This is a genomic window from Mesorhizobium sp. M0048, from assembly GCF_040323405.1.
GTDB lineage: Bacteria > Pseudomonadota > Alphaproteobacteria > Rhizobiales > Rhizobiaceae > Mesorhizobium.
The window spans coordinates 112,580-170,250 of the sequence record NZ_JAMYUV010000004.1 but is presented as its reverse complement, the minus strand read 5'-3'; the positions used below and the strand labels follow the sequence as shown (position 1 = coordinate 170,250).

The window sequence follows — 57,671 nt, the reverse complement described above, 5'->3', positions numbered from 1 at the left end:
CTCGCGCGCGCCGTGGAAGGAACGGAATTGTCGGATCGTATCCTAGCGGCGGGAGCAGCTGCCGCAAAGGCGCTGATCCGGCCGGTTCAAGACGAGGTGGCCTCCTGATGGCAGCCCGGATTATTCGGCCGGCTCGAATCTGCCTTGCACCAAGACTGTCTCCACCGGCCCAAGCGGATTGATGATCCGGCTAACCAGGACTTCGATAAGTTTGCGTCCAACACCCGCCATATCCACGGAATGAACTCCGATCTTTGCCGGCAGGAAGCGTGCCAGCCGCGTGCTGTCACGGGTGACGATGTGGACGTCGCGGCCTGGTGTAAGATCCCGCTTGCCGAGAGCGTGCAACGCTCCCAGAAGGCCCAGTTCGTTGGCGCACGCCAAGCCCGTTGGCGGATCTGATGACGCCAGCAAGCGATCGAACCAGCCTGCGCTCGATTCCATGGTGAACATGCCATGACCGATCAGCGATTGGTCGATCGGAATACCGGCCTCGGCCATTGCCCTTCCATACCCGGCAAGACGCATAGCACTCGTCTGGTCCTCCGGAACGAGAAGTTGCAGCGCAATGCGTCGACAGCCCTTATCCATGAGCCGCCGGGTCGCCTCGTAGGCAATCTGTTCATTATCGACATCGACATAAGGATACGCGATATCCAGGTCGGTTCTTCCAAACGCAACGAACGGCATGCGTTTATCCAGCAGCAGCTTGACGCGCGGATCAGCCGACACCAGGCGCGTGATGATCAGGCCGTCTGCGCTGTGCGCCTGAAGCTGCCGCTGCACACTCTCAACGGGATCGTCGTCGGGAGTGGTGGAATAGATGGACAGACTATAACCGGCTTGCCGCGCCGCCAGCGTCATGCCTTCGATTAAAGGAAGCTTCAACAGATCGGACAGATGGTCTCGTGTTTCCATCGGGAGTACGGCCGTCAGCGTCTGCGTTCGACCGGTTTTGAGCGCGCGACCATGATGATTTGGTAAATAGCCGACCCGCTTAGCCGCCTCCTTGACGCGGGCTATGGTCGAGGGCTGCACTTCCGGTCCATCTTTCAGAGCGCGGGAAACCGTGGTCACCGAGAGCGAAAGTTCCGCGGCGATCTGCTTTAGATTGGCCATTGTTCGCCCGACTTCATTTGCGAAAGCGCCGGCTGATTTGCTGACCGCCATAACGTTACCGAATTCGACATCCCGGTCAATCGAACTCCCGTAGGAAGCAGCTTGACTCCAGTGCATTGAGATGCAATCGTAACGTTACGATTACAAAATAATGGCTCTTTTGAGCGATGTTTGATAAAGTTGGGGAGGAGAACCTATGTCCTGGCTACGCATTTCCTTAACAGCATTCGCAATCTCGGCTGCCCTGCCCGTTCATGCGCAGACGGTCACCATCACGACCGCAGGTGGGGATTATGGTAACGCCATGAAGGAGGCCATGTGGGGCCCGGCTGCAAAAGAGCTTGGCTATGATGTCCGCGAGGAGACCCTAAGCGACGGCCTGGCCGCCTTGAAGATGCAGGTCACCTCGGGTGCGGTCACGACCGACGTCATTCACCTGGGTTCGCCGGAAGGTGCCCAGGCGGCCGCACAATCGCTGCTGGAGCCGCTCGACTACAAGATCATCGATCCGAAATCCGTGCCGGAGGGTGCGAAGTCCGACTACTGCTATCCGTTTGACTCCTATGGCACCGTCATGTCGTGGAACACCAAGACCTATGGCGAGAACCCGCCGAAGACGTGGGCGGAATTCTGGGATGTTGCCAAATTTTCTGGCCGTCGCGCGTTGCGCGCCAATGCGCAAGACTCGATCGAGATCGCGCTTCTCTCCGATGGCGTGGCACCGGCGGACGTCTATTCCGTGCTCAGCACCCCGGAAGGGCTAGAGCGCGCCATCAAGCGGCTTGAAGCGATCAAACCAGATGTCGCCGTGTGGTGGACCTCGGGCGCCCAGTCCGCGCAGTTGCTGAAAGACGGTGAGGCGGATTTGGTCATTACCTGGAACGGACGCGCCCAAACCGTGAAAGCAGATGGCGGCGCGGCTGACTACACGTTCAAGGGTTCGGTCATCGGCACGGACTGTCTTGGGGTGCCGAAGGGAGCGCCGAACAAGGAAGCCGCGATGAAGCTCATCGCAGCGATGACGCAGCCCGCGCGGGTTGCCAAGCTGACCGATTTCATTGCCTACGGCCCAGTCAATCCTGCGGCATATGAGGGTGGCCTTATTCCCGAGGACCGTCTGAAGACCCTAGCGACCGCGCCTGAAAATGCTGGCACTTCGGTGTTTTCCAATTCAGAATGGTGGGTCAAGAATGGCGAGGCTGCCCAAAGAGCCTTCGATGAAATGATGGCTCGCTGACTCTCAGCTCTGACGCATGTCGCGCAAAAATGTGCAGCGCGCGACAACGACATGCATGAAAACAAGAACCTAAAGCGCGTCGCGTGAAGCCGGTCGAACGCGACGCGCTTTAAGGCTGGAGCACATCATGAAGTCGCTCGCGATCACCATCGAAAGCGTGCACAAGGCTTATGGGTCCTACGTCGCACTGGATGATGTTTCGCTCGACATTCAGGCTGGCGAATTCCTCACGCTGCTAGGGCCATCGGGATCGGGCAAGACCACGTTACTCATGGCTCTGGCCGGTTTTGTCCGGCCGGATTCCGGTAAACTTTTCTTGGGCGATCGAGACATCACCCGCCTGCCGCCCAACAAACGAGACATCGGCATAGTATTCCAGAATTACGCCTTGTTTCCCCACATGAATGTCCTGGCGAACGTCGCGTATCCGCTGGTGCTGCGCAAGGTACCGAGAGCGGAGGCGCGTCAGCGGGCGCTTGATACCTTGGCCCGCGTGAAGCTGGATGGTCTGGCGGAGCGCAATATTGCCGCACTATCCGGCGGCCAACGTCAACGGGTGGCATTGGCGCGGGCTATCGTCTTCGAACCGCGCGTGATGTTGATGGACGAGCCGCTGTCGGCGCTCGACAAGAACCTGCGCGAGACCATGCAGTATGAGATCCGGCGTCTGCATGATCATCTACGGATCACCACGATCTATGTAACCCACGACCAGCGCGAAGCGCTGATTACGTCTGACCGGATTGCGGTGATGAATTCTGGCCGCATCCAGCAGATAGATACGCCGCAGCGGATTTATGATCGTCCATCGACCCGCTTCGTCGCGGAGTTCATGGGCGAGGCCAACATTGTGGCCCCGGGCTCAGCGCGCAGAATCGACGGCGCCGAAGCATCACGCGAAACTCTGATGATCCGCGCCGAAAGCTTCCATCTTGATGCGAAGCTCGTCGGGGGAGACGGAGTGGCTCTCGAAGGAATACTGCGCGCCAAAGCGTTCCGCGGCGAGAACTGGCTTTTGACGCTGGCGCTTGACGGCGGGCAAGAGGTTCTTGTCTGCATTCCGGCAGCGCGGGCCGGCGGCTGCGCCGAGCTTGCCGCCGGTCAGCGGATGACCGCATATGCACCGGCAGCGAAGGTTCACGCGATACCGGGAGCGATGGCGTGACCGTCGTCCGGGACCCGGCGCTCGCGGCGGATGCGCGGCGCGAGCGGCGGTTTTTTCTTTCACTTTCGCTCCCGGCGCTGTTCATCGTTGGACTGGCGGCGATACTGCCCATCCTTTGGATCATCCGGCAATCCTTCCTGACCACCGGGGGTGAGTACACCGTCGGCAACTACGAGAAGGTCCTTTCGAGCGGACTGACGTGGTCGGCGCTCGTCACGACCCTCGAACTGTCCTTGGGTACGGTGGCGGCCTGCATTCTCCTCGGCACTCCTCTGGCGCTGGCTCTGGCCAGCGTCAGACCAAGGCTGGCCAACGTGCTCATGGCGTTCGTCATGCTGCCGCTGTGGACCTCTATTCTGGTGCGTACCTATGGTTGGCTCGTGCTCTTGCGTCGCGACGGCCTGATCAACGCGGCTTTGACCGGTTCAGGCCTGACGGCGGAGCCATTGCCGCTGGTCTACAACTTCACGGGAACGCTCATCGGCATGGTGCACTACATGCTGCCACTTTTTCTGCTGCCTGTTTATGCTGCGATGCGCGATATCGACCCAAATCTCATTCGCGCGGCTGCGAGCATGGGAGCCACTCTCAGGCAGGTCATCCGCACAGTCATTATGCCGCTTTCGGCGGGCGGCATCTTCTCGGGTTCGATCATCGTCCTCATCTACGCCATAGGTTTTTTCATCACGCCGGCGGTGCTTGGCGGCGGCAAGGTAAATCCGCTCTCTACCCGGATCGAGCGTACACTATCGACCTTTCAGGACTGGGGGTCGGCAAGCGTCCTGGGCATTCTGCTCCTCGTTCTTATGTCGCTGATCGGTGTGATGTTGCTGGCGGCACGCCGTATGGTGGCCCAGAACACCGTGGAAGCCTCCCATGCTTGAAGCCTATCCGCAAAACAGGCTCGCCCGCATTTTGCTCTGGAGCTTTGCCGCTCTTGTCATGGCATTTCTGATGCTGCCGACGCTCGTGGTGGTGCCGCTTTCCTTTTCGGCGTCGAATCTCCTCGAGTTTCCGCCGCACGCCTACTCGTTGCGCTGGTACGAGAACTTCTTCGGCTCGGCAACGTGGATGGCCGCGCTCAGAACGAGTTTGATCCTTGGGACGTTGACGGCGTTGATCGCGGTACCCTTCGCGCTGCTCGCCTGCATTTCAATGAATCGGCTGGGCGGAAAGACCGCTACGGCCATCCAGAGCGTCCTGCTGACCCCCTCGATCACCCCAGGTATCCTGCTTGCGATCGGTCTCTTCTTTGTGTTGGCCGCACAACATCTGATCGGAACGCTATTCGGTGTGCTGGTCGGACATGTGGTGCTGGCCGTTCCGGTCGCCTGCATTGTGTTGCTACCCGCTCTCGCCCGCTTTGACTGGAACCAGGTTCAGGCGGCGCGCAGCCTCGGTGCAAACTGGGCCAGGTCCATTGGCGGAATCATCGTTCCGCAACTTCGGATCAGCTTGCTGTCAGCGACATTGATGGCGTTCCTGACTTCGCTCGACGAGTCGGTGATTTCGATCTTCATCGCAAGTGGTCGCAATAGCACGATGCCGAAGCTTATGTTCCTGTCGCTGCGCGATCAGATCGATCCGACCATTGCGGCGATCTCGACATTGTGGACCGTCATCGTCGTGGCCGTGGTCCTGATTGTGACCCTTCGCCAAAAATCCTGACCGAGACTGGAAACATGCCCACCAATTACCATGCAGCCGACGATCTGACGGATCATTCGACGGACATCCCTCAGGTAGGGTTGGCCATCATCACCGGGTCGGCAAACTGGGGGCTTGCCTTCCCGGAAGATGTCGAATTCGATGGTGTGCGTACCTTGCGGCGCGACATGAGTTTTGAAACGCCTTTCGGTCGTACCGACAACTGGAAGCTGCTCGAGTTCGACGCGTCGATTACTGCCGACGGGAGAGCAAAGCGCGCTCTGTGCATGTATTCGCACGGCAATCCCCGCGACCATATTGACCATTCCTGTCATCGCCGCGCGTTCTGGGTATTGATGCGGGCGGGTGTACGGCAAGTTCTCGCCTGCTCGACGGTTGGCGCCGTCAACAAGGCGATCCAGCCGGGCGACATGGTGGTGACCGCCGACATCATCGAACTGACGCAGACCCCGTTTTCACTGTTGCCTGACCGCCAGAGCTTTGACTGTTCGGGCAAGCAAATCGTGTGTCCAAGATGTGCGGCGGTTCTGGTCGAAACGGCCCGCCGTCATTGGCCAGCCGAATGCCGCGTTTATGGCATCGAACAGCAGTTGGTGGCTGCCCACTGTTATGGGCCCCGGCTGACAACGCCAGCCGAAGCCTTGGCGTATCGGGGCATGGGGGCGGATGTACTCAACCATTCCATCGCCCCTGAGGCGACCTTGTCGCGCGAGATCGGCGCGTGTTTCGTGCCTTGCGCGTTCGTGACGGCGGGCTTCAACGACTATATGGATCGCAATCGCCAGAAATTGCTGCAGGAGGACGTGCTGCCCAATCTCTCAATGACAGCCTCGCGGGTCGCGCTGGAGACCGCCGCGCGACTTCCTGCTGATCCGGCATGCTCCTGTCAGGGCTTGAAGTCGCCTCAGCCGAAAGAACGCTCCAGCCGGTTCTGAGATACCCGCCAGATGGCTGAAGCTCTGCCGCAGACTAGGGATCTCGAGAGTTGTGTGCGTCAAGCTCTGCAAAAATGGCGTTGCATTCAGCGATGACGTTGGCGTGTCCGCCGGGCAGCCGGTAAGCCTATGGGAGCCGGTCTAGGGCCTCCGCAACTTTTACTCTCAGTTGCGCTTCGTCAAGATAGAATCTAGGATTCTCTCTAATCAAGCTGATATCGGAAGTATATGAGTCAATGCCAGCAAAGATCTCATCTATCACCTTAAACTCCTGCTCTGGGATGGCTCGCGTCTCATTCTTAAATTTCTTTAAGTAAATTTCTACCAACTTAGGAGCATCTATTTCCCCTGCGAGAAAAGTTTCAACCAACGCACGGTATTCGCCAGATACGCTGCTCATTGTTCGCCTCCCAGTTTTCCGGTCGTCAAGACATATTCTAACTGCTTGGGACTGAGCTTCCATCAAGACAGGAGATTTCCTGAACTATCGCGAATGACATTCAAGCCGGTTTGCGGGTCGACGAAGTGCGTTACTGATTGCTCTTGGTAAGTTCCTGGATGGCCTGCGTCATCTCGGCCTCCAAAGCCTCCTGCACCACAATCTGCAAGACCTTGCGAAAGCCGTCCTCATCCGACGACAGCAACGCTTTCAACTCGCCCTCTGCTCAGCCTATTTCTCGACTGGTCATGGCACTCCCCTTCCACGGGAATCGGTGGTCGAAACGTCACCAGCGTGCCATGGCAGCCCGTTGCCTCAGGCCAAGAGCTGTTCTCTCTCCAGAGCTTTTGCAGAACCTTCAGGACACTATCATCCCGAGGCGCTACGTTGGGCATGTTCGCGACGCTCGAGTCGTACGCTTCGGCAGCGGCAGTCCAACCCTAAGGCAGCCTGAACCGGTATTCCGTCACGTGATGGTAGATCTGCCCGGGCCACAGTGTGGCTTGCGGGAAATACGGCCGGTTCGGCGCATCCGGCCAGATTTGCGGCTCCAGGCAGAAGCCCGAAAAGGCCTTGTATTCACGCCCACCCAATCCAGGCGAAGACGGCGCCAGATACTGGCCGGTATAGAGCTGGACACCCGGCTCCGTGGTCCAGAGCTCCATCTCGACGCCGGAATTCGCGCCCTGCGCCCATGATGCCTGTTTCAGCGGCCCGCGCGTCGAGGCGAGGCAGAAATTCTGGTCATAGGGGAGCTGTTCGCCCTCGGTCTCCATGCGCAGCGGCCGCGCCTGGCGAAAGTCGAAAGGCGTGCCGTCGACCGGCTTGACCGTGCCTGTCGGGATCAGATCGGCGTCGACAGGAAGATAAGCGCCGGCATTCAGCATCAGCCGGTGGTCGAGAATGTCGCCGGCGCCGCCGTCATCCAGGTTGAAATAGGAATGCTGGGTGAGGTTGCAGAGCGTCGGCTCCTCGCAGGTGGCGGTCAGTTCGACGCTGAGCGTGCCGGGGATCTTCAGCCGGTAGGTGCAGGTCACGTCGAGCGCGCCGGGAAAGCCCATCGTGCCGTCGGGGTCGTGCAGGGTCAGCGTGACAAAATCCCTGCCATGCAGCGAAACCGCCCAGGCCCGGCGCGAAAAACCTTGCGAACCGCCATGCAGCGTGTGCTTTTCGAGGAAATTGCGCTCGGTCTGATAGCGTTTGCCGGCAAGCGTGAAGCGGCCGTCGCGGATACGGTTGGCATAGCGCCCGACGACGGTGCCGAAGAAGGCGGTGTCAGTCTCATAGTGCTCGAAACGATCATAGCCGAGCACCAGCGGCGCGTCGTGCCCGGCCAGACGCAGATCCTGGATGATCGCACCCAGCCCGATGATGTTGGCGGTGAGGCCGCCACCACGGATGGTGAAGCGGCGGACGGCCTCGCCCGCCTGCGTCGTGCCGAAAACCTCGCCGTCCTTCATTGCCATGCTCGCAAGTTCGCTGCTCGATGCCAGCCTGGCCTTTCGAAGCGGCCCAGGGTCGTTTTCGGTATTACCGCATCAGGCTTCTAGAGACCAAGTCCACCGATGCAGACATATTTGGTGTCGAGATAATCCTCGATGCCCTGATGGCCGCCTTCCTTGCCGAGGCCCGATTCCTTGACGCCGCCGAACGGCGCTTCAGGGGTGGTGATGAGCCCTTCATTGACGCCGACCATGCCGTATTTCAGCCCTTCCATGACCCGGAAGGCGCGGCCGAGATCGCCGGTGTAGAAGTAGCAGGCCAGGCCGAACTCGGTGTCGTTGGCGAGTGCTACGGCCTCTTCCTCGGTCTCGAACTTGAATACCGGTGCTACCGGGCCGAAGATTTCTTCCTTCATGAAGCGCATCTTCGGCGTCGCATTGGCGATCACTGTCGGCTGGAAGAACGAGCCGCCGAGCGCGTGGCGCTTGCCGCCGGCGACGACCTTGCCGCCTTTGGCAGTAGCGTCGGCAATCAGCTCCTCGACCTTCTCCACCGCCTTCTCATCGATTAGCGGTCCCTGCTGGACACCCTCCTCGAGGCCGGAACCGACCTTCAGCCCGTTGCTCGCAGCAGCCAGCTTTTCGACGAACTGGTCATAGATGCCGGCCTGCGCCAGGAAGCGGTTGGTGCAGACGCAGGTCTGGCCGGAATTGCGGTACTTGGCGGTGATGGCGCCGGCGACGGCCCGCTCGATGTCGGCGTCGTCGAAGACGATGAACGGCGCATTGCCGCCGAGCTCCATCGACACTTTCTTGACGGTCACCGACGACTTCTGGATCAGGATCTTGCCGACCTCCGTCGAGCCGGTGAAGGTGATCTTCTTGACCAGCGGGTTGGCACAGATCTCGTCGCCGATCTCACCGGCGGCGCCGGTCAGGATATTGATTACGCCTTTGGGGAAGCCGACTTCCTCGGCAAGCGCGCCCCAGGCAAGGCCGGAATAAGGCGTCTGCGACGCGGGCTTGACCACGGCGGTACAGCCGGCGGCAAGCGCCGGGCCAAGCTTGCGGGCCAACATCGAGGATGGGAAATTCCACGGCGTAATGGCGGCGATGACGCCGACCGGCTCCTTGGTCACCAGGATACGGCGGTCCGCCCAGGGCGACGGAACGACGTCGCCATAGGTGCGGCGGCCCTCTTCGGCGAACCACAATATGTAGGACGCGGCCGAGCCGATCTCGCCCTTCGATTCGAACAGCGACTTGCCCTGCTCGATGGTCAGCAGTTCGGCCAGCACGTCCTGATTGTCCATCATCGCGTCGTGCAGCTTGCGCAACAGCTTCGAGCGTTCGAGCGCGGTGGTCTTGCGCCATGTCTGGAAAGCAGCGTCGGCGGCTTCGATGGCGCGGCGGGTCTCGGCCTTGCCCGACTTCGGCACTGTGCCGATCTTGAGGCCGGTGGCAGGATTGTTGACGTCGATCGTCTGGCCTGAATCGGCCTGCACCCATTCGCCATTGATGAGATTGGCCTGCCGCATGAAATGGCTGGTTTTCTGAAGCATGATCTCGCCTCCGTTCGGCACCTGGCGGGCCGGTCGCTGATTTCGTGAATGGACGTGCGCGATAGCATCGCTAGAGCCACTGCTCTTAGCCCAGGGCAAGCCCCGCAAGCAATCACAAGATGGCATATAGGGTTTGGGCCAGCCAAAGCGAGAGCGATGCAGCCAAGGCTCCAGGGTATGTTGAGATTCAGGTCAGGCCGAGTCGAGAAGGGTGGGTTCCGAGAACCGGAACGGAGCGGACATTCGGGTCCGTGAGTACCGGAAGCGCAGGAAACCGCCATTCGCAGGCCGGCATCACCTGAATATCGACATACCCTACCCAAAAACATGGACGACCACCGTCAGCCAAAACGCAGTGGTCACGACAGCACAGGCGGTGGCGATGGTCATCTGGTTCGACGCCAGCGCCTGGCCGGTGTTGAACTGCACCGCGATGAGATAGGAATTGATGCCGGACGGCAACGCCGCAACCATCACCGCCACCTTGGCCGTCAATGGCGGCAGGCCGATCAGCCACACCAGGCCGAGAACCAGCGCCGGCATCAGGAACAGTTTCAGCGCCGACAGCGCCAGCGCCGGCCTTACATTGCCGGAGATGCCAAAGCGGCGCAGGCTGAGCCCCATGGCAAACAGCGCAACCGGGGCGGCCGTGCCGGCCAGCGCGTCGCTCAGCCGCGTCGCAAGCACCGGCAGCGGCGCACCGGTGAAGCGCCACGCCAGCCCGGCCAGTATGCCGATGATCAGCGGATTGATGATTACCCTCCTGAGAAAGCTCCTGACGACACGGACCGGATGCACAGGCTCGCTGCCGCCGCGGCCGAACATCTCGAACAGGATTATCGAGGCCATCATCATCACCGGCAGGTGAATGGAGACGAGCAGTGACAGCACTTCGAACCCGGCCGGCCCGAACACGCCGATGATGAAGGGCGCGCCGAGCAGGACGACGTTGGAGAAGGACGACGATACGCCGCCGACGACGCCGGCGCGGGCGTCCCGCCCGAAGATGCGCGTAACAACCAGATGGCCGGTGGCCCAGGTGAGCGCGACCGCCGCGAAATAAGCGCCCCACAGCGACCACGGCGCCACGCCGTGGAAATCGGCCTTTACCATGGTCTGGAACAGCAAAAGCGGCATTGCCACGTTGATGGCGAATTCGGATACGCCCTCGCCGCTCGCCGGCTTCAAATAGCCGGTCAACCCGGCAAGATAGCCGAGCCCGACGAGACTGAAGACGAAGAGGACGGTTTCGGTAAGCGGAGACATTTTTCCCGTGATAGGCGAGCCCTGAGCGCGGCGCAATCGCCCTTCCCTCGCGAATGTACCGGCCAACAATCCGGCCGCTCGGATCTTGCCCGAATTTGCTCATGGTTGGATGCCAGCGCTATACAGGGTTGTCGGGGGACACGCGGCGAATGGGCCTTGTCGGAAATCAGCACTTCTTCAAGCAGGCGTGGCTGACGGCTTTCGTCGGCGCCATGCTTTGCCTCGTGGTGACCTCGGCTCATGCCGCGGAGCCGGCGAGCCTCAAGGGTGTGGCGCTGATCGTCGGCCAGTCGAAATACCAGCACATAGCGGCTCTTCCCAACCCCGCCAACGACGCCCGCGACATCGCCAAGATGCTGACCGACCTCGGCTTCGACGCGCGCAGTGTAACCGACCGCGACACGGCAAAGCTGAAGCGCGACCTCGAGCGTTTCGCCGAGGATGCAGAGGACGCCGACGTCGCCTTGATCTACTATTCCGGCCACGGCATCGAGGCCGGCGGCGAAAACTATCTGGTGCCGGTCGACGCCGACGTTTCTTCATTGAAGGACGCCGATCAGGCCCTGGTGCCGATCTCCGCCGTCATGGACGAATTGAAGACGACCGTGCCGGTAACGATCATGTTGCTCGATGCCTGCCGCACCAACCCGTTTCCGGCGGATGCGGTGCTGCGCCGGGCGCCGACGGCCTCGGCCTCCCCGATCAGCGCCGGCGGATTGGAGCCGGTGCGCGGTGCCAGGGCACTGGCAAACGCGACCGCGACGGAAAATCTGGGAACGGTGATCGGCTTTGCCGCCGAGCCGGGGCGGCCGGCACTCGACGGCATCGTCGGCGAAAACAGCCCCTACGCAGCGGCACTTCTGCGCCACCTAGCGGCAATGAAGGGCACCGAGTTCGGCTCGGTCATGCGCATGGTGACCGAGGAGGTCTATCTCGACACCAAGGCAAGGCAGCGGCCATGGGTCAATGAAAGCCTGCGCCGGCTGCTCTATTTCGGCGTTGCACCGCAGGAGCCGACCGGCGACGACGACCTGATCACCGGCGAGCGGCGGCAATTGCTGCTGACGATCGCCGAGTTGCCGAACCCCAAGCGGGCACAGGTCGAACTGGCCTCGCTGCAGGACGGCGTGCCGCTCGACGCGCTTTATGGCGTGCTGAAGGCGCTCGGCACCGAAAAGATGCCGGAGGACCCCACCGACCTGCAAAAGCTGCTTGATGCGCAGGCCGAGCGCCTGAAGAAGATGATCTCCGAGCGCAACGCGCTGCGCACCGACGACCCCGAGATCAGCCGCCTCGTCGCCTCGGCCGACAAAGCGATCGGCCAGGGCGCCATCGTCACCGCGCGCAACTTCCTCGACCAGGCGGTGGGCCGGGTCGAGCAGGCCAGCGGCGTGGTCGATCGGGCAGAGGATCTGGTCAGGCAGAAGCGTCTTGCCGACGCGGCGATCTATGCCAGGCGCGCCGACGCTTCGGCGCTGGTCTTCGACTATCTGTCGGCCGCCAACGACTACGGCGAGGCCTTCTCGCTGGTCGAGAGATGGGACGACAGGCTGCGCTGGAACTACAAGAACCAGGAGGCGGAAGCGCTCAACGCGCATGGCAACGCCACCGGCGACAGGCAAGCGCTGCAGCACGCTATCGACGCCTACCGCGTCATCCTGAACTTCATCCCCAATGGCGAGCAGAACCGCGACTGGGCGATCACCCGCAACAACATGGCGGTGGTGCTGCAGACGATCGGCGAGCGCGAGCGCGAAACCGACCGGCTGGAAGAGGCAGCGAAAATCTTTCGCGATTCGCTTGCCGTGTTCGAGCGCGAGAAGGACGACATCAACTGGGCCGCGGCCCAGAACAACCTGGCCAATGTGCTGTTGAAGATCGGCGAACGCGAGAGCGACCCGAAACGCCTGAATGAGGCGGTGGTGGCGATGCGCGCCACGCTGGAGAAGCGGCCCCGCGACAAAGTCCCGCTGGACTGGGCCGCCTCGCAAAGCAACCTTGGCCTTGCGCTTTACGCGCTTTCGGAGCGCGAACCGGACGGCGAGCGCCTGACCGAGGCCGAGGCCGCCTACCGGCTGGCGCTTGAAGAATACACGCGCGAAAAGGCGCCCGTTCAGTGGGCGATGGTCCAGAACAATCTCGGCAACACGCTGGTGTCTCTCGGCACGCAACGCAACGACAAGGCAAAAATCGACGAGGCAGCCGCGGCATTCCGCGCCGCGCTCGAAATCCGCACACGCGACACCTTCCCGCTCTCCTGGGCGAGCAGCCGTCTCAATCTGGGTAACGCGCTGAGCAGTGCTGCCCGTTTCGATCTCGGCACCGGCCTGCTCGAAGAGGCGGCTGCCGCCTATGGCGACGCGCTGACCATATTCACACGCCAACGTTTTCCGACGGATTGGGCTTCGGCGGAGAACAATCTCGGCTCGATCTACCAGACGCTCGGCCAGCGCACGCGCGATCCTGCCAGGCTTGAGCAATCGGCGGCCGCATACCGGGCGGCACGGCGCGTCTACACCAAGAAGGAGTTTCCGCTCGACTGGGCGATGACCCACTACAATCTCGGCAACACGCTGCAACTGCTCGGCGGCGTGACCGACAAGCCGGTGCATTACGAGGAGGCGATCGAGGCCTATCGCGATGCACTTCGCGAATACAAGCGCGAGACGACGCCGCGGCAATGGGCACTGGCGCAGGCCGGTCTAGGCTCGGCGCTGCAATGGCTGAGCATGAGCGAGGCCGATCCCCGCAAACTGGCCGCTTCGATCGCCGCGCGCCGGGCAGCGCTGGAGGTGCTGACCTTCGAGACCTCGCCCGTCGACTGGGCGAACGCGCAGAACGGCATCGGCATGAGCCTGATCAATCTAGGCAATCTCGAACGCACCGGCAAATATCTGGACGAAGCCGAAGCCGCCTTCGAGGCAACGCTCAAGGTCTTCACCCGCGAAAGCCAGCCGATGCAATGGGCCTTCGAGCAGAACAATCTCGGCGACGTCCACTGGAACCGCGGCAGCTATGGCGGTGGCAATGCCGAATACCAAAAGGCGATCGAATTCTTCGAGAACGCCAAGCAGGGCTTTACCGATGCTGGCTATACACTCCCCATCCCGCTGACCGACCGCAAGATCGATCTGGTGAAGAAGCAGATAGCGAAGAAATAGGCGTCTCGGCCGCAGGTTGCACTCGGCTTGTCTTTCAGCCGGCTTTGCCGTCCCTATATGCCGGTCACCGGGGACCTGCCTGCCGGTCACCCGAAAAGGATGTCTGATGCTTCGATTTGTGCTGGCGCTGCTGTTGCTTGCCGTTTCCGCCACAGCCCATGCGACGGAAGCCGGCTGGGCGCTGCTGCGCGACGGCGGGCATGTGGTGCTGCTTCGCCATGCCATGGTCACCGGCACCACCGATGCGGCCAATTTCGACCTCGGCAAATGCGCCACCCAGGTCAATCTCTCTGAGCGCGGCAAGCAACAGGCGCGCAAGATCGGCGCGCTGTTTGGCGCCCGCGCGGCACCGGTCGAGCGCGTGCTGTCCAGCCGCTATTGCCGCTGCCTCGAAACCGCGCGCATAGCTTTCGAAAGCGAACCGGAGCCGTTCGCACCGCTTGACCTGCTGAAGACCGACGAAAAGGAGAAGGCCGCTCAGATCGCTGCGATCCTGGCAGAAATCCGCGGCTATTCCGGCTCCGACAATCTGGTCATGGTCACGCATCTCGAAGACATCAAGGAATTGACCGGCATCTCGCCGCGCGAAGGCGAAGCCGTGGTCGTCGAGCCGCAAGGCGACGGATTGCGCGTGCTCGGCCGCGTTACCTTCTGACCGGGCCGGTCGCTCCTCGCGTCGAGCGAGATAGGTGTTGCCGAAATGCCACTGCCACGAGAAGCCGTGGTTGGATTCCGATCTCATCTTGCTCTGCCAGAACATCAATCCCATCTGCGCCCGGCGTATCAGGCCTTTTCCTGCCCGGAAAAACCGATTAGACAGCCCAAAACACATGCGGACAGATTCCGCCCGCAATCGAAGGAAAAGCCCTTGTCCACCACGTTCGACAAAGTCGCCAAGATCATCGCCGACACCAGCGAGATCGACATCGAGACGATCACGCCCGAAAGCCACACCATCGACGATCTCGGCATCGACAGCCTCGACTTCCTCGACATCGTCTTTGCCATTGACAAGGAATTCGGCATCAAGGTGCCATTGGAAAAGTGGACGCAGGAGGTCAATGACGGCAAGGCCTCGACCGACGACTATTTCGTCATGAAGAACCTGTGCGCCAAGATCGACGCGCTCGTCGCCGCCAAGAACGCCATCTAAGCACTGCGCTTGACGCGCCCTCACCCACAACAGCCGCCCATGAACCCCCGCGACGTCGTCATATCAGGCATCGGCCTTGTCTCGTCACTGGGCGAGGGTCCGGATGCGCATTGGCAAAAGCTCGTCCAGCCGCGCCTTGAACCGGTTCTGGAGGCCTCGCGCTTCTCGCCCTATACGGTCCACCCGCTGCCGGAGATCGACTGGAACCTGCAGATCGCCAAGCGTGGCGACCAGCGGCAGATGGAGACCTGGCAGAGGCTCGGCACCTATGCGGCCGGCCTTGCGCTCGACGATGCCGGCATCAAGGGCAATGACGAACTCTGCGCGACCATGGACATGGTGGTGGCCGCCGGCGGCGGCGAGCGCGACGAGGCGGTCGACGCGGCCATTCTCGCGGCATCGGAAAGCCGCAATGACCGCGACGTGCTGCTCAACGAGAAGCTTACCACGGAATTGCGCCCGACGCTGTTTCTGGCACAGCTCTCCAACCTGCTCGCCGGCAACATCTCGATCGTCCATAAGGTGACGGGATCATCGCGCACCTTCATGGGCGAGGAAGGTGCCGGCGTTGCCGCTGTCGAGACGGCGGCCGCGCGCATCCGCTCCGGCCAGTCGACGCATATACTGGTCGGCGGCGCTTTCCAGACCGAACACTCCGACATGCTGCTCGGCTATGAACTGGCCGGCTACCTGCATCGCGGTCCGTGGACGCCGGTCTGGCAAAGGCAAGGTGCCGAGGGCGGCGGCGTGGTGACCGGATCCGGCGGCGCGTTTCTCGTTCTGGAGCAGCGCGAGCATGCGGAAAGCCGTGGCCGGAAGATCTATGCGGAACTCGGCCCGATCCTGTCCGGCCGTGCCAAGCGCCGGCGGGGCGAACTCGACGGTGAGATCGCCGCGCTGCTGAAGCAGGCCGCATTGCCGAATGGCGAGCTGCTCGCGATCTCCGGCGCTTCGGGCGCCCATGCCGCGACCGCCGCCGAGAAATCGGCGCTCGACGCCAATCCGGCGATCGCCGCACGCGGCTTTTCGACGCTGACCGGCCACATGAAGGAAGCGCAGTTCCCCTTTGCCGTTGCGCTGGCGGTACTGGCTGTCGACCGCAAGGCCGCCTACCCTGTGTTCGACGCCACAGTCGAAAAACCGTTTGCCGGTGTCCCGAAGACCGTCCTTGCAACGGCGATCGGCTATCACCAATTCGAGGGTATGGCGCTGATCAAAGCCGCCTAGAGCATCGGACCGAAAAGTGTGACGCGGTTTTCGGGCGATGCGACGCTCCAAGAGAAACAGGTTTTTGGACAACAAATGGCCAATCTGAACGACCATATGGGCAGGCCGATCGTCGCGGTCACCGGCATCGGCGTGGTGACGTCGCTCGGTGTCGGCAAGGCCGACAATTGGGCGGCGCTGACATCGGGCAAATCCGGCATCCATCCGATCACCCGCTTCCCGGTCGATCATCTCAACACCCGCATCTCCGGCATGGTCGACTTCCTGCCGTCGAGCTCCAAGGGCGCCAGTCTCCTCACCTATGAGCTTGCCGAAACCGCCGCCCAGGAAGCGATGTCGGAGGCGGGCCTCGATGCCGGCGATTTCGGCGGACCGCTGTTCCTCGCTTCGCCGCCGGTCGAGCTCGACTGGAGCGAGCGCTTTTCGCTCTACAATTCCGACAAGCCCAATAATTCAGACAGGCACGATTCCGGCGCCGAAAGGCTGCTGCGGGTAGCGCGCGGCCTCAGAGAACTCGACATCTTCGAGACCACCCAGTTCGGCTCGATTGCCGACCGGCTTGCCGACCGTTTCGGCACGCGCGGCCTGCCGATTACGCTGTCGACCGCGTGCGCTTCGGGCGCCACCTCGATCCAGCTCGGCGTCGAGGCGATCCGCCGCGGCGAATGCGACAGGGCGCTGTCGATCGGCGCCGACGGCTCGGCGACCGCCGAGGCGCTGATCCGCTTCTCGCTTCTATCGGCGCTCTCCACCCATAACGACATCCCTGAAAAGGCCTCAAAACCCTTCTCCAAGGATCGCGACGGCTTCGTGCTCGCCGAAGGCTCGGGCGCCCTTGTGCTGGAATCGCTGGAGGCAGCACTTGCCCGCGGCGCCACCGTTCTCGGCATATTGCGCGGCTGCGGCGAAAAGGCCGACGACTTCCATCGCACCCGCTCTAAGCCGGACGGTTCGCCGGCGATCGCGGCGGTGCGCGCCGCTCTTGCCGATGCCGGCTTGAGCGAGGACGGGATCGATTATGTCAACGCCCATGGCACCTCGACGCCCGAAAACGACAAGATGGAGCATTTGTCGCTGTCGACGGTGTTCGGCGAGCGGATCTCGTCAATGCCGGTCTCGTCGAACAAGTCGATGATCGGCCATACCCTATCGGCTGCCGGTGCTGTCGAGGCAGCATTTTCGCTGATGACGATGCGCGAAAGCGTCATTCCGCCGACCATCAACTACGACAATCCCGACCCGGCGATCGTCCTCGACGTGGTGCCGAACACCAAGCGCAACGCCGAGGTCGGCACGGTCCTGTCGAACTCCTTCGGCTTCGGCGGCCAGAACACCTGCCTTGTCATGGCGCGGGAACCGGTCTAAGCGACCTTTTTCAGCCAGACTGAACCGACAGGCACCATGCGCGCATTGCAACTTATCGAGGACCGCCGCCTTGAAACGGTGGACCTGCCGCCCCCGCCGCAACCTGCGCTAGGCGAGGTGACGCTGCGCATCAAGGCCGTGGCGCTGAACCACATCGACGTCTGGGGCTGGCGCGGCATGGCTTTTGCCAAGCGCAAGCTGCCGCTGGTCGTCGGCGCCGAGGCCTCGGGCGAGGTCGAGGCGGTCGGCCCCGGCGTTTCCAGCCTTGTGCCCGGGCAATTGGTCTCGATCTATGGCGCCCGCACCTGCGGGCTTTGCCGCGCCTGCCGCGAAGGCCGCGACAATCTCTGCGAGCATGTTTCGGGCGTGCACGGCTTCCATCTCGACGGCTTTGCGCAGGAAAAGATCAACCTGCCGGCGCGCCTTCTGGTCCCAGTTCCGCCCGGCGTGAGCGAAATCGGCGCGGCGGTGGCGCCTGTCACCTTCGGCACGGTCGAGCACATGCTGTTCGACAATGCCCGGCTGCAGTCCGGCGAGACGATACTGGTCCATGCCGGCGGCTCCGGCATCGGCTCCGCCGCGATTCAGCTGGCCAAGAAGATGGGCTGCACGGTCATCACCACCGTCGGCTCGAACGACAAGATCGACAAGGCCAAGGCGCTCGGCGCCGACCACGTCATCAATTACCGCGACGACCGCTTCGAAGGCGTCGTGCGCAAGCTGACCAAGAAGAAGGGCGTCGACGTGGTGTTCGAGCATGTCGGCGCCGACACCTTTGCCGCCTCGATGCTGTGCCTCAAACGCGGCGGTCGGCTGGTCACCTGCGGCTCGACCTCGGGCGTGTCGACGCAGATCAATTTGATGCAGTTGTTCCAGCAGCAGCTGAAGCTGCTAGGCTCGTTCGGCTGCCGCATGGAAAACATGGCCGACGCCATGCAGAAGATGGCGGCGGGCCTGGTCGCGCCGGTGATCGACACCGAGGTCGGCTTCGACGGCATCGATGCGGCGCTGAAACGCATGGAAGGCCGCGACGTCTTCGGCAAGATCATCCTGCGCGTCGGCTGAGAATGATCGGCAACGCCTTCAAGAAGATCCGCAGGGACCTGGGATTCCGCTATGGCAGGCGGCTTCGCCAGTTCAATTACTGGCTGGTCGCGCGGGTCGCGATGATCATCATCTCCGCGCTGCGCCTGCTGCCGCCCGACAGCGCGCTCAATTTTGCCGACCGCGCCGCCCGCCGCATCGGCCCTTGGGTGGCGCGCCATCAGGTTGCGGTCGACAATCTGCGCCAGGCCTATCCGGAAAAAAGCGATGCCGAGATCGAAGCGATCGCTTCCGACATGTGGGGCAACATGGCCCGCCTGGCCGCCGAATACATTTTTCTCGATGCTTTGTTCGACTACGATCCCACTGCGACGAAGCCAGGCCGCGTCGAGGTCAAGGGCGTGGAGCATTTCGTGCGCATCGCGGGCGAGGACAAGCCGCATATCGTCTTCACCGGGCATCTCGGCAATTTCGAACTGCTGCCGGTGGCGGCGGCGACTTTCGGCATGAATATCACGGCGCTGTTTCGCCCGCCCAACAACCCTTACCTCGCCGACTACATCCTCTCGACCCGCCGCTCGAGCATGGGATCGCTGCTGCCGTCTTCGACCGGTGCCTCGTTCGCGCTTGCGGCCGTCCTGGAGAAGGGCGGCAATATCGGCGTGCTAGTCGACCAGAAATTCACCGGCGGGCTCGAGACGACATTCTTCGGCCGCCCCTGCGAGAGCAACCGGGTCCTCGGCACCCTGGCGCGGCACTACGATTGCGATGTCTACCCGGCGCGCTGCGTGCGCTTGCCGAACAATCGTTTCCGGCTCGAGATCGAGGACAAGCTCACCTTGCCGCGCACCGCCGGCGGCAGTGTCGACGTCCCCGCCACCACCCAGCTTCTCAACGACGTCGTCGAGCGCTGGGTGCGCGAAGACCCCGGCCAGTGGATGTGGTTCCACAAGCGCTGGGAGATCAGCAAGCGCAAAAAGCGTCGGCCGGTGACAATGCGCGACAAAGCCGCTTGAGCGGAAACCATAGCAAGCGTTTTCCGCTACTGACGTATTTTGTTCTTGCTTTGTGCCGGCAGCTATGCTACAAATTTAGTTATGGTGCTATTTGGCTCCGACGAACCCGCCGCTCCGGCGGGTTTTTTGTTGCGGGCCGGGGAGCAGACCCTAATTCGTCACGAGGATCCGCGTATTGCCGAAGCCGGCTTTGCGCACCATCGAATAGAATGCGGCCGCGTTGCTGGGGTGAAGGCGCACACAGCCATGCGATGCCGGGCGCCCCAATTGCCGGATCGCGCCGGTGCCGTGGATGGCATAGCCGCCGCGGAAGAACACCGAATAGGGCATCGGCGACATGTCGTATTTGCGCGAATACCACATCCGGGCCGTCCGCTGTGGACGATAGCTGCCGCGTGGCGTGATGTAGCCTTTGCGGGCGGTGGAAACGCTCCACCGGTAATACGACAGCCCGTATCTTACCGTCATCGTCTGTGAGGAAATATCGATGTTCGCGACCAGGCTGGCCGCACGACTCTCGAACGACGAACCGAACAGCATCGCTACTAATGCCGCTGCCATGAGAACAGTGTTTTTCATGCAATCAAACCCCTTTGATGCCCCTTGCCTGCCTGCCCTCACGCTGTTCCCCAGCGTTTTGATGGCAAGCCAGCGAGCTAACACTTACTCCCTGACGATTTCACCAATCCCAAGCAGCGAATTTGAACGATTTCCCGCAATAGTTGCCGTAACGACACGCAATCGCCTGGCAATTCGCCATCGGGCTTGCAAAACCCCCTCATCCGCTGCTCAATTCGCCGAATGAACGAACCGAACGAACGGCTCCTCAAGGCTATCGATGACCGAGCCGATGATCTGGTTGCACTGGCTGCGGATCTGATCCGCTTTCCGACCATCAATCCGCCCGGCGAAGCCTATCGGCCATGTGCCGAATATATCGGCGCGCGGCTGAAGAAGCGTGGTTTTGAGACGGAATTCATCCGTGCCGAGGGCACGCCTGGCGACACTGACCATTACCCGCGCGTCAATGTCGTCGCCCGCTTCGATGGCCGGGCGCCGGGTGCTTGCGTGCACTTCAATTCGCATATCGACGTCGTCGAGCCCGGCGACGGCTGGAGTCTCGATCCATTCGCCGGCATCGTCAGGGATGGCAAGGTCTATGGCCGCGGCGCTTGCGACATGAAAGGCGGGCTTGCCGCCTCGATCATCGCCGCTGAAGCCTTCATGGAGGTCTTTCCCGATTTTCCCGGCGCCATCGAGATTTCAGGCACGGTCGACGAGGAGTCCGGCGGCTTTGGCGGCGTCGCGCATCTGGCCAAGCTCGGCTATTTCTCCAGGCCGAAGGTCGACCACGTCATCATTCCCGAACCGCTCAACAAGGATCGCATCTGCCTTGGCCATCGCGGCGTCTGGTGGGCGGAGATCGAGACCAGGGGCGAGATCGCGCACGGCTCGATGCCGTTCCTCGGCGACAATGCGGTGCGCCATATGGGCGCCGTGCTGCGCGCCTTCGAGGACGAATTGTTTCCGGCGCTCGACCGCAAGATGACGTGCATGCCGGTCGTGCCCGAAGGCGCAAAACGCTCAACCATGAACATCAACTCGGTCCATGGCGGCCAGACGGAGGATTTCCGGCCCGGCCTGCCCTCGCCCAACGTGCCCGATTCCTGCCGGCTGACCATCGACCGCCGCTTCCTGCTCGAAGAGGATCTCGCTACGGTCAAGAGCGAGGTGACCGATATCCTCGAACGGCTGAAGCGCGAGCGCAAAAAGTTCGACTACGAAATCCGCGATCTGATGGAGGTGCTGCCGCTGATGACCGAGCGCGACGCGCCGGTGGTTAAGGCGGTCGCGCAAGGCATCATGGAGATATTCGACCGCGAACCGGATTACGTGATTTCGCCCGGCACTTACGACCAGAAGCACATCGCCCGTATCGGCCACATCTATGACTGCATCGCCTATGGCCCGGGCATCCTCGATCTCGCCCACCGGCCCGATGAATGGGTCGGCATTGCCGATATGCTGGACTCGGCAAAGGTGATGGCGATCGGCCTCGACGTTCTGCTGAGGGACGCCGGCCCGCGATGATCCGGCCTTGGGCGAAAAAACATTCCTCCCGGCGACCGCCGACGGGACGAAACGCAATTTACTCGGCGGCGAATTCACGCTTCTATCCGGCCGGGTTTGAGCACGTGTTTTAGACATGGGGAGTTGCACGATGAAATTGTGGAAAACCATTCTGGCCGCCGCGGCGCTGGCGTTGGCCGCCGGAACCTCGGCGATGGCCGCGCGCACCGACCTGGTCATCGGCATTACGCTCGAACCCCCGCATCTCGACCCGACCGCGGGTGCCGCCGCGGCAATCGACGAGGTACTCTATGCCAATGTCTTCGAGGGCCTGACCCGCATCGGCCCGAACGGCGAAGTGCTGCCCGATCTCGCGGAAAGCTGGAGCATTTCCGACGACGGCAAGGTCTACATTTTCAAGCTGCATACCGGCGTGAAATTCCATGACGGCACCGACTGCAACGCCGACGACGTGAAATTCTCGCTCGACCGTGCCCGCGCCGACAATTCCGTCAACGCGCAAAAGGGCCTGTTTGCCGCCATCGACAAGGTCGAGGTTGTCGATCCCGCGACGGTGAAGGTCACGCTGAAGAACCCGCAAGGCTCGTTCCTCTACAATATGGGCTGGGGCGACGCGGTTATCGTGGCGCCTGAGACAGCCGACACCAACAAGGAAAAGCCTGTTGGCACCGGCCCATTCAAGTTCCAGAACTGGGCCAAGGGCTCATCGATCACGCTGGTCAAGTCGGACAATTACTGGGGCGCCCCGGTATTCCTCGACAAGGCCGAGTTCCGCATCATTCCGGATGCCGCCGCCGCCGTTCCGGCGCTGCTTTCCGGCGACGTTCAGGCCTTTCCGTTCTTCGACCCCGACAGCGTCGCCCAGGTCAAGGACGACCCACGCTTCAAGGTGGTGATCGGCTCGACCGAGGGTGAAACCATCCTGTCGATCAACAACAAGAAGCCGCCCTTCGACAAGCTGCAGGTCAGGCAGGCGATTTCCTTTGCGCTCGATCGCAAGGCGATCATCGACGGCGCCTCGGCCGGCCTCGGCGTGCCGATCGGCTCGCACATGTCGCCCGCCAGCAAAGCCTATGTCGACCTCACCGGCCTCTATCCTCACAATGTGGACAAGGCCAAGGAATTGCTGAAGGAAGCCGGCTTGGAGAATGGCTTCAAGGCGACGCTCAAGCTGCCGCCGCCCTCCTACGCGCGGCTCGGTGGCGAGATCATCGCCTCCGAGCTTCGCGAAATCGGCATCGATCTCGAGATCATACCGGTTGAATGGGCGCAATGGCTGGACCAGGTCTTCACCAAGAAGGATTACGACCTGACCATCGTTTCCCATACCGAGCCCAACGACATCGATATCTATTCGCGTAAGGACTATTACTTCAATTACGACAATCCGGCCTTCGACAAGATCATCGAGGAGCTGAACCTTACCTCCGATGAGGCCAAGCGCACGACGCTGCTCGGCGAGGCGCAGAAGGTCCTGGCAGATGACGCCGTGGTCGGCTTCCTGTACGAATTGCCGAAGGTCGGCGTCTGGGACGCCAAACTGCAGGGCCTGTGGGAAAACGCCCCGATCCAGGCCAACGACCTGACCAAGGTGAAGTGGACGGATTGAGGCGCTGACAGAAGGGGCGAAAGTTGCACTCCGTCACACCCCTCTCTGTGCCGGACATCTCCCCCTCAAGCGGGGAGACTGGCCGTTTCCACGCTGGCTCTGTCCTTGCAACGCCAGTGGTTAGCGAAGAGGGCTCAATCTCCCCGCTTGAGGGGGAGATGTCCGGCACAGAGGGTGGGCGGGAACGCAAGCTTCGCCCGGTTTTTGCGTTCGCCAACACAGCGGTTCCTCAACGTCCATGACCGCCTACCTCCTCAAGCGGCTCGCCATCGCCGTCGTCACGCTGGTTCTGGCCTCGATAGTGGTCTTTGCCGTGCTGGAGATCATTCCCGGCGACCCGGCGCGGCTGATGCTTGGCCTGAACGCCAGTGCCGACCAGATCGAATTGCTGCGCAACCAGATGGGTCTCAACGCTCCCGTCGTGCTGCGCTATCTGCATTGGGCCGGCGGCTTGCTGAGCCTCGATTTCGGCCGTTCCTACACCTATTCGGTGCCGGTCATCGATCTGGTCCGTGAGCGCCTCGTCGTCTCGCTGCCGCTGGCACTGATGGCGCTGGCGCTGTCCACCGTCATTGCCATTCCGGTCGGACTGTTTTCCGCCAGCCGGCGCGGCCGGGCCGGCGACACGATCGCGATGGGTGCCGCCCAGCTTGGCGTCGCCGTGCCCAATTTCTGGTTTGCGCTGATGCTGATTTATCTGTTCGCCGTCTGGCTGCGGCTGGTGCCGGGCGGCGGCTTTCCCGGCTGGAGCGCCGGCGTCTGGCCGGCACTGAAATCGCTACTTCTGCCGGCGGTCGCCCTCGCTCTGCCACAGGCGGCGATCCTCGCCCGGGTCACCCGCTCGGCGCTGATCGAAGTGCTGAACGAGGACTACATCCGAACCGCCCGCGCCAAGGGCCTGCCCTATCGCCTTGTCTTGTGGCGGCATGCGCTGCGCAACGCCATGATCCCGGTGGTCACCATTCTAGGCCTGCAATTCGCTTTCCTGCTTGCCGGCACCATCATCATCGAGAACGTCTTCTACTTGCCCGGCCTCGGCCGGCTGGTGTTCCAGGCGATCAATCAGCGTGACCTGATCGTGGTTGAGAGCGTCGTCATGTTGCTGGTCGCCGCGGTCATCATCGTCAATTTCGTTGTCGATCTCTCCTATGCGGTGGTCGATCCGCGCCTGAGAGGCCGGCAATGACGCTGCACATCGACATCCCCGACGAGAACCTTGCCGGCATCCTGGCCAAGGCGTTTCGAAACCGTTCGTTCCTCGCCGGCTTCTTCATCACCGCACTGGTGGCGGCGGTCGCGATCCTGTCGTTCTTCTGGACGCCTTACGATGTCACCAATCTGGTCATTTCCGACAAGACCCAGGCGCCGTCGCTGGCGCACTGGTTCGGCACCGACCATTTCGGTCGCGACATCCTGTCGATGATCATGGTTGGCGCCCGCAACTCGATTGCCGTGGCGCTGGTGGCGGTCGGCATCGGCATGGGCGTCGGCGTACCGCTCGGCGCCTTTGCCGCGGCGCGCGGCGGCTTCGCCGACGACGTGCTGATGCGGTTGAACGATTTGGTCTTCGCCTTTCCGGCGCTGCTTTCGGCAATTATGATCACCGCCATCTTCGGGCCGGGCGCGTTCAACGCCATCATTGCCATTGGCATCTTCAACATCCCGGTGTTCGCGCGCGTCGCCCGGGCCGGCGCCTTGGCGATCTGGCCGCGCGAATTCATCCTCGCCGCCCGCGCCGCCGGCAAGAGCAGGACGCTGATCAGCATCGAACATGTGCTGCCCAACATCGCCACGCTGCTGCTGGTGCAAGGCACCATCCAGTTCGCGATGGGCATACTGGCCGAAGCCGGGCTTTCCTATGTCGGGCTGGGCACCCAGCCGCCAATGCCGAGCTGGGGCCGCATGCTGTTCGATGCCCAGACCCGCATGGTGGTGGCGCCTTGGATGGCGATCTTTCCAGGCATGGCGATCGTCGTCACCGTGCTTGGCCTGAACCTGCTTGGCGACGGCATTGCCGACATTCTCGATCCGAAATCGCGGCGGCAGCGATGAGCCTGCTCGAAATCGAGAAGCTGTCGCTGACCATCGGCAGCACCCGTATCCTCAGAGACATCGAACTTTCCGTCGCGCCGGGCGAAGTGATGGGGCTGGTTGGCGAATCCGGCTCCGGCAAGTCGATGACAGCGCTCACGGTGATGCAGCTTCTGCCCTGGGCGGCGCGCGCCAGCGGACGCATCAACTTCGACGGCGTCGACATCCTTGCCGCCAGCGAGGACCAGATGTGCGCGCTGCGCGGCGACGACATCGGCATGGTGTTCCAGGAGCCAATGACGGCGCTCAATCCGGTCAAAACCATCGGCGAGCAGGTCGCCGAGGGTATTCGCTGGCACACCAGGGCGAGCCGCGCCGACGCCGAGGAACGGGCGCGAAAAATGCTGGACCGGGTCGGCCTGCCGGCAGCACAATTCCCGCTCTCGCGTTATCCGCACGAACTCTCCGGCGGCCAGCGCCAGCGCGTCGTCATCGCCATCGCCTGTGCGCTGAAGCCCAAGCTGCTGATTGCCGACGAGCCGACGACCGCGCTCGACGTGGTGCTGCAGGCGCAGATCCTCGACCTGCTGCGAGATCTCGTAGCGGAAAACCGCATGGGCCTGCTGCTGATCTCGCATGACCTCGCAGTGGTGACCGAGATGGCGGACCGCATCACCATCCTGCGCCATGGCGAGGTGATGGAGGCCGGCGATACCGCGCGCACGCTGTCGGAACAACTTCATCCCTACACGCGACAGCTGGCGCAGGCCTCGATGCATGTGCCGGCGCGGGCCCGCACACATGACAGCGGATCGGCCAAACCGCTGCTTCAGGTAGAGAACGTAACGCGGGATTATCCGGGACGGCGCACATCCCTGTTGAAACGCGCGGCTCCAATCCGCGCCGTCGACGATGTCTCCTTCGCGATGGCGCCCGGCCGGTCGGTGGCACTGGTCGGGCGTTCCGGCTGTGGCAAGTCGACGCTTGCCCGCATGATCCTGGCACTGGACAAGCCGACGACCGGTACGATCCGCTTCCGCGGCGACACCCTCACCGGCAAGAGCGAGGCGGAGCTCAAGCCGGCGCGGCGCGACATGCAGGTCGTATTCCAGGACCCGTATGGCTCCTTCGACCCACGCCAGAAGGTCGAAAGATTGGTGGCAGAGCCCCTGCATGTGCTGGAGAAGAAGCCGGCGCCCGCCGCACGGCGCGAGATGGTGGCGCATGCGCTGCACGAGGTCGGCCTCTCACCAGGCGACATGGACAAGTATCCGCATGAGTTTTCGGGTGGCCAGCGTCAGCGCCTGTCGATCGCCCGCGCCATCATCACGCGGCCGAAGCTGGTCGTCGCCGACGAGCCGGTCTCGGCACTCGATGTCTCGATCCGCGCCCAGATCCTCGACCTCTTCGCCGAGCTCAACCAGAAGCTCGGCATCGCCTATCTGTTCATCACCCATGATCTGACCGTCGCCCGCGCCATCACCGACGAAGTGATGGTGATGCATGACGGCAAGATCGTCGAGCGCGGCAGGACGAGCGAAGTGCTCGACCACCCGCAATCCGCAGCCGCCAAGGCGTTGGTCGCCGCCGCTCCCGATTTGCATCGGGCGATCGCGAAACGGCTGCAGGAACAGGGGTGAGCTGCGACCGTTAGCCTTGCGGCTTCACCACATCGGCAGGGCTGATTTCAAGCAGGTCGAGGGTGCGGCGCAACAGCTGCATCTCGCTCCCGGCAAGTTGCGAATCGGCCTTGGCGATCTCGGCCATATGGCGGGCGAGCAGCTTGCGCCGTTCGACATCGAGGTCGCGGAACTGCGCGATGGCCTGCGAGCCGTTGGTCTCGTAGCCGAATTCGTTGAGGTATTCGATGACGCTGTCGACGCTGGTTTCGGGAATGCCGAAGGCGTCCCGGCAGATACGCCTGAAGGCGGTCATTTCGCTTTCGCTGACCGAACCATCGGCCAGGATCATGCGGAACAGCATCAGTAGCTCCGCCGACAGCACCGGATCGTCCGCCACCTTGCGCACGCCGGGGTCGCCGTCGAAAATCGAGCGTATCTGGTCCAGCAATCCCATCGCCATCAGCCCCTTCCGATTCGTTCGGAAGGTAGCGCGGAATCGGCCTGGCGCAAACGGGGGTGCGCGTGCTGGAGCCGCATGTTTTCTCGCTGGAAAGCTGCCGGCCAATCCGGCAAGCCGCTGCGCTCATTGGTGTGTGACCGTGCGACTGATACTATGCCGCTGTACGAATCATGTTGAGGAGGGACGGACATGAATCTCAGTGCACCTACCCAGCTTATTTTTATCATATCCCTTGTCATCGCCATCATCGGCGTTCTCGCCGCGCTTGGCGTTCTTGCGTTTATCCCTTTGGCTTCTGTGTGGATTGTCGTCATCGCCTACATCGTGCTGGCCGCCGGCTGTCTGATGCGCGGCGCTTAAACACGTCCAGACAATTCGGAATCTCAGGCAACTCGGTGCGCCCGGCCAAAAGCGGGGCGCTTTTGATTCTGCAGGATGGTCTGTTAGAATTCCTGGACCAGGGAAAGCACAATGCCCACCAGCGAAGACGGCGGCCGCCACGACAGCCCGGAGCTCGATCAGTTCGAGATGGTGCGGCGCGCGCCGAGCCATCGGCTTCAGGGCGCCGTCACTGACATGTGCGGCTTTCGCGAAACCATGCCAAGCCATTTCCGCGCGATCGAATATGCCTCGCTGACCGTGCCGCTGGTCATCAGCTTTGCCGAACCCTTTGCCATCGGGCTCGGCAGGAACCCCAGCGACAATGACCGCTTCGCCAGTTTTGCCGCCGGCCTTTATGCCGGGCCGGTGGTGATCGAATCCTTCGGCGGCGCCTGCTGTGTGCAGATCAATTTCACTCCGCTCGGCGCTCGTCGCTTCTTCGGCCGCCCGATGAGCGAACTGACCGACCGCATGGTCGGCCTGGATGACGTGCTCGGCGTCGAAGGCATCGCGCTTCGCGAAAGGCTTGGCAATGCGCCGGATTGGAGCTCACGCTTTGCCATCGCCGAGGCCTTCGTCGGCGATCGGTTGGTAAGCGCAGACCGCACTCAGGCCGAAATGGTCTGGGCCTATGAGACGATCATCTCGACGCGTGGGCGGACCCGCATCTCGACGCTGGCCGAAAAGCTTGGCTGGAGTCGCAAGCATCTTACCGGAAAATTTTCGGACGCAGTCGGTACCGGCCCAAAAACGCTGTCGCGCATCGTCCGTTTCAACCATGCGCTTGGCCTGTCGAGACAGACCAACAGTGATTGGGCCGACATCGCCGCCGACTGCGGCTATGCCGACCAGGCGCATCTGGTGCGCGAGTTCCGCGACCTCGCAGGCGTCACGCCGACCACTGTCGCCGCGAGGTAACATTTCTTCAAGACGCGCAACCAGCCTTCGCCCAGACTGGGTTGATCGACCAACCCGCTGAAGGAGATCAGTCATGCCGAACATCACCGAACCACCGCGGCTTTACCCGGCGCTGCGCTACAGGAATGCCGGCAGGATGATCGATTGGCTGTGCGAGGCCTTCGGCTTTAGCGTTCGCGCCCGCTATGGCGAAGGCGACGTGGTGCACCATGCCGAACTCGCTTTCGGCTCCTCGATCATCATGCTCGGCACGGCGCGCGACGATGCCTATGGCAAGATGGTCGGCGCGCCCGGTTCGGGCGGCGGCAAGTCGATCTACGTTGCGGTCGCTGACGCAGATGCGGCATACGCGCGGGCAAAGACCGCCGGCGCCGAGATTCTGGAAGAACTCACCGACCGCGACTATGGCAGCCGTGAATTCATCTGCCGCGATCCGGAAGGCAATCTCTGGTCGTTCGGCACCTACTGGCCGAAGGCTGACGAGCCCGCCAGCTAACGCGCCAGCCCAAAAATCGCGTCGCAGTCGAGGTGGGTTTCCAGCTCGGCGGCGATCTCGTCCAGTGCCCGTTCGACCTCGGCGCCGTAGTCGATGCCGCCGCCCTTGACGCCGAGGCTTTCGAGGAATTTCGCCCGGAAGGCATCGGCGGAAAACAGCCCGTGCATATAGGTGCCCAGCACCTTGCCGTCGGCCGAGATAGCGCCGTCATCGACGCCGTTGATAACGGCGGACGGCCGCAGCGTGTCCGGACCGGTGGTGCGGCCGAGATGGATCTCGTAGGCCTCGAGCGGCAGATCGAATTGCACCGAGCGCGCGCTGACGTTGCGCACCGTCTTTTCCGGCTCCATCACCGTTTCGACGTCGAGCAGCCCGAGGCCTTGCGCCTCGGTAACGCTGCCCTCGATACCATCGGGATCGCGCACGACATGGCCGAGCATCTGGAAGCCGCCGCAGATGCCGACGATATGGCCACCGCGTTTCCTGTGCGCGGCAAGGTCGCGGTCCCAGCCGTTCTCGCGGAATTTCAGGAGATCGCCGATCGTCGACTTCGAGCCGGGAATGACCACCAGCCCTGCATCCTGCGGCAGGCGCTGGCCAGGCGGCACGAACACCACCTCGACCTGCGGTTCGGCCTTGAGCGGGTCGAGGTCGTCGAAATTGGCGATGCGCGAGAGCACCGGCACGGCGATCTTCAGCGCGCGCTTCTCGCCGGACGTCAGCCGTTCGAGCACGACGGAGTCTTCCGACGGCAGCCGCGCCGCCGCCTTCAGCCACGGCACCACGCCAAAGCAGCGCCAGCCGGTGAATTTTTCGATCGCCTCGATGCCATCGTCGAACAGCGAGACATCGCCGCGGAACTTGTTGATGAGATAGCCGACGATCATGCGCCGGTCCTCGTCCGGCAGGATCAGGTGGGTGCCGGCGACCGAGGCGATGACGCCGCCGCGATCGATATCGCCGACCAGGATCACCGGCACGCCGGCGCGCGTCGCAAAGCCCATATTGGCAATGTCGCGGCTCCTGAGGTTGATCTCGGCCGGCGATCCCGCGCCCTCGACAATGACCAGGTCCGCGCCCTCGCCGACCGTCGCCCAGGAGTCCAGCACCGCATCCATCAGCCGGCCCTTCAGCGCCTGATAGTCGCGCGCCCGCGCCTCGCCGAACACCTTGCCCTGCACCACGACTTGAGCGCCGACATCGGTCTGCGGCTTGAGGAGCACCGGGTTCATGTGGATGGTCGGCGGCACGCCGCAGGCGATCGCCTGCAGCCATTGGGCGCGGCCGATCTCACCGCCGCCTGAAACGCCTGGAATATCGGCGACAGCGGCGTTGTTCGACATGTTCTGCGGCTTGAACGGCCGCACTTTCAGCCCACGGTTCCTGGCCGCGCGGCACAGACCGGCAACGAGCACCGTCTTGCCGACATCCGAACCCGTGCCCTGCAGCATGATCGCCTTGGCCATATCAGTCCCTGCCCTGCGCAACAGTTCCGGTGATCGTCGACTTGGCTGCCAGTGGCCCGCCGCGCCAGAGATAGAGCGCCAGCAGCGGCTCCTTGCCGGTGCGCATGGCGTGGCTGACGCCAGAGGCATGGTGGATCACCTCGCCCGGCGCTCGAAGGCGAAAACCGCCATCGCCTATGCGCCATTCGGTGCCGCCGGTCAGCGGGATGTAGATCTCCTCCGCGACATGGTGGTGGTCGGGGTAGACGATGTCGGGTCCAAGGATCAGCAGGCCGGCCGCGACCTCTTCATTGACGAAATAGCCGCGCGTACCGAACACCTCAAGCCAGCCGTAATTGTCGATGAAAACCTTGCCGAAATCCGCTTCCCCATAGGTCTGGCCCCAGCGCAGATCGCCGCGACGCGCCGCAACCAGCCGCGCCAGCGGCTTGGCCGCAACGGGAGCGAGTTCGACGATACGGTCGAGCTGGACGAGACAAGGCAGTGCATGCGGTTCGAGCGGCCGGCTTGGCATATCCCAGCCGATCCGGGCCACGGCGTCGCGCACCAGCGCAGCATCGAACGTCTGGAGATAGGCATGGAAGCATCCAAGCAGTTCGTCGAATTTTGTCGTCACACTTTGCTCCAAAGCGCATTCGCGCACAGCGGCTGCGCAGACGGGTCGGGTTGCGCGGCGGCATCATTGGTCTAGATTGAACGGCGCGCAAAGCCAAAAACGACAGGCCAGCAGGCCGGAAACGTCAGGGAGCACGCCATGGACGCCGCTGTCGATGCTGGCACCAGCCAGTTCGAACTCAACGAGGACCAGCGCGCCATCCAGGAGATGGCCGAGGCCTTCGCCGCCGACCGTGTGGCGCCGAACGCACTCGACTGGGATCGCAACAAGTATTTCCCCGCCGACGTGATCCGCGAGACGGGCCCGCTCGGCCTTGGAGGCATATATGTCCGCGAGGATGTCGGCGGCTCGGGGCTCGGCCGGCTCGACGCCGTGCTGATCTTCGAGGCGCTTTCGCGGGCCGATCCGGCGTTTTCCGCCTTCATCTCTATCCACAATATGGCGGCATCTATGATCGACCGCTTCGGCAGCGACGAACAGCGCCGGCGCTTCCTGCCGAAGCTGACCTCAATGGAATGGCTGGCAAGCTATTGCCTGACCGAGCCCGGCTCGGGCTCGGATGCGGCGGCGCTGAAGACGCGCGCGGCAAAGAGCGGCGGCGACTATGTGCTGAACGGCGCCAAGCAGTTTATCTCCGGTGCCGGCGACAGCGACCTCTATGTCGTCATGGCGCGCACCGGCGCCGACGGGCCGAAAGGCATTTCCACCTTCGTCGTGCCGAACGATGCGCCGGGCCTTTCTTTCGGCGCCAACGAGCACAAGATGGGCTGGCACATGCAGTCGACGCGCCAGGTCGTCTTCGAGGACTGCAAGGTGCCGGCGGAAAACCTTCTGTCTGCAGAAGGCGCCGGCTTCGGCATCGCCATGGCCGGGCTCGACGGCGGCCGGTTGAACATCGCCGCCTGCTCACTCGGCGGCGCGCAATCGGCACTCGACAAGGCGCTCGCTTACACGGCCGAGCGCAAGGCTTTCGGCTCGAAGATCAACCAGTTCCAGGCGCTGCAGTTCAAGCTTGCAGACATGGAAACCGAATTGCAGGCAGCGCGCGTCTTCCTCTACACCGCCGCTTCGAAGCTCGACCGCAACACGCCGGATGCCTCAAAATGGTCGGCGATGGCGAAGCGCTTCGTCACCGACACCGGCTTCAATGTCGCCAACGACGCCCTGCAGCTGCACGGCGGCTATGGTTATCTGCACGATTACGGCATCGAGAAGCTGGTGCGCGACCTGCGTGTCCACCAGATCCTCGAAGGCACCAACGAGATCATGCGCGTCATCATCGCTCGCGCCCTGATCGGGCGGTAAGGCAGTAGGCAGTAGGCAGTAGGCAGTAGGCAGAAAGATGACCGGCAAGATCAATTCGTACAAGGATCTTATCGTATGGCAGCAAGCGATGGATCTGGCCGTCACCACCTACTCCCTGACCAAGGCATGGCCAAAAGAGGAATTGTATGGGTTGACCAGCCAGATCCGCCGCTCAGCAACCTCTATTCCTGCAAACATCGCGGAAGGTTACGGCCGAGACAACAGAGGCTCCTATCAGCAATTTCTCAGGATTGCCCAGGGATCGCTGAAGGAGTTCGAGACACACCTCCAGATCGCTGAACGCATTGGCCTTGCTACGCATGATCAAGCTTATCACGTGCTTTTAGCGACCGAGGGCATTGGGAAAATGCTTCGCCAGCTTATTAACAAACTTGCGCCCGAATAGGTCGCTTACTGCCTACCGCCTACTGCCTACTGCCTACCCACACCACGGGAGCGCCAATATGACCACCATCGCCTTCATCGGCCTCGGCAATATGGGCAATCCGATGGCCGCCAACCTGGTCAAGGCCGGGTATGCCGTGCACGGGTTCGACCTGGTGCCGGAGAACCTCGTCATCGCCAGGGAACACGGCGCCGTCATCATGGCCAACGCCGTTGCAGCGGTGAAAGACGCCGATGCGGTCATCACCATGCTGCCAGCCGGTAAGCATGTTCTGACGGTTTACGCAGACATAGTGTCCAAGGCAAAAAAAGGCGCGCTGTTCATCGATTCCTCGACCATCGATGTCGAGTCGGCTCGAAAGGCCCATGCCATCGCCGCCAAGCACGGGTTGCTGTCGATCGACGCGCCGGTCTCCGGCGGCACGGGCGGTGCCGCGGCCGGCACGCTGACCTTCATGGCCGGCGGTTCGAAGGATGCCTTCGCCAAGGCCGAACCAATCCTCAAGCCGATGGCCGGCCGCATCGTTCATTGCGGCGACGACGGCGCCGGACAGGCGGCGAAGATCTGCAATAACATGATTTTGGGCATTTCGATGATCGGTGTTGCCGAGGCCTTCGTGCTGGCGGAAAAGCTCGGCCTGTCGCACCAGGCGCTGTTCGACGTCGCCTCGACCTCGTCCGGCCAGTGCTGGTCGCTGACCACCTATTGCCCGGTGCCCGGCCCGGTGCCGACATCGCCCGCCAACAATGGCTATAAGCCTGGCTTCGCGGCGGCACTGATGCTGAAGGACCTGAAACTGTCGCAGGAGGCCGCACAGAGCATCGGTGCAGCAACGCCGCTCGGCGCCGAGGCAGCTCAGCTCTATGCGCTGTTCAACGCACAAGGGAATGCCGGTGCCGATTTTTCCGGCATCATTAATTTCCTCCGTGGTAACCCGGCGTAAGCTCCAAGTTCACAGGTTTTCGATCTGCCCAAAGCGGAAAGTCGGCAAATTTAGGTTTGCTTAAGCTCTTGCTAACCCTGCAGTAACGATATGCGTTTAAAACGGATTGCGAGGCGGACATCCGCCCGGCGCTCCGGATCAGGTCTCGCGTACCGGAGCCCGCAAGTTTCGCCGTTAGTTTCGCAAGTGTATTGTTGGCGAAGCGCCATGCGTATCTGGCAAAGCCGCGTTCCCGATGGAGCGCGGTTTTTGCGTTTCGCTTCCTCGCTTGGCAAGCGCTCGGTCGATCGCCGGGCGCCCGACATGGAGCGCCCGGCGGTCGTTCACCGCTTGCGCAGATCTGCTTCGGCCAGATCGAGCGCCTTTGCGATACGATCGCAAGCCATGTCGATCGTCTCGCGCGTCCAGATCAGCGGCGGCGACAGGATCATCGTGTCGCCGGTGGCGCGTAGCATCATGCCCTGGGCAATTGCGTGGTCGCGAACGGTCACCGCCGCGTTGCCGGCCGGCAGGAAGCGCTCCTTGGTTGCCTTGTCCTTGACGATCTCGATCGCTCCCATCAGCCCGAACGAGCGCACCTCGCCGACCAGATCGTGCCCGCCGAGACGTTCCTGCAAAGCTCTGGCGAAGTAAGGCCCGGTGTCGTTCCTGACGCGCTCGACCAGCCCCTCGCGCTCGATGATCTCGAGGTTCTTCAGCGCCACCGCGCAGGCCACCGGGTGCCCGGCATAGGTGTAGCCGTGATAGAATTCGCCGCCCTTTTCGACCAGCGTCGCCGCGATGCGGTCGCCGACCAGGAGCGCCGACAGCGGCTGATAGCCAGAGGTCAGCGCCTTGGCCGTGGTGATGGTGTCGGGCTCGACATCGAAGGCTTGTGCCGCGAACCACTCGCCGGTGCGGCCGTAGCCGGTGATGACCTCGTCCAGCATCAGCAGGACGTCGTATTTGCGGCAGATGCGCTGCAGTTCCGGCCAATAGCTCATCGGCGGGATCTTCACCCCGCCTGCCCCCATCACCGGTTCGCCGATGAAGGCGGCCACCTTGTCGGCGCCAGCTTCGAGGATCGCGTCCTCGACCGCTTTTGCCGCGCGCAGGCCGAAATCATGGTCGCTTTCGCCGGGCAGTGCGAGCTCATAGGCATAGGGCATCATTACATGGACGATGTTGGGCACGGCGCCGCCGAGCTGCTTGTGCATCAAATCCATGCCGCCGAGCGAGGCGCCGGCGATGGTCGAGCCGTGATAGCCCATCTTGCGCGAGATGATGCGGTTCTTCTCCGGTTTGCCTTCCAGCACCCAATAGTGACGGACCAGGCGCAGCGCCGTGTCGTTGGCCTCCGAACCCGACGAGCCGTAGAACACCTGGTTGATATGACTTGGCGCGATCTCCGCCAGCTTTTTCGACAGCAGAACCGGCGTCGGCGTCGAGCATTTGAAGAAGGAGTTGTAGTAGGGCAATTCCTTCATCTGGGCGTAGGCGGCGTCGGCCAGCTCGTCGCGGCCATAGCCGACATTGACGCACCACAGCCCTGCCATGCCGTCGAGGATTTCCGTCCCTTCGGAATCGTAGATGAACGGCCCGTTGGCGCGAGTGATGATCCGCGAGCCGGTCTCGCGCATCTCTTTGTGGTCGGTGAACGGATGAAGGTGATGCGCGGCATCGATCTGCTGAAGCTGCTTCAGCGAATAATTCTGGTAGGTCATGTCTGATCTTTCCTCTTGAACCAATCCGGCAGCTTTTGCGCCGGGGCGGATTCGTCAGAGGACAGCGGGCGGCGAATAGCCGATGCGGGCGCACAGCCGCAACAGCTCGGCGCGAAGCGTGCGCGGCGACGGCGTCACCGCGACCCCAAATGCGCAACCCGATTTCGCCAGCCGAGCCATGCATGTACCTTAGGCTGCCTCGAGCCCTCAGTTCAAGCCGTGCCGGTAAAGCGACGCCGGTCAATTGGTGCCAGTCAATTGGTGCCAGTCAGGGCCCGCTGCAGGAAGACGTACTTCATTGCCGCCTGTGCGGCCTGCGGCCGCCGATCGCCGCGTCCGCCATGGCCGCCCTCGGTCTCCTCAAAGAACAGCGTCTTGCCGTGGCCGGCCGCCTGCAGCCGTGCCGCCATTTTGCGCGCATGCCCGGGATGGACGCGATCGTCGGCGGTCGAGGTCGTCAGCAACACCGGCGGATAGGCTGCGTCCGTGTCTACATGCTGGTAGGGCGAATAGGCGGCGAGCCAGGCTGCCTCTACCGGCTTCGCCGGATCGCCATACTCGGCCATCCATGACGCGCCGGGCGGCAGTTCGGTGTAGCGCAGCATATCGAGCAGCGGCACCTCGATGATCACTGCACCGAACAATTCCGGGTGCTGGGTCAGCGAGACGCCGGTCAGCAGACCACCATTCGATCCACCCTGGATGCCCAGTGTGGCGGGCGTAGCGATGCCGCGTTTGACCAGATCTTGCGCCACCGCGGCGAAATCGTCGAAGGCATTCTGGCGATTGCCTTGAGCGCCGCCTGATGCCAGTTCGGCCCGAACTCGCCGCCGCCGCGGATGTTGGCCTGCACATAGGCATTGCCCTTCTCCAGCCACAGCCTGCCGCGCACGCCGGCATAGCCGGGTAGCAGCGGCACTTCGAAGCCGCCATAGCCGTAAAGCAATGTCGGCACGGGTCCATGCAAGTCGCGCCTCCTGACGACGAAGTACGGGATCATCGTGCCATCCTTCGAGCGCGCTTCGAACTGTTCGGAGACCAGCGACGACGCATCGAAACGCGCCGGCTGCGACTTCACCGTTGCCAGCCCCGCGGCGTTGTCGTCCGACCAGATGATCGAGCTCGGCGTCAGGAAATCGGTGAAGGAGAAGGAGACGCTGGAACCGAAATGCTCGGCATGGCTGATGCCGACATTGCCGTTTTCGGGCAAAGCCACGGGCTTGAACTCCCAGCCGCTGTCGCTGCGCTTGCCGGCGACGACCTTGCCGCGCACATTGTCCATCAAATTGATGAAAAGCCGGTCCTGCGTGCGGGCAATACCGGCGATCGAGACACGGTGCGCCGGCTCGAGCACGGTATCGAGGGATCCGAATAGCCCGGTTTCGATCCAGCGCTCGAAATCGAGTGAATAGAGCCCGTCGGGCTTGCACAGCGTGCCGTCCGGCGCCGTCCATGGCGTACGCACGCCGAAGACAAACTGGCCCTTGAACAGTGCTGTATCGGTGACGTCGTCCGGCAACGGGATGCGCCTGTTTTCGCCCGATGGCAGCCGCAGGAAACTGTGCGAGGCGAAGAAGTCGATGGTCCGGGCGAGGAAGACATGACGCTTGTTGCCGTCGAATTCGACGGACCCGCCGGCGGCAAGATCCTGCTTCAGCGCCTCAAAGATCGGCATCGCCTCGTTCAGTGGCGTGCCGCGCCGCCAAAGCTTGACCACGCGCGGATAACCGGACTGGGTCTTGTCGTCCTCCTCGAAGGCGGCGGAAACGATAACCGTGTCCTCGTCCAGCCAGCTAAAGCTCGACTTCGAGGCAGGAGCGCGAAAGCCGCTATCGACGAACGATCTGCTTTCGATATCGAATTCGCGCATCTCGCTGGCATCGCCGCCATCCGGCGACAGGTTGAGTAGGCAGCGGCTGAAGTCGGGGTAGAGCCGACTGGCGCCGCTGAACACCCATTTCACCCCCTCTTTCGCCGCCAGGTTATCGAAGTCGATGATCGTCTGCCATTCCGGCTTGTCGGTCTTGTAGGACGCGACCGTGGTGCGCCGCCAGAGGCCGAGTACGTTCGTTCGGTCCTGCCAGAAATTATAGACATAGCCGTTGATAGCGGCCCCAACGGCGATGTTATCCTCGGCCGTCATCAGGTCGAGTGCCGTCTCGAACGACGTCCGATAGGACGGATCACCCTGCAGCTCCCCGACCGTGATCGCATTTTGGCGATGCACCCAGTCGAGCGCCTGCTTGCTCCTCCTGTCCTCCAGCCAGAGAAACGGGTCTTGGGCCGGTGAACCCGGCTGTCCCTTGGTATTCGATTTGGTCATGAGGTCTCCGGTTGAATCGGGCGGCGGCATAGCCAAGATCGACATGGGGCCGCTTATATTCAAGTCGTTCGTCAGAAACGGCGGCTTTCTGGCATTCACGCCATCCGTCTTCGAATGACCGTTACAACTGTCAGCGCCAGGCAAATGGCACCGAGCGTCATTGGCAGGCCGCCGGCGCCAACAACATCCATGGCGCTGCCCGCCAGCGGCGGCACGGCGATGCCGCCGATGCCCCACATCAAAGAGAAGGCGGCATTGCCGGCGACCAGTGCCGAGCCGGTGAACCGCTCGCCGAGCTCGATGATCGACATCGTGTAGATACCGTACGAAACCGCACCCCAGACGAAGACGCACGACCAGATCAGCGGCGTCTCGATGAGAACCGGCAGCAGCGCGCATCCCAGCACCGTCATCGAAACACAGATGAACCGCACCAGCCGCGCCGTCAGTCGTTCCGCCAACAGGCCGAGCGGCACCTGCATAGCGATATTGCCGGCGATCATCACTGACAGCAGCGCCGACATGCGCGCTTCCGCAATGCCATAATGTGTTCCGTAGACCGGCAGCAAGGCGAGCACCGCCTGTTCGAAACCGGCGGCCACAATCACCGCCGATAACAGCAGCCACGCCTGCGGCACGAACCCCAGCACCGAAACCCGGTGCCCGCTCTCGTCGACCTTGGGCAGCCGTGCCAGCACCGAGGCGAGGCAGGCGCCGCAAAACAGGAATGCGCCGATGCCGACCAGAAACGGCGGCCATCCCACGGTGCCGACCGCAAGCAGGCACAGCGGCCCCGCCGCAAAGCCGGCCGAAATGATGGTCGAATAGATGCCCATGACGCGGCCGCGGCGTGCCGGCGGCGCCAGTGCGATCACCCAGACTTCGCTCAGCACGTAGAGCGGGTTGGTGACGGCGCCGATCAAAAAGCGCAGCGGAAACCACAGATAGACATTTTGGGTCCAGCCGATCAGCGCGAGCACCAGCGCGGAAAGTGCCGCGCAAGTAAGCGCGGTGCGCCCTGCCCCGAAACGCCGCGCCAGCGCCGGAACCAGCGGCGACGAGACGATGAAGCCGATCGGCGTCATTGCCGCCGACAGGCCGATTATGGCCGGCGAGACGCCCTGGCGCTGCAGGATGAAGCTCAACAGCGGATAGCTCAGCCCTTGCGCGATGGCGAACACCGAGACGGTGGCGATCACGCCGGTGATCGCCGCCCATTGCCCTATTTCGCCGCTGCTTTGTTCCGCCCGGTCCATGATGCAGGATTAGCGTTTCGGTTCCGTCGCGGTAAGCACCGGCAACGAAAACCGCTTGCGCCAGCCGGAACGCGATCAAGAGGCTGGCGATCCCGCCGGCTGCCCCAGGGCATGTCGCTTCCCTCGCCCTAGTGGTCGCCGCCTCCGCAATGGCCGGACGGCCGGCGGTCCATTATGCCGCCGCATTGCCGCAGCGTACGAGGACTATCATGACCGCCGCCCTTCAGCCCGCCGAACCGGCACTGGCAAACGACCGCGCCCGTCGCGGCGGCCGCGCGGGGAAGCGTGCCGGCGGATCGACGGCCTTTGAGCAGCCGCCGTTTCGGCAGTTGAAGAACCCGCTGACGCCGACCCGGCTGGTTTCCGACGACGAGCTGGAATCAATTCACCTCGCCTCTCTACGCGTGCTGCGGGAAATCGGCGTCGACGTGCTGCATGACGAAGCCCGGCGCATCATGAAGGCGCATGGTGCCGATGTCCGCGAGGGCAGTGAGCGGGTGCGCTTCGACAGCGACATGATCCTGGAACTGGTTGCCCATTGCCCGCCGGAATTCACCATCCACGCCCGCAACCCGGCGCACAATGTGCGCTTTGGTGGCGATAATCTGATCATCTCGATGATGGCGTCGGCACCCAATTGCTCAGACGTCGACCGCGGCCGTCGGCCAGGCAACCAGCAGGACTACCGCAACTTCCTCAAGCTTGCGCAGATGCACAACATATTGAACTGCACGGGCGGCTACCCGGTCGAGCCGATCGACATCCATCCGTCCGTGCGCCACCTCGAATGCATCCGTGACCTCGCCACGCTGACCGACAAGATGTTCCACATCTATTCGCTCGGTAAGGAGCGCAACGTCGACGGCATCGAGATCACCAGGATCGCGCGCGGCATCAGCCATGAGCAGTTGCTCGCAGAGCCGTCGGTATTCACCATCATCAACACCAATTCGCCGCTCAAGCTCGACGTGCCGATGATGGAAGGTATCATCCAGATGTCGAGCAAGGGCCAGGTGGTCATCGTGACGCCCTTCACCCTGTCCGGCGCCATGGCGCCGGTGACGATTGCCGGCGCGCTGGTGCAACAGAATGCCGAGGCGCTGTCCGGCATCGCCTTTGCGCAGATGGTGCGCAAGGGCGCGCCTGTCGGCTACGGCGGCTTCACCTCGAATGTCGATATGAAGTCCGGCGCGCCGGCCTTCGGCACGCCGGAATATATGAAGGCGCAGCTGGTCGGCGGGCAGCTCGCCCGCCGCTACAACATCCCCTACCGCACCTCCAACACCTGCGCCGCTAACACGGTCGACGCGCAAGCCGCCTATGAAAGCGTGTTCTCGCTGTGGGGCGCCATTCAGGGTGGCGGCAATCTGATGATGCATGCGGCCGGCTGGCTCGAAGGCGGCCTGCGCTGTTCCTACGAAAAGACCATCCTCGATATAGACCTGTTGCAGATGGTCGCCGAGTTCCTGACGCCGCTCGATCTTTCCGAGGAAGCGCTCGGTTTCGACGCCATCCAGTCGGTCGGCCCCGGCGGCCATTTCTTCGGCACCCAGCACACGCAGGACCGCTACAAGACCGCGTTTTACGCGCCAATCATTTCCGACTGGCGCAATTTCGAGAGTTGGGTTGAGGCCGGATCGCCGACCGCACTCGAAAAGGCCAATCGCGTGTGGAAGGAACGGCTGGCGTCCTATGAAGAGCCTTATATGGACCCGGCAATCCGCGAGGAGCTCAACGCTTTCGTCGACAAGCGCCGGGCCGAAGGCGGCGCGCCGACCGATTTCTGATCATTGGTTTGATGAACAGTCGACCCCCGCTCCGTCGAGCTTCGCTCGACACCTCTCCCCCGATCGACGGGGTAGAGGAAGGGCGCGACCTTATTCCAGCCAGCCCCCTTCCTCTCCCTCCGGAGGGGGGAGAGGTGGCGCTGCGAAGCAGCGACGGAGTGGGGGAAGCCGTTCATGAAACGCGTAGTCGCCGCAAAATAGGTACAACCGAGCGAGCACGAAAACTTAGGCAAGCAGGCAATCAGGCGGAAGCACTGCTCTGGCTTGAATTAAAGGCGCGCAAGCTTGGCGGCTATCGCTTTACGCGTCAGTTCTCCATCGGCGCCTTTTTTGCAGACTTCGTCTGCCGCGAAAAATGGCTTGTTGTTGAAATCGACGGACAACAGCACGCCGACAGTTCATATGACCGCCGCCGCGATGATTTCATGCGCGCCCAAGGCTATTCGATCCTGCGTCTTTGGAACCATGACGTCCTGAAACATCGTACTTCCGTCTGTGAAACCATTCTTGCCGCGCTTGATGGCAGGCTGGCCGAAAACACCGCTGTATTCGACCTCCGCTTTGTTTTCGCGCCCCGCTCACTCGAGTCAATCTCTTCAAAAACGGAACTATCTTCATGAAATCTCATGCAAAAGCGGTTGTCATCGGCGGTGGGGTCGTTGGCTGCTCGGTGCTCTATCATCTGGCCAAGGCTGGCTGGACCGACATCCTGCTGATCGAGCGTTCGGAGCTCACCTCCGGCTCGTCCTGGCATGCGGCGGGCGGCTTCCATACGCTGAACGGCGATCCCAACGTCGCCAAGCTGCAGGCCTATACGGTGCAGCTTTACAAGGAGATCGAGGAGATTTCCGGCCAATCCTGCTCGCTGCACCTGACCGGCGGCGTGATGATGGCCGATACGCCCGAGCGCATGGACTTCCTGCGGCTCGCCCACGCCAAGGGCCGCTATCTCGGCATGGACACAGAACTGATCACGCCGTCCGAGGCGAAGGCGATGTTCCCGCTGATGGACGAGACGAATTTCGTCGGCGCCATGTGGGATCCGGTCGAGGGCCATCTCGATCCTTCCGGCACCACCCACGCCTATGCCAAGGCCGCCAGGAAGCTGGGCGCCGAGATCGTGCTGCGCAACCGCGTCGTCGAACTGACGCAGGAGGTCGACGGCACCTGGAACGTCGTCACCGAGCAAGGCACGGTCAAAGCCGAGCATGTCGTCAACTGCGGCGGCCTGTGGGCGCGTGAGATCGGTCGCATGGTCGGCGTCGAACTGCCGGTGCTGGCCATGGAGCACATGTATCTCCTGACCGAGCCGATGCCGGAGGTCGAGGAATTCAACAAGTCGACCGGCCGCGAGATGATCGGCGTGCTCGATTTCAAGGGCGAGATCTATACCCGCCAGGAGCGCAACGGCATCCTGCTCGGCACCTATGAAAAGGCCTGCAAGCCGTGGTCGCCGGTCAACACGCCGTGGGATTTCGGCCACGAGCTGCTGCAGCCCGACATCGACCGCATCGCGCCGTCGCTCGAGATCGGCTTCAAGCATTTCCCCGGCATCGAGAAGGCCGGCATCAAGCAGATCATCAATGGTCCCTTCACCTTCGCGCTGGACGGCAACCCGCTGGTCGGCCCGGTGCAGGGCCTGACCAATTTCTGGTGCGCCTGCGCCGTCATGGCCGGCTTCAGCCAGGGTGGCGGCGTCGGTCTCGCACTGTCCAACTGGATGGTCCATGGCGATCCGGGCTTCGACGTCTGGGGCATGGACGTGGCCCGCTTCGGCGAATGGGCAACGCTGCGCTACACCAACGCAAAGGTGCGCGAAAACTATTCGCGCCGTTTCTCCATCCGCTTTCCCAACGAGGAATTGCCGGCGGCAAGACCAGCGCAGACAACCCCGCTCTACGACACGATGCTCGCCAATAACGCCGTCATGGGCGATAGCTGGGGGCTCGAAACCCCGCTCTGGTTCGCGCCGAAAGGCTCTGAGCCAAAGGACATCGTGTCCTTCCACCGTTCCAACGATTTTGGCCCGATCGGCGAGGAAGTGCGAGCCACCCGCGAGAGGGTCGGCGTCACCGAGATCGCCAACTTCGCCAAATACGAAGTCTCCGGACCAGGGGCCGAGGATTTCCTCAACCGGCTGATGACCAATCGCATGCCAAAGACCGGCCGCATCGTGCTGACGCCGATGCTGAACGAGTTCGGCCGGCTGATCGGCGACTTCACCATCGCCAAGGCGGGCGAAGAACGCTTCATGATCTGGGGTTCTTCGGCAGCGCAGAAGTATCACATGCGCTGGTTCGAGAAGCATCTGCCCAAGGACGGCCCAAGGGCGTCAGAGGTGCGCATCCACCGCTTCGACCAGACGCTGGTCGGCCTCTCCATCGCCGGGCCGAAATCGCGTGACCTGCTGCAGAAACTGGTCGATGTCGACATCTCGACCAAGGCCTTCCGCTTCATGGATTTCCGCGAGATGGCGGTCGGCGGCGCGCCCTGCATGGTCAACCGCATCACCTACACCGGCGACCTCGGCTATGAGATCTGGATGGCGCCCGCCTACCAGCGCCTGGTCTACAAGGCGATCAAGGAGGCTGGCGAAGAGTTTGGCCTTATCGATTTCGGCATGCGGGCTTTGCTCTCGATGCGCCTTGAGAAGAACTTCCCGACCTGGTTCCGCGAGCTACGTCCAATCTACGGACCATTCGAAGGCTCGATGGACCGCTTCATCAAGCTGGAGAAGAACGATTTCATCGGCCGGGAGGCGGCAGCCAGGGAACAGGCGGCAAGGCCGAAGCTGCGCCGCGTTTCCTTCATCGTCGATGCCGCGGATGCCGACGTCATGGGCGACGAGCCGATCTGGGCCAAAGTCGGCGGCAAGGATTACGGCACGGTGGAAAAGCCGCATGGCTACGGTGCACCGCGCTTCGACGCGGGCGGCAAGGAAGTGCGCGGCTCGAACGCCGCCGAAGGCGCGTCTGCCGTGCGCGGCATTGTCGACGGCGACTGGCGCGTGGTCGGCTGGGTCACCTCCGGCGGCTATGCGCATTATGTCGAGAAGTCGATGGCGCAAGGCTATGTACCGGCAGCGCTTGCCGAGAACGAGAGCGCCGGCCTGTTCGAGATCGAAATCCTTGGCCACCGGCGTCCCGCACGCATCAATGTCGAACCGCCGTTCGATCCGAGCGGCGAAAAGATGAGGACGTAGGCGCAGCCAGCCGGTCGCATTGTGCGGAGCATGCTCTTCATGTTAGCGCAGCCGGCAACACTCTGCTGGCAGGGGCGATGAGATTTCATTGAAGTACAATCTGAGATGGGCCGAGTGGCTGGCCGAGGGACGGATCGGCCCGTTCCCGGCGGCGATCGTCGTGGTCGCGGCTTACTTCGCCTTGCAGACCGTCATACTGTCCCTGTTGAGCTCTTGGGCGGGAACCGGCGTCGGCATCGATGATGCGGAGCAGCTGATCTATATACCGTATCTCTGGGCTGGATATGGCGGCTCGCAACCACCCCTCTACACCTGGATCAACTGGCTGGCCGCGCATGTTTTCGGCACCAGTATCTTCACGCTGAAGCTCGTCAAATACTCCGTGCTGTTCCTAGCCGCCTGCAGCGTGTTCGCCGCCATGCGGCGGTTTGGCTACACCAAAGCGACGGCGGCGGCGGCCATGTTCGGCCTGTTTACGATCCCGCAGATCGTCTGGGAATCGCAGCGCGCCTTGTCGCATTCCGTCGCCGTCGTCGCCTTCTGCTCGCTGCTCCTGCTTGCTATGGCCTATCTTGTCGAGCGGCGAAGCATGGTCGCCTATGCGGCGTTTGGCTTGGCCACGGCGGCCGCAATTCTTGCCAAATATAATGATGTCTTCCTCGTGGTGGCCCTTGTTGCGGCAGTGCTGTCGCTGCGCGAATGGCGCAGCGTAATGCTCGATCCGAAGTTCGCCATCAGCATAGCGGTCGCGATACTGGTGCTGGCGCCAACCACCTATTGGAGCCTCATGCATCCCGCCGATTTATTGTCGAGAGGCGAGAAGTTCGGAATAGACTCGCAACGAGGGCGCATGGCGGCGGCTTTTGTCGGTGCCGGCAAGTTTATCATGGGAACCTTCAATTTCGCGGTCTTGCCGGTGCTCGTTTCCGCGCTGGCTTTCGGGCTGGCCGGGTTTCGTTTCTCCGAGTGGCACCCGAAAGGTCCGGCTCGGGAAATTCTGTTGCGGCGTACCTTGGCGCTCGGCTTGGCCATGCTTGCGATACTTGTACTGGTCACGGGCGTGACGGTGGTCAAGGACCGCTGGCTGCTACCTGTCCTGTTCATGTTGCCGCTGGCCATCGTCGCCACTATGGAACGGCTGGCGCCGCACGGCAGGAATGCGCAGCTCCTGGTAATCGCGGCTGGAGCGATAATCGCCGTGCTCCTCGCGCCCGCCACCTGGTACGTCCAGATAAACGGGACCAGTGGTCTGTCGCGGATGATCCGCGTGGATTACCCCGCCCTCTATCGCCAACTGACTGCGGACGGACCGGTCAAAACCGCAATATCTGATGGTGCATGGGTCGGAAACCTGCGGCTGGTCGACGAAAAACTGGTCGCACTTGACCAGGAAGTGCCTAATTTCGAAATGCTGATGCAGGAGCCGGCCGTACTCGTCTGGCTTGACCGTGACGATCCGCGTCCGGTCATTTTGGAGCAGCTCAAAGCGGCCGGCTATGAGCCGGACGGCCAGCCGCGGCAAATGATGGTTCCGCTGTTGCGTGGCACCGACAAGTCCACCCGGCCCGGCGCCTATGTAAGATTGAAGAGAATGGCGGTGGGAGGAGCCACGGTGCCAAAAGAAGGCGTTAGCGGAGGAGCCGACGGTGGACAGGAACCCGACTGACCGGCCCCGTCATCACCGCAAGATCATGCCGTTCGAGCCGGACGGCTCGAACGGTGTGCTGCGCAAAAAATCGCGGCTGAAGGCCGCTGAACTCAACCAGCATGCGCTGGGCTATGGAGCGCTGGCGGAAACCGAATGGCAGGCGGCGGGAATTGCTGCTCCTGACCTGCCCGCCATGCGCCGATACCGGCTCGAGCGCATCCGCGCCGAGCTGAAGCGCCGCGACTATGCGGGAGCCTTGCTCTACGATCCGGTCAACATCCGCTATGCGACGGATGCGACCAACATGCAGCTCTGGGTCGCACACAATCGGACCAGGCATTGTTTCGTCGCCACCGATGGCCCGGTGGTGCTGTTCGACTATTTCTCCTGCGAGCATCTTTCCGATCATTCCGGCGTCGTCGACGAGGTGCGGCCGGCAGTGTCGTGGGCTTATCTGTACAGCGGCGAGCTGACCGGTCAAAAAGTCCGCCGCTGGGCAGCCGGCATCGCCGAGCTGGTATTGGAACACGGCGGCGGCAATCGCCGTATCGCGATCGACCACATCAATCCCGAGGGCATCGAAGAGCTCGCCCGTCTCGGCATTTCGACCGGCAATGGCGAGGCGGTGATGGAAAATGCGCGGCTGATCAAATCGCCCGACGAGATCCTTGCCATGCGCCGCGCGATCGTCGCTTGCGAGGCAGCGATGGGTGAGATGGAGCAGGCGCTGAGGCCGGGGATTTCCGAGAACGAATTGTGGGCCGAACTCCACCGCGGAAACATCGCGCGCGGCGGCGAATGGATCGAAACCCGGCTCCTGTCGTCGGGTCCGCGCACCAATCCGTGGTTCCAGGAGTGCTCGTCGCGGACGATCGAGGCCGGCGAGCTCGTCGCCTTCGACACCGACCTGATCGGTCCTTACGGCTTCTGCGCCGACCTTTCGCGCACTTGGCTTTGCGGTGACGCGCCGCCGTCGCAGGAGCAGCGCGACCTGTTCCGAATCGCCGCCGACCAGATCGCCAACAACACGGAGCTGATGCGGCCGGGCGTATCGTTCCGCGACCTCGTCGAGCGCTCGTCAGTGCCGCCGGGGGACTGCTTCCCCGCCCGTTATGGGGTGCTCTATCATGGCGTCGGTCTTGCCGACGAATACCCGACTTTGCCGCATGCTAGCGACTGGACCGACGACACACCCGACGGAGTGCTCGAACCTGGCATCGTGCTGTGCGTCGAGAGCTATATCGGTCGGCTTGGCGGCTACGAAGGCGCCAAGATCGAGGAACAGATCCTGATCACCGAAACCGGCAACGAGAAGCTTTCGACCTACCCGCTCGACAATCGGCTGCTTGGCGGCTGCTAATGCATGTCCCACAAAAGCATGCCCTCGGGCTTGACCCGAGGGTGTGCAGCGGTTCTGCGATAACGACATGCGTAAACTGGAATCTAAAGTGCTCGCATGAGGCCGCCCGACGCGACGCGTTTATATGAGCGCTGCGATCGCCTCGCGCATCGTGGTGACGATCGTTTCCGGCGTTGTCCTGGCCGTGATGAACGGCAAGCCTTTGCGACGCCTTGTCCAGCCGACGACCGTCACCTTCTGCGCCGCAGGCTCGAAACGCTGCGCCAGCGCCCAGCTCTCGCAGTCGATCGCCGCGACGTCGGCCCTGCCCTCGGCAACAGCAACGATCGAAGCACGGTGCCCACGGCTTTCGCTCAACGCGGAAAAGATGTCCAGACTCTCGCCCAATGCTTGCAGGTCGCGAGTTGGCGCGATGATGCCCGACATGGAATCCAGGCTGTTAAAGGTGAAACGCCGGCCGCGCAGCAGATCGAGCGGAATGACGGCACCGCCGTCGGCCGGCGACCTTGCCTGCGGTGCCTCGCCCGCTCTCATGATGATGGCGCTCGAATAGAGTTCGCCCTGTCCACCCTCGAAGGCATCGTAACGCGGCTGACCGACGAGCTGGACACGTTGCGACAGGCCGAGTTCCATCGGTCCCCAACAGGTTTGCGCAAGGAGCAGCGCCGGGTGCAGCCAGAGCCGGTGGAAATCCAGCTCGTCCGGCGGCAATGTCGCCGGATCTGGCGCGACGGGTTTTCCCTGATCGTCTCGGATACCGCCAGGCACTGGAGGCAAATCGCCATTGCGGCGGACGATTGTCTCCGGCGCATCGATGCCCCTTTGTCTGAAAGTATCGCGCAACCGCGCCCATTGCGCGTCGACCTCGTCCCGCGCTTCCGGCCAGTCATACATCGGCAAAGCCGCAATGAATTCGCTCATGTCGGGGATTTGACCGTTATGCGGGGAAATTGACAAGTTCAGGAAAGCGTCGTCCGCGCGGAACCGCCTGCAACAACGCAAGAATCACTCTTTCGGCGGCTCGGCGGGTACCGGTGCGCTGCCAAGCCCATTGAGGCTGCGTGCCCTGACACGCGGCTTGAATGCGCGTCCCGGTTCCGGCATGCGCCGCAGCACGGGATGGACGACCGGCTCCTTCGCCTTGAAGGCATAGGCCTTGAGCAACGCGAAATAGTTCGGATAGGCGTAGCCATTGTTCATCCGCAGCCACTCGTCGCGGCGGTCGCGAAACAGTTTCGGCAGCCTGTACCAGGCCACCGTCGGGCTCTTATGATGGACGAAATGTAGATTGTTGTTGAGGAACAGGAAGGACAGCGGCGAGCGCTCGACGATGATCGTGCGGCCTTCCGGATGTTCCGACCATTGGTGCTCGGCGTAGGTGCGGATCGAAATCAGCGATTGTCCCAGCCATACCGGCACCAGAACGTAAAGCCACAACGGCATGCCGAAGCCGAACTGCACGATGGGCAGCACGATGGCGAGGCCGATAGCGTGCAGCAGCCAGGCCTTGCGGACGACCTTGTCGCCCGCGGCAACCTGCCTGGCGTCGTCGATGAAGAAGCCTATGCAGGAAAGCCACGGGCCCAGCACGAAACGGCCGAGCATTGTGTTGTTGATCTTCAGCAGGAATTTCATCGCCGACGGCAGGCCCTCGTGCTGCCAGAGCGCCTCGTAATAGCTTTCGGGATCGTCGAGCGGATCGGTCAGGCGCTCGTCTGCATGGTGGCGCAGGTGAATGGTCTTGAACCGGCGAAACGGCCAGACAAGGCCAATCGGCAGGAACACAAACGCTTCGTTGAGCCGCGCGTTCCGGGTTGGGTGGCCGTGCAGGACCTCGTGCATCAGCGAGGATTGCAGCGTCGCAATCAGGGTCAGAAAGGCGAGCGCCAGCAGCGGGTAGGATGGCCAGAGCAGAAAGCCGGCAGCGAGCCAGCCGCCGTAACAGAGAAGTGCGAGAAATACGGTCGGCCATTCGATGGCTGCTGCGCCGTGTCGCCTATTGCCCATGCTCGTCATGCTATCGACCACTGCCTTCCAGTCGCCGGAACCCGTTTGATTCCTGACAGCATTGTGTCAGGAGTGTTGCATCGAGGCAACGCGATAAAGCGCACAAACTGTTGCGATTGCGCATTTTCAGCTGCATATGTTATGCATTGTAAACAACGGACCGGATTCATTTACGCCTGAAGCCCGCGTTCGCAGGTTTCAGCGCAAATTATTCCTCCTATCGAGTGGGACGGCGATTTGGACAAGCGCGACCTGTCGACGATCTTTCGCGAGCGCCTGAAAATGCTCTTGACAAGGTCCGATTTGAACCAATCAGCGTTCGCCGGTGCGGTTGGCATCGACCGTTCGGCACTGTCGCAGCTGCTCTCCGGCGGCTCGACCCGCCTTCCCCGTGCTGAAACGCTGCTTAACATCGCCGCCGAATTCAAAGTCTCGCTCGACTGGCTGCTCGGCCTCAGCCACGACGAGGGCGTCACCGGTGAAATCCGCGAGAGCCTTGAGATCGAGGAGGCGCCGGACGGCTTCGACCGCACGCTGCTGGCTCGCTGGCATGCCGAGGCGGCGGGAACGAAAATCCGCTACGTGCCGGCCGGCATTCCCGATCTTCTGCGCACCGAGGCGCTTGTCGACTATGAAGCCGTCATCGCCAACAAGAGCCGCGAGGCACAGGCCGGCGAAACGCAGTATCGCATTGACTACAACCGACGGCCCGAAACCGACATGGAAGTCTGTATGCCGCGCCACACGCTGGAGATCTTCGCGCGCGGGCTGGGCGTGTGGGACCGCTTTCCGGAAGCCGACCGCCACCAGCAACTCCTCCACATGGCGACACTGCTCGACGACCTCTATCCCACCTTCCGCCTGTTTCTCTATGACGGGCGGATGCGCTATTCGATCCCCTACACGATCTTCGGGCCTTATCGCGCTGCCATTTACGTCGGCGACATGTATCTGGTGCTCAACGCCACGCAGCCGATCCGCATCCTGACCAGCCATTTCGACAATCTGATCCGTGCCGCGGACGTCAACGCGCATGAGGCGGCCAGCTTCACACGAAAGCTGGCGGAGATGCGATTTTGACCGGTTGTTTCCCGCGCCGACATTGACGTCACATAAAGAATTCTTTATATCGTTATCTCAATAATTCTCCGGGAAGGCGTATTCCACAATGACCAATCCGATCGACGCGCTGCTTGCCGAAAAGGGCGTCCTGCTCGCCGATGGCGCCACCGGCACCAATCTGTTCGCCATGGGCCTTGAGGCCGGCGAGGCTCCCGAGCTCTTGAACGAGACCGCTCCCGACACCATCACCAGCCTGCACCAGAACTTTGTCGATGCCGGCGCCGACATCATCCTGACCAACTCTTTTGGCGGCACCCGCCATCGGCTCAAGCTGCACCATGCGCAGGACCGGGTCTATGCGCTGAACAAGCGCGCCGCCGAAATCGCAAGCGCCGTTGCAAAAAAGGCCGGCCGCAAGGTGATCGTGGCCGGCTCAGTCGGCCCGACCGGCGAGCTGCTGGTACCGCTTGGCGCCATGACCTATGACGAGGCGGTCGAGGCCTTTGCCGAGCAGATCGAGGGGTTGAAGGCGGGCGGCGCCGAAGTCGCCTGGATCGAAACCATGTCGGCGCCGGACGAGATCCGTGCCGCCGCCGAAGCCGCCATCCGCGTCGGCCTGCCGTATACCTATACCGGCTCCTTCGATACCGCCGGCCGCACCATGATGGGACTGCTGCCGAAGGACATCCACGGCGTCGTCGATGGCCTGTCGCAGACGCCGCTCGGTGTCGGCGCCAATTGCGGTGTCGGCGCCTCCGATATTCTCGCTTCGCTGCTCGACATGACCGAGGCGAAGCCGGAGGCAACGGTGATCGTCAAGGGCAATTGCGGCATTCCCGAATTTCGCGGTGCCGAGATCTACTATTCGGGCACACCCGAGCTGATGGCCGACTATGTGCGCCTCGCCGTCGATGCCGGCGCCAAAATCGTCGGCGGCTGCTGCGGTACCTCGTTCCAGCACCTTGCCGCCATGCGCAAGGCGCTCGATGCGCATACCAAGTCGGATCGCCCGACCGTCGAGCAGATCGTCGAACGCATCGGCCCGATGCGCAACAAGCAGGCTACGGTCAACGTCGCCGAGACCAGCGAAGCCCGCCGCGAGCGGCGCCGCGGACGCGCCTGACGCTTTCGTCTGCGACGCGGTCCGCGCGAAGCAGTGCGGCCGCGAAAAAAAGGCCGGCAAGGTTTCCCTCGCCGGCCTGCCTCACCCGCCCGTAGGCCGGCTCCCCCTATCAGAACGATCCCATCTGAAAGAAACCGGCGGTCATTGCCACTACCGGTTACCGCCGAGCGCCGAGGCAAGGCGCACAAGCGAGAGGAACTCGGACCGGTATCCAAACGGGTCGGGTCCTCTGGCGGCGGTGGCAATCTGCATGATCTTGTCGTAGCCGAACTTCGCGGTCGCATCCTCGTCGCGCAGCTTCTGGCCGAAGGCAGCAACGGCAACGGAAAAACGCTGGTCGGTGCTGGCCTGGTCGAACGACGCCACCTCGTCGGCTGACGTCACTGGCGTGGTGATCAGCTTTGAAGTGTCCTCGTTCGGCAGCTTGTAGCGGATCTTGACGAAGGCATATTCGTCGGCATTGGCAACACCGCCATTGTTCACCGAGGCCTGGCCATAGCGCAGTTGATCAATCTGTTCGCCGCCGCTGCCCTTAGGCGTGATTTCGTAGATCGCTGTGACCGAATGGCCTGAGCCGATCTCGCCGGCGTCGACCCGGTCATTGTTGAAATCCTCGCGATTCAAGGCGCGGGTCTCGTAGCCGATCAGCCGGTACTCCGAAACCTTGTTCGGGTTGAACTCGACCTGGATCTTCACGTCCTTGGCGATGGTGAACAGTGTCGAGGAGGCATCCTCGACCAGTACCTTCTCGGCCTCCGCCAACGTATCGATATAGGCAGCGGTGCCATTGCCGTTCTGGGCGATGGTCTGCATCATCTGATCGTTCAGATTGTCGCGGCCGAAGCCGAACACCGACAGGAATACGCCTGTCTTGCGCTCCTTTTCGATCAGCCGCTTCAGATCGTCGTCGTCGGTCTGGCCGACATTGAAATCACCGTCGGTGGCGAGCATCACCCGATTGATGCCGTCCTTGACGAAGGATTTCTGCGCCAGCCGGTAGGCTTGCCTGATGCCGGCCTCGCCTGCCGTCGAGCCGCCCGATGTCAGATTGTCGATGGCAGCGAGGATCTTGTCCTTTTCCGAAGCCTTGGTGGGCTCCAGCACGGTACCGGCATCGCCCGCATAGGTGACGATCGAGACCGTGTCGTCAGGTCTCAGCTTGTTGACCAGCAGTCGGAAGGCCGACTGCAGGAGCGGCAGCTTGTCCTGCTCGTTCATCGAGCCCGACACATCGATCAGGAAGACCAGATTGGCCTTGGGCTGCTCGGCCGGCTTCACGTCGAAGCCCTTGATGGCGACGTGCATCAGCTTGGTGTGTTCGTTCCATGGCGTCGGCATGACGCTGACGGTCGAGTTGAACGGCGTCGAGGTGGAGTCCGGGCCTTTCCAGTCATAGGGGAAGTAGTTGACCATCTCCTCGACGCGCACCGTATCGGCTTGCGGAATAAAACCTTCCTTCAGCGAGCGCCGCACGAAGGAATAGGAAGCGGTGTCGACATCGATAGAGAACGTCGAGACCGGATCTTCCAGCGCGGCATGCACCGGATTGGTCTTGAAATTCTCGATGCGATCGCGGTTTTCCTCTTGCGGCAGCATCTGGTCGGCCGGCGCAGCGGCAGGCTGCTGTGCCATCAGCTTGGGCTCGGCAACCGTGCCAGGCATGCGTCCGACCCGCGCGCCGCCATCGACGGCCGGAGCCGCGGTGCTGGTGCCGCCATTCAGCACAAACTCGCCACTCTGCGCCGGTTCGGGAGCATTGCGGGTGAGCACGTCCTGCTGGGTCAACCCGCCGACTGCGGTCGATTCCGCTTTCGGCGGCGATGTCGGCGCCACAAGCGCCTCGCCGGCGTTACGGCTTTCGCTGTCGGCGTCCGCCTTCTTCTGCTTGTCTGCTTCGGCCACGACCGGCGGTTTGACGGCCGCCGGCTTGTCGGCCAGTGTCTCGGTGATCTTGTCGTCCCCGCCGAATTCGGGCCCGCTGAATGTGGATTCCCCAAGCATGTACATGGCAGCGTATCCGGCGATCGGCAGGGCAACGAGCCCGGCGATGGCCGGCGTGGCGAAGAGTTTCTTTTGCATGATTTCGCTCCAGAGCCTTTGTGCTCGCTCTGTGAGACGAAGCCCGCTTGCCGATCCTTGGGCGGCCGGTAAAGTTTTTTCTTCCATGTCATAGGCGCGCAGCGCGGCCTGGAGGGCACGCGCCTTTGCGTCCGCGTCCGGCGCCGGTGCCGCGATGTCGCGCAGTTTGTTGAGTTCGTTGTCGTCGACCATGGTCACACTTCCCCGGCTGAACGCATCAGCGTCTTCAGCCGTTTCTTCGCTTCATGGATGTGCCAGGAAGCCGTCGTCTCCGAGATCGCCATCGCCTCGGCGGCGGCTGCATGGCTCAGCCCTTCGCCATAGACCAGCAGCACCGCGTCGCGCTGCTTGTCCGGCAGCTTGCGCACCGCCGCCCAGAGCGCCTCGGCCGGGTCTTCCGGCTCAGCCGAGATTTCCCCCGAAATCAGGACATAGGCGCCATAGGCATCGGTCTTGACCGTCTCGCGGGCGGTCTTGCGCATCATGTCGCGCGCCGCATTCAGCGTCATAGCGTAGAGCCATGTCGTGAAGACGCCGCTGCCATGATAGTCGCGGATCGCCCGGCCAAGCCGGACGCAGACTTCTTGGGCGATATCCTCGGCGTCGGCCTTTTTCCCGCACCAGCGATAGGCGGCGCGATAGACGAAACCGTAGTGCCTTTCGAGCAACTTGCCGAAAGCACCCCGATCTCCGCCCTTCGCCCGCCCGATCAGTTCAGCGTCGGAGGCTTCGCTTTCGTCCAGCATCATCGCCATCATTGCCTGTTGGACGAAGGCTAATGGCTGTTCCTTGGGGCGATGGAAAGAATTTTCTGGCGCGCCGTCACGTCGTAACGGTTGGCGTGCCCTGACCGAGCGTCTCCGCGAACAGCGTCGTCAGCCGCTTCCAGTGGCGCTCGGCGCCGGCTGCATCGAAGGCGCTGTGGTCCGGCACGCACCAGCCGTGCGCCATGCCGGCATAGTTCTCGATGACATGGTCGACCTCGGCCGCGCGCAGCGCTTCGGCCAGCCGCGCGGCTTGCGCGGGCGGAAAGCTGCGATCAGTGCCGGCCGTACCGATATAAACCCTTGCCTTGAGCGAAGCGGCCTTCCGGTGCGGACTGTCGGCGGCGTCACCAGCCAGATTGCCGCCGTGGAAACTGGCCGCGGCAACGATGCGGCCGGGATAGCTGGCCGCTGCGTTCAGTGCCCGCGCTCCACCCATGCAGCAGCCGACAATGCCGACCGGCCCGACGTGCGATAGATACCGGCGGTGACCGTCGCCGCAAGCTGTAGTGAGGCGATCTGCTTCAAGATTTCGTGCGGCATTCGGCGACGCTACAGACGCGCGAATGCTGCCATGTGAAAGGCCTGAACTTCGGCCGGATAGCGATAGTCGGTGCAGTAAGGACAGGCGTTGCGATCAAGGCAGCCGCCGGTCCGGCAGGGCTCGCCGTTTTGCCCGCGCACATGCGCCAGACAGGCTTCATGTGCAAAACCATCCGCAGAATAAGCCTCTACCGGACAGGATTTCAGGCAGGGTTTTTCCAGACATGTGTCGCAAAGGTGAATCATGTCGCGGGGTTCTTGGAGCGCAATTTCGTCTTCGAACAGCAGCGCGCCGCGATAGGCATGCCAGAGCCCATATTGCGGATGCATGAGAATGCCGAGCGGTGACGGCTTCAACCCCTCCGCACGCATCGCCCATTGCTGGAATGGCAGATAAGGCCTGTCGGACGGCGACACAGCGCGCGCCCCTAATTTTCCGGCCACCGCGCCGATCACTTCGCGCGACCATCTGTCGAGCGGATCGTCGATCGGCTGTGACCGTTTCTCCAACCAGTGCATAAAGTGCGGCCAAGGTGCGGCACCCGCCTGCCCCACCAGCAGGACGGATTTGGCGGTAGCGCCGGAGAGATCGGAAGGCGCCTTCTCAGCGCCTGCAAAATTGAAGCCGCCGCGAAGCACGAGACCGTGTGCGGAAAGTGCCGCCGCGATGGTTTCGACCATGCTGCGCTCGAGGATCATCCCTTCTTGTCCGGGTCGGAGAAGGCGCTCCGCCAGACTTCCTTGTGGATGATGTTGGCGACTTTAGCCCCGCCTGATTCGGGCTCCTTTCAGGTGAAGGCGTCGGCCATCGACGCCTTCTTCCTGGCAATGAAGTCCTTCAGCCCGTCGTCGATACCCGGATCGAGATGCGGCGCCTCGTAGCTTTCCAGCCAGCGGCGGGCGAGCTCGTTGGCGCGCTGCGGGGCGGTTTTTTCGCCTTCGGCCAGCCATTGCTCGTAAGAATTGTTGTCGGCAATGTTGGAACGATAGAATGCCGTCTGGAAATTGGCCTGGGTGTGATCGCAGCCGAGATAATGGCTGCCCGGGCCAACCTGGCGGATGGCGTCCATCGCCTGGCCGTTTTCCGACAGGTCGACGCCTTCGGAGAACTTCTGCGTCATGCCGAGCTGGTCGATATCCATCATGAACTTTTCGTAGCAGGAGGCGAGACCGCCCTCGAGCCAGCCGGCCGAATGCAGCACGAAATTGGTGCCGGCGAGGATCGTCGAGTTCAGCGTGTTGGCGCTCTCGTAGGCGGCCTGCGCATCGGGGATTTTTGAAGCACAGAGCGAACCGCCGGTGCGGAACGGCAGGCCGAGCCTGCGGGCAAGCTGTGCGGCGCCATACGAGACCAGCGACGGCTCCGGCGTGCCGAAAGTCGGCGCGCCCGACTGCATCGAGATCGACGAGGCGAAGGTGCCGAACAGCACCGGCGCACCCGGCCGGATCAGCTGTGTGAACGACGCCCCGGCCAGAACCTCGGCCAAAACCTGTGTCAGCGTGCCGGCGACCGTCACCGGGCTCATCGCACCGGCAAGGATGAACGGCGTGACGATACAGGCCTGATTGTGGCGCGAATAGACCTTCAGCGCTCCCAGCATGGTCTCGTCGAAGACCATCGGCGAGTTGGCATTGATCAGGCTGGTCAGCACCGTGTTGTTCTCGACGAAATCGTCACCAAACACGATCTTGGCCATCGCCACCGTGTCTTCGGCGCGCTCGGGCGCGGTCACCGAGCCCATGAACGGCTTGTCCGAATATTTGATATGGCTGTAGACCATGTCGAGATGCCGTTTGTTGACCGGCACGTCGACCGGCTCGCAAACCGTGCCGCCCGAATGGTGGATCGACGGCGCCATATAGGCGAGTTTCACGAAATTCCGGAAATCCTCGATCGTCGCATAGCGCCTGACGCCGTCGAGATCGCGCACGAAGGGCGGTCCATAGACTGGCGCGAACACTGTCGCGTTGCCGCCGATCTGCACCGAGCGCTCGCCGTTGCGAGCGTGCTGGGTGTAGACGGACGGAGCGGTCTTCAACAGCGAGCGGCAGAGGCCCTTGGGGAAATGCACCCGCTCGCCCTTGACGTCGGCGCCCGCCTCTTTCCAAAGCTTTAGCGCCTCGGCGTCGTCGCGGAAGATGATGCCGATCTCCTCCAGCACCGTGTCGGTGTTCTTTTCGATCAGCGCCAGCCCTTCCTCGTCCAGCACTTCATAGACGTTGATCTTGCGCTTGATATAGGTGAGCTGTGTGCCGGGGCCGCCGCCCGAACGTGCAGCCCGTCGGGCTGCGGCGCCACCGCTGGCAGCGCGTCCGCGCCGCGCGTTTGACGCTTCCTGATCGACCGGCGCGTTCTCACTCATAATCGTTCTTCCCTGGCTTTCGTTCTGGCCTTGATTTACTCCGGCCGGGCTCTTGTACCGGCCTGAAATCCGTTTGCGGCCGCATATTGCGGTCTCTGGCCGGATCGTAGCCATGCACCCTATTCGAAACGGCCCGCCAGCGCCAACGCCTGTCGCAAAATCGACAAGAATTCCAAGAGATTTACGGTCGCTTTCGTTTTGCGGGAAGTCGCAAATCAGCTATGGACAACCGGCCCATGCGGGTTAGGTATTGGCGCGATATTTTTTAAGCTGCCGCGATAGTTGTAGCCGGCAAGGAGCCTGAGAAA

At 62.5% G+C, this 57,671-nt stretch carries 49 protein-coding genes and 2 pseudogenes (1 of these 51 cut by a window edge); 31 read left to right on the top strand and 20 right to left on the bottom strand.

Annotation, left to right across the window (positions count from 1 at the left end):
- Window positions 1-108, top strand: partial view of a TetR/AcrR family transcriptional regulator gene (locus tag NKJ84_RS06340; protein ID WP_352451959.1) — the 3' end only. Its footprint begins 477 nt before the window's first position; the window shows 108 of its 585 coding nt (coding positions 478-585); the start codon falls outside the window, past its left edge; its stop codon occupies window positions 106-108.
- Window positions 109-120: 12 nt separating this feature from the next.
- Here NKJ84_RS06340 and NKJ84_RS06335 read toward each other — a convergent pair whose 3' ends face one another.
- Window positions 121-1,170, bottom strand: coding sequence for a LacI family DNA-binding transcriptional regulator (locus tag NKJ84_RS06335; protein WP_352451960.1), 1,050 nt, complete (start codon window positions 1,168-1,170; stop codon window positions 121-123).
- Between the two features lie 145 nt (window positions 1,171-1,315).
- Between NKJ84_RS06335 and NKJ84_RS06330 the strand changes: the two genes are divergently transcribed.
- From NKJ84_RS06330 to NKJ84_RS06310, 5 genes are all read left to right on the top strand, one after another.
- Window positions 1,316-2,356, top strand: coding sequence for an ABC transporter substrate-binding protein (locus NKJ84_RS06330; protein WP_023676450.1), 1,041 nt, complete (start codon window positions 1,316-1,318; stop codon window positions 2,354-2,356).
- Window positions 2,357-2,483: 127 nt separating this feature from the next.
- Complete coding sequence (locus NKJ84_RS06325) at window positions 2,484-3,521, top strand: ABC transporter ATP-binding protein (RefSeq protein ID WP_352505786.1); 1,038 nt, start codon at window positions 2,484-2,486, stop codon at window positions 3,519-3,521.
- The gene (locus NKJ84_RS06320) at window positions 3,518-4,405 is read left to right on the top strand and encodes an ABC transporter permease (RefSeq protein WP_352505785.1); all 888 of its coding nucleotides are present in this window, start codon (window positions 3,518-3,520) and stop codon (window positions 4,403-4,405) included. Before NKJ84_RS06325 ends, NKJ84_RS06320 begins: the two co-directional genes overlap by 4 nt.
- Window positions 4,398-5,189, top strand: coding sequence for an ABC transporter permease (locus NKJ84_RS06315; RefSeq protein ID WP_352505784.1), 792 nt, complete (start codon window positions 4,398-4,400; stop codon window positions 5,187-5,189). The genes NKJ84_RS06320 and NKJ84_RS06315 overlap by 8 nt, the downstream gene beginning before the upstream one ends.
- Window positions 5,190-5,203: 14 nt before the next feature.
- The gene (locus tag NKJ84_RS06310) at window positions 5,204-6,124 is read left to right on the top strand and encodes a phosphorylase family protein (RefSeq protein ID WP_352505783.1); all 921 of its coding nucleotides are present in this window, start codon (window positions 5,204-5,206) and stop codon (window positions 6,122-6,124) included.
- Between the two features lie 127 nt (window positions 6,125-6,251).
- Here NKJ84_RS06310 and NKJ84_RS06305 read toward each other — a convergent pair whose 3' ends face one another.
- The 5 genes from NKJ84_RS06305 to NKJ84_RS06285 form a co-directional block, all read right to left on the bottom strand.
- Complete coding sequence (locus tag NKJ84_RS06305; protein ID WP_352505782.1) at window positions 6,252-6,524, bottom strand: colicin immunity domain-containing protein; 273 nt, start codon at window positions 6,522-6,524, stop codon at window positions 6,252-6,254.
- Window positions 6,525-6,654: 130 nt separating this feature from the next.
- The gene (locus NKJ84_RS06300; protein ID WP_352505781.1) at window positions 6,655-6,777 is read right to left on the bottom strand and encodes a hypothetical protein; all 123 of its coding nucleotides are present in this window, start codon (window positions 6,775-6,777) and stop codon (window positions 6,655-6,657) included.
- A 226-nt stretch (window positions 6,778-7,003) separates the two neighbouring features.
- Window positions 7,004-8,029: an aldose epimerase family protein gene (locus tag NKJ84_RS06295; RefSeq protein ID WP_352505780.1), complete on the bottom strand. Its 1,026-nt coding sequence runs from the start codon at window positions 8,027-8,029 to the stop codon at window positions 7,004-7,006.
- Between the two features lie 80 nt (window positions 8,030-8,109).
- Entirely contained in the window at window positions 8,110-9,567 is a 1,458-nt protein-coding gene (locus NKJ84_RS06290; RefSeq protein ID WP_352505779.1) for an NAD-dependent succinate-semialdehyde dehydrogenase, read from the bottom strand.
- Window positions 9,568-9,882: 315 nt separating this feature from the next.
- A complete protein-coding gene (locus tag NKJ84_RS06285; protein ID WP_352505778.1) occupies window positions 9,883-10,833 on the bottom strand; it encodes an AEC family transporter in 951 nt (316 codons plus the stop codon).
- Between the two features lie 149 nt (window positions 10,834-10,982).
- On the opposite strand from NKJ84_RS06285, the gene NKJ84_RS06280 reads away from it, so the two are divergent.
- The 7 genes from NKJ84_RS06280 to NKJ84_RS06250 all read left to right on the top strand — a co-directional run bounded on the left by NKJ84_RS06280 (window position 10,983) and on the right by NKJ84_RS06250 (window position 19,799).
- Entirely contained in the window at window positions 10,983-13,994 is a 3,012-nt protein-coding gene (locus NKJ84_RS06280; RefSeq protein ID WP_352505777.1) for a caspase family protein, read from the top strand.
- Window positions 13,995-14,100: 106 nt separating this feature from the next.
- Window positions 14,101-14,649 carry a histidine phosphatase family protein gene (locus tag NKJ84_RS06275; RefSeq protein ID WP_352454578.1) on the top strand — a complete coding sequence of 183 codons (549 nt, stop codon included), beginning with the start codon at window positions 14,101-14,103 and terminating at the stop codon, window positions 14,647-14,649.
- Window positions 14,650-14,862: 213 nt separating this feature from the next.
- Entirely contained in the window at window positions 14,863-15,147 is a 285-nt protein-coding gene (locus NKJ84_RS06270; RefSeq protein WP_023676462.1) for an acyl carrier protein, read from the top strand.
- Window positions 15,148-15,186: 39 nt separating this feature from the next.
- Complete coding sequence (locus NKJ84_RS06265; protein WP_352505776.1) at window positions 15,187-16,374, top strand: beta-ketoacyl-ACP synthase; 1,188 nt, start codon at window positions 15,187-15,189, stop codon at window positions 16,372-16,374.
- Window positions 16,375-16,449: 75 nt separating this feature from the next.
- Entirely contained in the window at window positions 16,450-17,739 is a 1,290-nt protein-coding gene (locus tag NKJ84_RS06260; RefSeq protein ID WP_352505775.1) for a beta-ketoacyl-ACP synthase, read from the top strand.
- A gap of 36 nt (window positions 17,740-17,775) precedes the next feature.
- On the top strand, window positions 17,776-18,804 hold the full coding sequence (locus tag NKJ84_RS06255; RefSeq protein ID WP_352505774.1) for a zinc-binding dehydrogenase: 1,029 nt from the start codon (window positions 17,776-17,778) through the stop codon (window positions 18,802-18,804).
- Window positions 18,805-18,806: 2 nt separating this feature from the next.
- The gene (locus NKJ84_RS06250; RefSeq protein ID WP_352505773.1) at window positions 18,807-19,799 is read left to right on the top strand and encodes a lipid A biosynthesis lauroyl acyltransferase; all 993 of its coding nucleotides are present in this window, start codon (window positions 18,807-18,809) and stop codon (window positions 19,797-19,799) included.
- A 150-nt stretch (window positions 19,800-19,949) separates the two neighbouring features.
- On the opposite strand, the gene NKJ84_RS06245 is transcribed toward NKJ84_RS06250, so the two are convergent.
- On the bottom strand, window positions 19,950-20,378 hold the full coding sequence (locus tag NKJ84_RS06245; protein ID WP_254818202.1) for a L,D-transpeptidase: 429 nt from the start codon (window positions 20,376-20,378) through the stop codon (window positions 19,950-19,952).
- A gap of 222 nt (window positions 20,379-20,600) precedes the next feature.
- Here NKJ84_RS06245 and NKJ84_RS06240 point away from each other — a divergent pair, with 222 nt between their 5' ends.
- The 5 genes from NKJ84_RS06240 (at window position 20,601) to NKJ84_RS06220 (ending at window position 27,170) form a co-directional block, all read left to right on the top strand.
- Window positions 20,601-21,890, top strand: a complete 1,290-nt coding sequence (locus NKJ84_RS06240; RefSeq protein WP_352505772.1) for an acetylornithine deacetylase/succinyl-diaminopimelate desuccinylase family protein — start codon at window positions 20,601-20,603, stop codon at window positions 21,888-21,890.
- 130 nt (window positions 21,891-22,020) lie between these two features.
- Window positions 22,021-23,499 (top strand): ABC transporter substrate-binding protein, encoded by a 1,479-nt coding sequence (locus tag NKJ84_RS06235; RefSeq protein WP_352505771.1) that lies wholly within the window; start codon window positions 22,021-22,023, stop codon window positions 23,497-23,499.
- A 238-nt stretch (window positions 23,500-23,737) separates the two neighbouring features.
- The gene (locus NKJ84_RS06230) at window positions 23,738-24,685 is read left to right on the top strand and encodes an ABC transporter permease (RefSeq protein ID WP_352505770.1); all 948 of its coding nucleotides are present in this window, start codon (window positions 23,738-23,740) and stop codon (window positions 24,683-24,685) included.
- Window positions 24,682-25,551, top strand: coding sequence for an ABC transporter permease (locus NKJ84_RS06225; RefSeq protein ID WP_352505769.1), 870 nt, complete (start codon window positions 24,682-24,684; stop codon window positions 25,549-25,551). The genes NKJ84_RS06230 and NKJ84_RS06225 overlap by 4 nt, the downstream gene beginning before the upstream one ends.
- The gene (locus tag NKJ84_RS06220) at window positions 25,548-27,170 is read left to right on the top strand and encodes an ABC transporter ATP-binding protein (protein ID WP_352505768.1); all 1,623 of its coding nucleotides are present in this window, start codon (window positions 25,548-25,550) and stop codon (window positions 27,168-27,170) included. Before NKJ84_RS06225 ends, NKJ84_RS06220 begins: the two co-directional genes overlap by 4 nt.
- A 10-nt stretch (window positions 27,171-27,180) precedes the next feature.
- Here the strand turns inward: NKJ84_RS06220 and NKJ84_RS06215 are convergent, their stop codons facing one another.
- Window positions 27,181-27,612 carry a tellurite resistance TerB family protein gene (locus NKJ84_RS06215; protein WP_352505767.1) on the bottom strand — a complete coding sequence of 144 codons (432 nt, stop codon included), beginning with the start codon at window positions 27,610-27,612 and terminating at the stop codon, window positions 27,181-27,183.
- A gap of 189 nt (window positions 27,613-27,801) precedes the next feature.
- On the opposite strand from NKJ84_RS06215, the gene NKJ84_RS06210 reads away from it, so the two are divergent.
- The 3 genes from NKJ84_RS06210 (at window position 27,802) to NKJ84_RS06200 (ending at window position 29,407) form a co-directional block, all read left to right on the top strand.
- The gene (locus NKJ84_RS06210) at window positions 27,802-27,972 is read left to right on the top strand and encodes a hypothetical protein (protein WP_254818195.1); all 171 of its coding nucleotides are present in this window, start codon (window positions 27,802-27,804) and stop codon (window positions 27,970-27,972) included.
- A gap of 111 nt (window positions 27,973-28,083) precedes the next feature.
- A complete protein-coding gene (locus tag NKJ84_RS06205; RefSeq protein ID WP_352505766.1) occupies window positions 28,084-28,911 on the top strand; it encodes a helix-turn-helix domain-containing protein in 828 nt (275 codons plus the stop codon).
- Between the two features lie 73 nt (window positions 28,912-28,984).
- Complete coding sequence (locus tag NKJ84_RS06200) at window positions 28,985-29,407, top strand: VOC family protein (RefSeq protein WP_352505765.1); 423 nt, start codon at window positions 28,985-28,987, stop codon at window positions 29,405-29,407.
- On the opposite strand, the gene NKJ84_RS06195 is transcribed toward NKJ84_RS06200, so the two are convergent.
- Together NKJ84_RS06195 and NKJ84_RS06190 are read right to left on the bottom strand one after the other, a co-directional pair.
- Window positions 29,404-30,873, bottom strand: a complete 1,470-nt coding sequence (locus NKJ84_RS06195; RefSeq protein ID WP_352505764.1) for a cobyric acid synthase — start codon at window positions 30,871-30,873, stop codon at window positions 29,404-29,406. The two genes, NKJ84_RS06200 and NKJ84_RS06195, sit on opposite strands and share 4 nt — an antisense overlap.
- Before the next feature lies 1 nt (window position 30,874).
- Window positions 30,875-31,489 carry a dimethylsulfonioproprionate lyase family protein gene (locus NKJ84_RS06190; RefSeq protein ID WP_352505763.1) on the bottom strand — a complete coding sequence of 205 codons (615 nt, stop codon included), beginning with the start codon at window positions 31,487-31,489 and terminating at the stop codon, window positions 30,875-30,877.
- Between the two features lie 138 nt (window positions 31,490-31,627).
- On the opposite strand from NKJ84_RS06190, the gene NKJ84_RS06185 reads away from it, so the two are divergent.
- The 3 genes from NKJ84_RS06185 to mmsB are packed head-to-tail and all read left to right on the top strand — an operon-like array spanning window position 31,628 to window position 34,143.
- Window positions 31,628-32,794, top strand: a complete 1,167-nt coding sequence (locus tag NKJ84_RS06185) for an isobutyryl-CoA dehydrogenase (protein WP_352505762.1) — start codon at window positions 31,628-31,630, stop codon at window positions 32,792-32,794.
- A gap of 37 nt (window positions 32,795-32,831) precedes the next feature.
- A complete protein-coding gene (locus NKJ84_RS06180) occupies window positions 32,832-33,200 on the top strand; it encodes a four helix bundle protein (protein WP_254818189.1) in 369 nt (122 codons plus the stop codon).
- Window positions 33,201-33,258: 58 nt separating this feature from the next.
- Entirely contained in the window at window positions 33,259-34,143 is an 885-nt protein-coding gene (gene mmsB / locus NKJ84_RS06175) for a 3-hydroxyisobutyrate dehydrogenase (protein ID WP_352505761.1), read from the top strand.
- 323 nt (window positions 34,144-34,466) lie between these two features.
- Here mmsB and NKJ84_RS06170 read toward each other — a convergent pair whose 3' ends face one another.
- The 3 genes and pseudogenes from NKJ84_RS06170 to NKJ84_RS06160 all read right to left on the bottom strand — a co-directional run bounded on the left by NKJ84_RS06170 (window position 34,467) and on the right by NKJ84_RS06160 (window position 39,425).
- A complete protein-coding gene (locus NKJ84_RS06170; RefSeq protein ID WP_352505760.1) occupies window positions 34,467-35,846 on the bottom strand; it encodes an aspartate aminotransferase family protein in 1,380 nt (459 codons plus the stop codon).
- Between the two features lie 254 nt (window positions 35,847-36,100).
- Window positions 36,101-38,169: pseudogene (locus NKJ84_RS06165) on the bottom strand (prolyl oligopeptidase family serine peptidase).
- A 95-nt stretch (window positions 38,170-38,264) separates the two neighbouring features.
- On the bottom strand, window positions 38,265-39,425 hold the full coding sequence (locus NKJ84_RS06160) for an MFS transporter (protein ID WP_352505759.1): 1,161 nt from the start codon (window positions 39,423-39,425) through the stop codon (window positions 38,265-38,267).
- Between the two features lie 209 nt (window positions 39,426-39,634).
- On the opposite strand from NKJ84_RS06160, the gene NKJ84_RS06155 reads away from it, so the two are divergent.
- The 5 genes from NKJ84_RS06155 (at window position 39,635) to NKJ84_RS06135 (ending at window position 47,422) form a co-directional block, all read left to right on the top strand.
- Entirely contained in the window at window positions 39,635-41,212 is a 1,578-nt protein-coding gene (locus tag NKJ84_RS06155) for a trimethylamine methyltransferase family protein (RefSeq protein ID WP_254818184.1), read from the top strand.
- Window positions 41,213-41,346: 134 nt separating this feature from the next.
- Window positions 41,347-41,832, top strand: coding sequence for an endonuclease domain-containing protein (locus NKJ84_RS06150; protein WP_352505758.1), 486 nt, complete (start codon window positions 41,347-41,349; stop codon window positions 41,830-41,832).
- Entirely contained in the window at window positions 41,829-44,414 is a 2,586-nt protein-coding gene (locus NKJ84_RS06145) for a GcvT family protein (RefSeq protein ID WP_352505757.1), read from the top strand. Before NKJ84_RS06150 ends, NKJ84_RS06145 begins: the two co-directional genes overlap by 4 nt.
- 88 nt (window positions 44,415-44,502) lie before the next feature.
- A complete protein-coding gene (locus NKJ84_RS06140; RefSeq protein WP_352505756.1) occupies window positions 44,503-46,080 on the top strand; it encodes an ArnT family glycosyltransferase in 1,578 nt (525 codons plus the stop codon).
- 25 nt (window positions 46,081-46,105) lie between these two features.
- Window positions 46,106-47,422 (top strand): M24 family metallopeptidase, encoded by a 1,317-nt coding sequence (locus NKJ84_RS06135; RefSeq protein WP_352505866.1) that lies wholly within the window; start codon window positions 46,106-46,108, stop codon window positions 47,420-47,422.
- A gap of 120 nt (window positions 47,423-47,542) precedes the next feature.
- Here the strand turns inward: NKJ84_RS06135 and NKJ84_RS06130 are convergent, their stop codons facing one another.
- Together NKJ84_RS06130 and NKJ84_RS06125 are read right to left on the bottom strand one after the other, a co-directional pair.
- Window positions 47,543-48,343: a phosphate/phosphite/phosphonate ABC transporter substrate-binding protein gene (locus NKJ84_RS06130; RefSeq protein ID WP_352505755.1), complete on the bottom strand. Its 801-nt coding sequence runs from the start codon at window positions 48,341-48,343 to the stop codon at window positions 47,543-47,545.
- An 84-nt stretch (window positions 48,344-48,427) separates the two neighbouring features.
- Window positions 48,428-49,438 carry a fatty acid desaturase gene (locus tag NKJ84_RS06125; RefSeq protein ID WP_352505754.1) on the bottom strand — a complete coding sequence of 337 codons (1,011 nt, stop codon included), beginning with the start codon at window positions 49,436-49,438 and terminating at the stop codon, window positions 48,428-48,430.
- A 228-nt stretch (window positions 49,439-49,666) separates the two neighbouring features.
- Here NKJ84_RS06125 and NKJ84_RS06120 point away from each other — a divergent pair, with 228 nt between their 5' ends.
- Complete coding sequence (locus NKJ84_RS06120; protein WP_254818179.1) at window positions 49,667-50,509, top strand: helix-turn-helix domain-containing protein; 843 nt, start codon at window positions 49,667-49,669, stop codon at window positions 50,507-50,509.
- A gap of 88 nt (window positions 50,510-50,597) precedes the next feature.
- Entirely contained in the window at window positions 50,598-51,614 is a 1,017-nt protein-coding gene (gene bmt, locus NKJ84_RS06115; protein ID WP_292654777.1) for a betaine--homocysteine S-methyltransferase, read from the top strand.
- A 150-nt stretch (window positions 51,615-51,764) separates the two neighbouring features.
- Here the strand turns inward: bmt and NKJ84_RS06110 are convergent, their stop codons facing one another.
- The 5 genes and pseudogenes from NKJ84_RS06110 to NKJ84_RS06090 all read right to left on the bottom strand — a co-directional run bounded on the left by NKJ84_RS06110 (window position 51,765) and on the right by NKJ84_RS06090 (window position 57,363).
- Complete coding sequence (locus tag NKJ84_RS06110) at window positions 51,765-53,885, bottom strand: vWA domain-containing protein (RefSeq protein ID WP_352505753.1); 2,121 nt, start codon at window positions 53,883-53,885, stop codon at window positions 51,765-51,767.
- A gap of 2 nt (window positions 53,886-53,887) precedes the next feature.
- Window positions 53,888-54,448 (bottom strand): RNA polymerase sigma factor, encoded by a 561-nt coding sequence (locus NKJ84_RS06105; RefSeq protein ID WP_352505752.1) that lies wholly within the window; start codon window positions 54,446-54,448, stop codon window positions 53,888-53,890.
- A 67-nt stretch (window positions 54,449-54,515) separates the two neighbouring features.
- Window positions 54,516-54,923: pseudogene (locus tag NKJ84_RS06100) on the bottom strand (dienelactone hydrolase family protein); the annotation flags it as partial.
- Between the two features lie 86 nt (window positions 54,924-55,009).
- Window positions 55,010-55,699, bottom strand: a complete 690-nt coding sequence (locus NKJ84_RS06095) for a hypothetical protein (RefSeq protein WP_352505751.1) — start codon at window positions 55,697-55,699, stop codon at window positions 55,010-55,012.
- 89 nt (window positions 55,700-55,788) lie between these two features.
- Window positions 55,789-57,363 carry a trimethylamine methyltransferase family protein gene (locus tag NKJ84_RS06090; RefSeq protein WP_254818174.1) on the bottom strand — a complete coding sequence of 525 codons (1,575 nt, stop codon included), beginning with the start codon at window positions 57,361-57,363 and terminating at the stop codon, window positions 55,789-55,791.
- Window positions 57,364-57,671 lie beyond the last annotated feature (308 nt).

Coding starts and splice junctions, on each gene's coding strand:
- NKJ84_RS06205 (WP_352505766.1), top strand. CDS start 28,084: ATGCCCACCAGCGAAGACGGCGGCCGCCACGACAGCCCGGAGCTCGAT.
- NKJ84_RS06315 (WP_352505784.1), top strand. CDS start 4,398: ATGCTTGAAGCCTATCCGCAAAACAGGCTCGCCCGCATTTTGCTCTGG.
- NKJ84_RS06110 (WP_352505753.1), bottom strand. CDS start 53,885: ATGGTCGACGACAACGAACTCAACAAACTGCGCGACATCGCGGCACCG.
- NKJ84_RS06125 (WP_352505754.1), bottom strand. CDS start 49,438: ATGACGAGCATGGGCAATAGGCGACACGGCGCAGCAGCCATCGAATGG.
- NKJ84_RS06145 (WP_352505757.1), top strand. CDS start 41,829: ATGAAATCTCATGCAAAAGCGGTTGTCATCGGCGGTGGGGTCGTTGGC.
- NKJ84_RS06200 (WP_352505765.1), top strand. CDS start 28,985: ATGCCGAACATCACCGAACCACCGCGGCTTTACCCGGCGCTGCGCTAC.
- NKJ84_RS06090 (WP_254818174.1), bottom strand. CDS start 57,363: ATGAGTGAGAACGCGCCGGTCGATCAGGAAGCGTCAAACGCGCGGCGC.
- NKJ84_RS06210 (WP_254818195.1), top strand. CDS start 27,802: ATGAATCTCAGTGCACCTACCCAGCTTATTTTTATCATATCCCTTGTC.
- NKJ84_RS06245 (WP_254818202.1), bottom strand. CDS start 20,378: ATGAAAAACACTGTTCTCATGGCAGCGGCATTAGTAGCGATGCTGTTC.
- NKJ84_RS06225 (WP_352505769.1), top strand. CDS start 24,682: ATGACGCTGCACATCGACATCCCCGACGAGAACCTTGCCGGCATCCTG.
- NKJ84_RS06215 (WP_352505767.1), bottom strand. CDS start 27,612: ATGGCGATGGGATTGCTGGACCAGATACGCTCGATTTTCGACGGCGAC.
- NKJ84_RS06160 (WP_352505759.1), bottom strand. CDS start 39,425: ATGGACCGGGCGGAACAAAGCAGCGGCGAAATAGGGCAATGGGCGGCG.
- NKJ84_RS06155 (WP_254818184.1), top strand. CDS start 39,635: ATGACCGCCGCCCTTCAGCCCGCCGAACCGGCACTGGCAAACGACCGC.
- NKJ84_RS06230 (WP_352505770.1), top strand. CDS start 23,738: ATGACCGCCTACCTCCTCAAGCGGCTCGCCATCGCCGTCGTCACGCTG.
- NKJ84_RS06195 (WP_352505764.1), bottom strand. CDS start 30,873: ATGGCCAAGGCGATCATGCTGCAGGGCACGGGTTCGGATGTCGGCAAG.
- NKJ84_RS06135 (WP_352505866.1), top strand. CDS start 46,106: ATGCCGTTCGAGCCGGACGGCTCGAACGGTGTGCTGCGCAAAAAATCG.
- NKJ84_RS06235 (WP_352505771.1), top strand. CDS start 22,021: ATGAAATTGTGGAAAACCATTCTGGCCGCCGCGGCGCTGGCGTTGGCC.
- mmsB (WP_352505761.1), top strand. CDS start 33,259: ATGACCACCATCGCCTTCATCGGCCTCGGCAATATGGGCAATCCGATG.
- NKJ84_RS06180 (WP_254818189.1), top strand. CDS start 32,832: ATGACCGGCAAGATCAATTCGTACAAGGATCTTATCGTATGGCAGCAA.
- NKJ84_RS06170 (WP_352505760.1), bottom strand. CDS start 35,846: ATGACCTACCAGAATTATTCGCTGAAGCAGCTTCAGCAGATCGATGCC.
- NKJ84_RS06310 (WP_352505783.1), top strand. CDS start 5,204: ATGCCCACCAATTACCATGCAGCCGACGATCTGACGGATCATTCGACG.
- NKJ84_RS06280 (WP_352505777.1), top strand. CDS start 10,983: ATGGGCCTTGTCGGAAATCAGCACTTCTTCAAGCAGGCGTGGCTGACG.
- NKJ84_RS06260 (WP_352505775.1), top strand. CDS start 16,450: ATGGCCAATCTGAACGACCATATGGGCAGGCCGATCGTCGCGGTCACC.
- NKJ84_RS06250 (WP_352505773.1), top strand. CDS start 18,807: ATGATCGGCAACGCCTTCAAGAAGATCCGCAGGGACCTGGGATTCCGC.
- NKJ84_RS06275 (WP_352454578.1), top strand. CDS start 14,101: ATGCTTCGATTTGTGCTGGCGCTGCTGTTGCTTGCCGTTTCCGCCACA.
- NKJ84_RS06335 (WP_352451960.1), bottom strand. CDS start 1,170: ATGGCGGTCAGCAAATCAGCCGGCGCTTTCGCAAATGAAGTCGGGCGA.
- NKJ84_RS06185 (WP_352505762.1), top strand. CDS start 31,628: ATGGACGCCGCTGTCGATGCTGGCACCAGCCAGTTCGAACTCAACGAG.
- NKJ84_RS06295 (WP_352505780.1), bottom strand. CDS start 8,029: ATGGCAATGAAGGACGGCGAGGTTTTCGGCACGACGCAGGCGGGCGAG.
- NKJ84_RS06285 (WP_352505778.1), bottom strand. CDS start 10,833: ATGTCTCCGCTTACCGAAACCGTCCTCTTCGTCTTCAGTCTCGTCGGG.
- NKJ84_RS06265 (WP_352505776.1), top strand. CDS start 15,187: ATGAACCCCCGCGACGTCGTCATATCAGGCATCGGCCTTGTCTCGTCA.
- NKJ84_RS06325 (WP_352505786.1), top strand. CDS start 2,484: ATGAAGTCGCTCGCGATCACCATCGAAAGCGTGCACAAGGCTTATGGG.
- NKJ84_RS06240 (WP_352505772.1), top strand. CDS start 20,601: ATGAACGAACCGAACGAACGGCTCCTCAAGGCTATCGATGACCGAGCC.
- NKJ84_RS06330 (WP_023676450.1), top strand. CDS start 1,316: ATGTCCTGGCTACGCATTTCCTTAACAGCATTCGCAATCTCGGCTGCC.
- bmt (WP_292654777.1), top strand. CDS start 50,598: ATGACCAATCCGATCGACGCGCTGCTTGCCGAAAAGGGCGTCCTGCTC.
- NKJ84_RS06305 (WP_352505782.1), bottom strand. CDS start 6,524: ATGAGCAGCGTATCTGGCGAATACCGTGCGTTGGTTGAAACTTTTCTC.
- NKJ84_RS06220 (WP_352505768.1), top strand. CDS start 25,548: ATGAGCCTGCTCGAAATCGAGAAGCTGTCGCTGACCATCGGCAGCACC.
- NKJ84_RS06095 (WP_352505751.1), bottom strand. CDS start 55,699: ATGATCCTCGAGCGCAGCATGGTCGAAACCATCGCGGCGGCACTTTCC.
- NKJ84_RS06105 (WP_352505752.1), bottom strand. CDS start 54,448: ATGGCGATGATGCTGGACGAAAGCGAAGCCTCCGACGCTGAACTGATC.
- NKJ84_RS06290 (WP_352505779.1), bottom strand. CDS start 9,567: ATGCTTCAGAAAACCAGCCATTTCATGCGGCAGGCCAATCTCATCAAT.
- NKJ84_RS06130 (WP_352505755.1), bottom strand. CDS start 48,343: ATGAGCGAATTCATTGCGGCTTTGCCGATGTATGACTGGCCGGAAGCG.
- NKJ84_RS06255 (WP_352505774.1), top strand. CDS start 17,776: ATGCGCGCATTGCAACTTATCGAGGACCGCCGCCTTGAAACGGTGGAC.